Source organism: Pseudobdellovibrionaceae bacterium, from assembly GCA_019637875.1.
In the GTDB taxonomy this organism is placed as follows: Bacteria; Bdellovibrionota; Bdellovibrionia; order Bdellovibrionales; family Bdellovibrionaceae; genus JAHBUW01.
The window spans coordinates 1-57671 of sequence record JAHBUW010000010.1 but is presented as its reverse complement, the minus strand read 5'-3'; the positions used below and the strand labels follow the sequence as shown (position 1 = coordinate 57671).

Sequence of the window (57671 nt, the reverse complement as noted above, 5' to 3'; positions counted from 1 at the left end):
TTGGCACCGCAAGCATTACCGACGATCCGGCGGGCTAGCTCTCTGTCGACTCGTAAGACAGTGACGGAAAACGTTCCAAATCGAGGCGAATCCACACTGTTTCCACGTGTTGAGTTTAGGTCTCGTTAAAACCGCCGATAAGTACATAAGCATGGTGATTTTCACGAAGTTGGACTGGATTCAGTCCCAACCAAGACTTCTCTCGTGGGCGCAAAGCGCCGGACACGAACTCATTGAGGCGGGAACCGCGATCGCGGATCCGTCTCGGGTCGGCGTCTTGGTGACCCGTGAAGCCGACATGAATAACCTGGGTCTGCTTCGCCACAACCAATCGATCCTCGCCCTCTTGCCGATCCGTGATGAAGAGATCGAAGGCGACATCGAGCGCACCATCAAATATATAGAGAGACTCTCCCCCGAAAAACCCAGCGTGGTCCTCAATAACCACAACGAGGGGTTCGAGCATTTCCAGTTTCAAATCGCGAAGAGCGAGGACCGCTGGAAGCTGATCGAACAATTGGGGGATTACGTGCGGACGAAGCCGGTCTTTGAGACCTTTCCGGATATGGCGAAGACCATCGCCTCGGAACTTCTGACGAACGCTTTCTACAATGCGCCCCAAGATTCGTCCGGACGGGCGATCCAGCCGAATCGCGCCGATCAGGTTGCGTTTACGCCCCCGCGTTTTGTTGATTTCAGCTACGGCGACGATGGAACGCACGTCTGGATCCGTGTCGGCGATCCCTTCGGCACCTTCAGTCGGGATAAACTCCTCGATCATTTGATGGCTTGCGCATCGCGCGACCAGCTCGTTGTGCGCGAAGGCGTCGGCGGAGCGGGGATCGGCCTTTTTATGGTCTTCCGCTGGGCGAGTGAACTGCTTTTCGTTTTCGAGCCCGGCCGCGAGACCTTCGTGATGGTCAAGCTTTTGAAGACGAAGCGCATGCGCACCTTCGATAGCCAGCGCGCGATATTCGAAGTGATCGAGCGTCGTAAAACCGACGCCTGATTTTCTTTGTGCCCCCGCCCGCGCGGGCATAAACTTTCCTCATGAAGCTGAAAACTCCGTTCACCGAGCTGATGCAGATCGATCTTCCCATCATCCAAGCGCCGATGTTCCTGGTGTCCAATGAGGACATGGTCGTCGAGGCCTCCGAAGCCGGCGGCATCGGGACTTTCCCCGCTTTGAACTATCGACCCATCGAGGCCTACGCGGCCGCGTTGAAAAACATCCGCGCGCGCACGCCAAAACCCATCGGCGTGAACATCATCGTGAACCAGTCGAACACGAGGCAAAAAGAAGACCTGAAGGTCGCGCTCGATCACGGCGTGAATCTGTTCATCACCTCGCTCGGCAATCCCAAAAACGTGATCGCCGAGGCTCACAAAAACGGCGCGAAGGTCGTCTGCGACGTCACCAATCTCGAGCACGCGCAGAAGGTGCAGGATCAGGGCGCGGACGGCGTGATCGCCGTCGGCGCGGGGGCGGGCGGCCATGCGGGGCCCATCAGTCCGCTGGTGCTGATCCCATGGCTGAAAGAGAAGCTCACGATCCCGATCATCGCGGCAGGCGGGATTTCGCACGGTTCGCAGATCGCGGCGGCGCTCGCCCTCGGCGCGTCCGCGGTCAGCGTGGGCACACGTTTCATCGCCTGCAAAGAGGCGCAGATCGACCCCGCTTACAAGGACGCCATCGTGAACTCCTCGCCCGAAGATATCGTGATGACGACGCGGGTGTCGGGAACGCCGGCGGCGGTCATCCGCACGCCCTACATCGACAAGATCGGCACCGACTTGCCGCTCGCGCTGAAGATTTTGAAAGAGAACAAACACACCAAAAAGTACATCGTGCCCTTGATCCATCTGGCGGGCTCGAAAGCGCTCGAGGCCGCGGCGACGAAACCCACCTGGAAGACGGTGTGGTCGGCGGGACAGAGCGTGGGCCTGGTGCACGAGATCCTGAGCTGCCGCGAGATCATGGAGAAACTCACCCGCGAGTATCTGGACGCCGCGGGCGGCCTTCCGCGGCTTTAGGACTTCTTCGAGCGGTTTTTCACGGACAGCGTCAGGTGGTACTTCATCACGGGCTCGGTGGAGCCCTCGACGACCGCGTAGCCTTCGAACTTGTGGTGGAATCGCTCAGTTGAGGCCGCGGCCTTTTCGATCAGCTCGCGCACGCCCGCCGCCTCGTCGCAGATGAAGTGCACGTGACCGTCGGCGCGTTTCAAAAACTGCGCGTCGAAATCTTGAAAAATAAAGTCGATCCGCTGCTTCGCGCGTTGGATCTCTTGGATCGCCTTCAGCGCGATGGAAAGTTCCGCGCCCATCGCGAGCGCGCCGAAGTACATGACGTTCAGATGATTGCGCGTGCGCCAGTCGAGACGCACCTTGATTTCGCTGCGCTCGTCGTCGATACGGACCACTTGCGGCGTGCAGAACGCGAGCAGCGGCAGTTTCAGTAGCGAGGCCACGTTCACGTAGGCCGTCATCTTCAGATTCTCGCGGTTGATGTTTTTGAGTCCTTCGAACACGGGCGGCCTCCGGGATAGTCGTGTCTCGGCATGAGACACCCAGATCGATTTTAGGGCGTCTCGGAATGAAAATGCAGCCCCAAATCGGTTTTCGCCCCCGACCTTCGTCCGCTTATGAGAAACTGATCCAGCACGAAACAGTTCAAATGGGGAAGTTATCCGAGGGGGATGATTCCATGGGGAACCTGATTCAATTGGGAACGACCTTTCAAGAGGTCGAACTGAAAAAACGCGCCAAAACCGAAACGGCCAAGGCTCCGCTCACGCAAGACGAGCGCAGCACGCAACGTAAACTTGTGCTGCAGGATCTGCCGGCGCGGGTCTTGGTTGACGGCGATTGGCAAAGCATCGACCTCGTCGACATGAGCGAGAAAGGCTTCTCGTTCGAAGTGGATCGCATCATGGGCGCGCTCTTTCGCCCCGGACTGCGATTGGTTTTCTCTTTACGCATTCCTGAGCTGCGTGAGTTCACGCTCTTTGGCCGCATCCAATGGACGAAAACGAACGAAACCACCCGCCAAAAACGTTGCGGCGTGGAGATCATCGAAGTCCACGGACCCGGAGGCGGCATCAACATCAAGGAGCTCTTGAAACTCCTGCTGGCCACCCAAATCTCGGCGCAAGAATCGCTGCCGACACCCGAAACGAAAACCGCCGCGTAAGGTACCACGTACCGCGTGCGGTACCATGTACCGCACGCGGTACGTGGTACCCTATTTGGCCTTCTGCCACTTTGCCACTTTGGCGGCGACGATCTTGGGGTCGTATTCGAAGGCGCCGGTGACGACTTCGGATTGGGCGGTGCCGTCCATGGAGGTCATCATGACGATGATGCCGCTCGCGCTGAATTGGCCCATCCAGAAAACGTAGTACGAGGATTTGGCGTCGGCGCCCAGCGACAGCTTCCAGACCGTATCTTTGTCGCCGAAGATCTCTTTCACGTCGGGCGGCTCTTCTTCTTTTTCGACGCGCGCGAATTCCTTCAGCGCGACCTGCTGGGCCTTCGCCGGCGGCATGATCGCCGCGCCGAGCGAGATCGGCGTCCGCACGTCGTTTTTCGTGGGCGATTTCGCGCAGGTGACCACGAGACCGTTCACGATGTCCTTCACGCCCGAAGTTTTCGCGCAGAGGTTGCCGTCGGCCACTTCGAAGTCGGTGACGGTGACTTTGCGCCAGGTCGTCAGTTCATTGGCGAGCGGTAAAGCCTTGCCGAAGACCTTGTGGTTCGCGGTCTCAAGCGCCTTGGGTTCGCCAATCAGAACGACGGCGTCCGCGCCCTCGGGCGTCAGTACCGCGATCCGTTTTTTCTGTCCCTTCAGGCCCACTTGAAAAACGGGAGCCGCCGCGCCGTTCACCGAAAGGGGACCGCTCGCTTTGCAGTCGAGTTCGGGTTCGGGATCGGTGTCGGGCTTCGCCGGTTCTTTCCATTTGAAGTGTTTGCCCAGGAACTCGGGCGTTTTCAGCTTTTGGATCGCCTCGTTGCAAGGTTCGGCGTGAACGGAACCGGCGGCGAGAAAAGTCAGCAGGAGCGTGGCACGTTTCAGCATGATTCACCTCGGGAATGGGGCTTTCAGTTCAGCGCAAGTGCGCGGCAGCGGCAACCGAATATCTCGACAACGAACCGGCCCATTGGCTAGGATGACCGCATGAGACTCTTCGCGGTCCTTCTGAGTTGCACGATCTCGCTCACGCTCGCCGGTTGCGGAAGCGTGGGGGCGGGCGGCGCTTCGAAAATGATGAACGCTTTCACGCGCCTCGGTGCACCGCTCACGATCGACGCTTTGGTTGCCGGCGCGACCACAGCCGCGGGAACTCTGTCGACCCAGCAGACCTACTACGGTCGCGCGTTGGTGAAAAACGGCGCGGATCTTTACGGCATGACGTTTCGGTTCACGCTGAATAAAGAAAGCAATCTGTCGGCCTACTTCTCCAATTTTCAAGTGCTGCGTTTGGTGCTGCTGAACGGATTCATGAACGCGCTCCCGCTGATCTCAAGCCCGACGACCATCAGCGTTCCGTCGGGGCATAATCCGGCGACGAATCATCTGGCGTTGGTGGACGCGGCGGTGCGCACGGCGAAGTTCGATTTGAACTTCGGGGCGAACACCTACCTACGCAATATCGCCAGCGCGGGGATCGTGGTGGCGGACGACTTCCGCACCATCGCGGGCGGCAACAACGGTTCGTTTTTCTTCATCGCGCAGAAGGCGACCTCCATCCCGCGCGCGGCAAGCACCGATCTGGCGCAACCCTTCACCTTGATCGAGTTTGGCGTCAACGCTTCGGGCACGCTCAACTTCCGCGATCTGTGGAGTTTTTCGAGCATCAACGGAGGCGGGGGCACGGGCTACGAGCCCTTCCGCATGACAACGCCCGAAGGCTCGCGCCAAGAGGGTGAATTCCAGCTCGTCGATAGCGAAAGCGGGATTTTCGTTTTGGGTTTCGACGCGACTCCGGGGGACGGAACGCCGACCGCAAGTCACGGGCTTGAGGGCACCTTCCTTTTATCGCCGGATCGACAGTTGATTCTCGCCTACAATCTGACCAACGCCGCCTACTGGGCGGGGAGCCGCTGACCCCCATGATCAAACGCCTGCTCGTCGCCGTGGCTCTCGGATTCGCGATTTACCTCGGATGGAATCTTCGGGCGAACGAGACGCCCGACGGCCGAATCATCCAGCCCGACATGAGCGGCGCCCGCAAACTTTCCGTGCAGGCCATGGCGCCGATCGAAATGGACCTACCGGTCAGCGCGACGACGGGAACCGTCGCGGCCACCGTGAACTGTGAAGAAGAGCGTCGCGTGCTGTTCGCGAACTCCGTCGATCAGCTGGTGGACATGATCGCGCGCCGGGCGCTCACGCTGCGCTCGGAGTGCACGCCGCCGGTGATCGGTCTGGACACCGGCACCTGCGCGAGCTTCGCGGAAAGTCCCGACGACGAAACCCAGCGCCAGGGCTGTCAGAGTTTTCTGATGATGGCGCGCGCCCGCGTGATGGACGCACTCACGGCGGACTGGGATCACTACGACTCGATGGAGATCGGCGTTTTGGTGAACAAGATCGTCGCGCAGCTCACGAAACAAGGCGCGCTGAAACCCGCCGAGGTCGAAGAGTGGCGCAAGATGACCGAGGCGCTGACCCGCCGGCTGCCGAACAATCCGGAAGCCATCAAAGCCCACGTCATGACCTACCTCAACGACGCCGGCGAAGATCCCTTCGGTCCCGAGAGCCCGCTGTGGGATTGGGTCGATCGGGGCTTGGAGCTCGCCCCCACGGAGCCCCAGCTGTTGGAGATGAAGCTCTTCGGCGAGGCCCGGAGTGAGGAGGCGCTCAGTCGCTTGAGCCAATACGCGAAGGCCCACCCCGAGCAGGGGCTTCCGCATTACCATCTGGCGTCCTACCACTGGCGCCAGAAAGACCGGGCGAACACCCTGCGGGAACTCGAACTGGCCCTTCAGCTTGATCCGGAAAACCAGCGATATCAGGAGACTTTTCGTAAAGCCAAGAACCCCCGCACGGGCTTTGACGCCAAGATCTTCGTGGTCACCATCGGCTTCAGCTGGGATCAGTTCTGAGGCGTATTGACACGCCGCACTCTCTCGCCTAAGACGGGGGCATGCCGACTCTCCCTCCAGGGCCGTCCTTCCGGGCGCTCGTCCTCATTCCGCTGATCGCGCTTTGGAGCCTGGGGCTTCTCGTCACCTTAAATCTCGATGTTCACGAACGCCGCACGCGGCTGCTTTCGGAAAACCACGTGCTTGAAACGGTGAGCTTTTTCGTGCGTGAACGTCAGGCACTTCCTCTGAAAACGGCGCTCGAAAGCCTGCGTTCCGAGTCCGGTTATACGCGGCTCAGCCTGTGTCACCGGGGCCAACTCGTGCTCGCGGCGGGCGAACCCGGCGGTGCCTGCCAGGTCCGCGACTCGATCCTCACGCAAACTTGGCAAATGGCGGTGCCGGCGGCGCATGGTTACCAGTTGCTCGGTGAAACCCGGGTCGTGACGCTTCTCTCGTCGCTTTGTTTTCTGCTGCTCGCGCTGTCGCTCGGCGGTGGAATTTTTTACGCCGTGAGGCTGTGGAGATTGTCCTCTCCCGCGCGCGATTCGCGCTCGGAAATGAGAGTGAAAATCAACAGTTGAGTTCGCTTGAATCGACACTCCGCGCTCCCGCAAAATGACCGCGGGATTGACCCTTTTCAGACACGGAGAACATCATGAAATTCAAGCTGCCGGAACTTCCTTATCCGCAAAATGGCCTGGCCCCTTTCCTGTCGGCCGAGACGCTGGAATTCCATTACGGAAAACACCACAAAACCTACATCGACAAAATGAACGACGCGCTTCCGGGCAGCGAGTTCGAGAACCTCACTCTCGAAGAGCTCGTCAAAAAGACCTCGGGTCCGCTCTTCAACAACGCCGCTCAGTCGTGGAACCACACGTTCTACTGGTACGGCCTGGCTCCGCAATCCACCGAGCCCACTTCGGGTCCCTTGTTCGACGCGATCAAGCGCGACTTCGGTTCCATGGAGGAGTTCAAAAAGAAGTTCACCGATAAGACCGTCGCGGTCTTCGGTTCGGGTTGGGGCTGGCTCGTGCAAAAAGCGGACGGCAAACTCGACATCGTCGGGACTTCCAACGCCGAGAACCCCATGACCAAGGGGGATAAGCCGCTTCTGACCTCGGACGTTTGGGAGCACGCCTACTACATCGACTACCGGAACCTCCGTCCCAAATACATGGAGACCTTCTGGAAGCACGTGAACTGGAAGTTCGTGGAGCAGAATCTGACCAACAAAGAGATGCCGAACATGACGGCATTGATGAAAGCCTAACTTCTCAGGAGCCCGATGATCGCTTTCGCCCCTTCCGAACGATTCACCTTAGGTGTTGAGCTTGAGCTGCAAATCGTGGATCCGGACACTTGCGATCTGACCGGGAAGTCCCCCGAGATTTTGTCGCGCTGGCGGGGCGACCCCCAGCGCGTCAGCCCTGAAATTTTTCAGAGCATGATCGAGGTGAATACCAAACCTTGCCGCACGGTTCACGAAGTCCGTGCCGATCTGCTCGAGTCCCTGAACGAGCTCGCCCGCATCGGCGACGAGCTCGGCGTGAACTTCGCGATGAACGGGACCCATCCCTTCGCGCATTACACCGAGCGCACGCTCTACCCCTCGGAACGTTACCAAGCTCTGATCGATCGCAACCAGATCATCTCGCGCCGTCTCGTCATCTTCGGCGTGCATGTGCATGTCGGCATGACCAGCGGCGATCACTGCTTCCGCATGAACAACCAGCTCCTGAAATACTTGCCGCATCTTTTGTGTCTGTCGGCGAGTTCGCCGTATTGGGAGGGACTCGACTCGGGACTCGCGTCGAGCCGCGTGACGATCTTCGAGAGCATTCCCACGGGCGGGCATCCGTGCCTGGTCCGTGACTGGCGGGAGTTCGAGGAGCTGGTCGCGACCCTCACGCAGGCGAAGGCGATCACCTCGGTGAAGGACATCTGGTGGGACGTCCGCCCGAGCCCCGGCTTCGGGACGCTCGAAATCCGCATCCTGGACGGGATGGCGACGCTGGGGGAAGTCCTCGCGTTGACCGCGCTGATCCAGGTTCTTTGCCACGCGATCGAACGGGGAGTCCTTCCGGCGGAGGCCGAGCTTCCGCCCGACTGGCTCGTGCGTGAAAACAAATGGCGCGCGGCCCGCTACGGCGTGCATGCGGAGCTGATCCAGAATCCGACCGGCGTTTCGCGCCCCTTTCGCGAAGAGATGAACGAGCTGCTGGCGCTCCTGGACCCGCTCTTCACGGAGTTCGGTTACGGTCGTGAGCGCGAATCCCTCGCCCTTCTCCTGAACGGCGAGTCCGGAGCCGAACGTCAACGCCGTCAATTCGAGCGCAGCTTCGATGAGCCTGGACGATTCAAAGAGTTGGTGCGTTTTTTAACGCGCGAGTTCCGGTCGAGTCTGGTTCGGGAAGCGCCCGGCGTCTGAATTCACTCGCGTTGCGCGCGATCCCTATGCCACAATTGACGTATGGAAAAGACGACGACCCAGATGCTGATCCGGATCCTCGCGCTGTTGGTCCTGCCGCTGCCGCTGTGGGCGAAGAAGGTCTGCCTCCACGAAGTCCAAGTGAATGGCGCCGCGTACTCGGGCTTCGGCTCACCCCGTTTGCCGTATGTGGAGCGCGCCGCCTGGTACATGAAAAATGAAAAGGCGGGGGCGGGCTGCGTGGGGATTCGTGAAGCCGAAGGCGGCGAATGGACCCAGAACGAAGCGACCGTGAACGTGAAGCAGATCAAGCTGAACGTGCTGATGAACGGCGCGCCCATGGATTCCGCCGCGATCGCGAAGCTCACGAAGATCATGTGCGTTGGCGGCGGCGACAAATGCAAGGCCAAGGTGAGCTACACCTGCCACTCCCTGGGCGAGCTGTCCCTCCGTTCCCGCGCGCAGGCCGGGGCGAAGAAGGGGAAGATCGGCGCGGACAAGTTGGGCTCCATGGATAAACTTCCACGTTTCGATGAGACCTGCACCGATCCGGACGTCGGCGCGAACCCGATGAAGATGAACGCGGACACGCGGGCCTTCTTCGAGAACCTGGGGCTTGACCCGAAAACGACCGAGCCTTTTGATCTGGCGCTGGGCTCGAAGAGCGTCCTGAAGCTGGGTTTCATCGACCCCTCGTCCGTGGGAAGCTCCACGTCCGCGCCGGCGTCGGCCGCTCCGGAGGCGGACTCGGGCACGCGCTAGAAATTCTACTTTCACCTCGCTTGCATCTGCCGCAAAAATTGACAGGTCCGGCCTCCGGGAGCAAACCCATGCCGTGACGCCCCAAGAACTGATTTCTCAGCTGACGAGCTCGCCGACCTTGCGCGAGTGGGTGGACCGCTTCTGGGTCCCCGTCGACGACCCCGGGTCGCGTCTGTTTCACATGAACATTCTGGCTTCGATCGCGTTGATCGCCGCCTTCGCCTTTTACGATCGTCGCGACATCGCCGCCTTTCTGAAGAAAGCCCTTTTCCGCAAACGCTACTGGTGGAACGCTTCGACCCGCATCGACTATCAGGTCTACGCGCTGAACTCGGTTTTGAAGGTTCTGCTGTTCATCCCATTCCTGGATCTAAGTTTCTGGTTCTCGCGTTGGACGGTGAAGGGGCTTTTGTACGTGAACGGCGATTTCGGCGGGGTGCCGTCGGGTACGCTGTACCTTGCGGGCTTCACGGTGCTGGCGTTTTTGTGGGACGACTTCCTGCGCTTCTTCCACCACTTCCTGATGCACAAGATCCCGTGGATGTGGGAGCTGCACAAGACCCATCACTCGGCGCGCGTCCTGACTCCCATCACGCTCTACCGCACGCATCCGCTGGAGAGCGCGATCGCCACGCTCCGCAACTCGCTCAGCTTGGGCGTGGCCGCGGGAGCCTTCATCTTTTTCTTCGAGGCCGAGATGTCGCTGATGACCCTGTTCGGGGTGAACGTGTTCGGCTTCGTGTTCAACTTCCTGGGCTCGAATTTGCGGCATAGCCACATCCCGCTCGCCTTCGGCCCCTTGGAGCACATTTTCATCAGCCCGAAAATGCATCAGATCCACCACTCGCGGAAGCCCGAGCACTGGGACCATAATTACGGCGTCTCGCTGTCGATCTGGGATCGGCTTGTGGGCGCACGGATGCTCTCGAAAGAGACGGGCGACGTCCGTAGCGTGGGCTTGGATGAGGTCCATCACCGCGCGCTCTGGCGGCATCTGGCGGCGCCGTTTCTCAAGTTGTTTTCATCTTCAAGTCTTTCTCAGTTGAAACCGTCATCGAGAATGATTTTGCCTCTCGATATCAGCACCACTAAACCGGCCGTTGTTTCAACAACCGATCTAACTCCGGAAACCCGGAAGGAAGCCTGACCCATGATGAAGATCAGCGTTCTGATGGCCGCACTGTTTGTCTCTGCAAACGCGATGGCCGATGTTGTTTTGTACACGGACCGTCCCACTTCGCGCATCCAACCCGCCGCGAATGAATTCGAAGCCCGCACGGGTCAAAAAGTGCAAATCGTCGAAATGCCCTACGGCAAGCTGCTGGAGCGTCTGAAAGCCGAAGGCGAAAGCTCGCCCGTCGATTTGATCTTCGTGAAAGACATGGTTTATTTGGCGGAACTCTCCAAGGGTGGATTCTTCCAGCCGATGGTGACTCCGGCCGTGACCGGCCTGGTCGACGCGCAAATGCAAGACCCGGGTAAACTGTGGAACGCCGTCACTTACCGTGTTCGCACCCTGGTTTACGATCCCGCGCAAGTGAATCCCGACGAGATCAACACTTACGAAGACCTCGCGGACGCGAAATGGGCGGGCCGTCTTTGCCTGCGCACTTCGAACGGTGGCTACAACGAAGCGCTCGTTTCGAACCTGATCCACAATCTGGGTTACGATGCGGCGAAAACAGTTGTTGATGGTTGGGTTCAGAACCTGGCGATCGATCCCACTCGGAACGACAACGCGGTCATCGAAGCCATCGCTCTCGGTCAGTGCGCGGTCGGTCTCGTGAACTCGTACTACCTGGCGGGATACTACGCGACCAACGCGAACTTCCCCGTGAAGATCAAGTGGTTGAACCAAAACACCACCGGCGCGCACGCGAACGGTTCGGGGATCGGTATCGCCGCGACTTCGAAGCAAGCGAAACTGGCCGAGCAGTTCATCGGTCTGATGCTCGAAGAGAAGTTCCAACTGCAAATGTCTTCGGAGCACCTTGATTTCCCGGCTTTGAAAGGCCTGTTGCCCAACACTTTCATCAAAGACTGGGGCACGCCGAAACTCGACATGGGGAACTGGACCGTCGTCGGCGATCGCGCACCGGAAGCTCGCAAGCTCTTCCAAGAGGTCAGCTATAAATAAGCCTCTTTGGGGTGGAATTGCCCTCTCTCTGACAATGCATGTGGCCGGTTACTTATGGATCGGCCACGCTTCCACGACTCCGAATGAAGTCGTCGAGGTCGTGTTGTTTGAAGTGAAAGGCAATTCCGACCAAGTCTCTGTCCAACGGGCGGAGATTCCGCGGGTAATGAAGCCCGCGGTTCCGAAAGCGAAGCCGGTCGTCTCGGATGAGACGGCCCCGGCTTTGCCGAAGGAAGACCGAGCGATCGACACGGTTGCGCAAACGTCGGAAGAATCCGGTCCTTCGGGGTCGGCGGGGGCTTCCGAGGTTTACGGCACCGCAAATGGCATCGAAGTTTCGGCGCAAGAACGTTACCGCATCGAACTTCAGGCCATGCTCGAGAAAAAGAAGCAGTATCCCTTGCTCGCGAAACGTCTTCGCCAGCAGGGGAAAGTGCTGGTGAAATTCACCTTGCGTCGGGACGGTAGCGTCGCCGCCGCCGAGTTGGTTTCGACCAGTGAATTTGAAACTTTGAATAAAGCCGCGCGGGAGTTGATCTCTCAGATCAGTGGACTCAAGCCCTTCCCCGATGAGGTGAAGAAGCAGCAATGGGTCTTCGTGCTCCCCGTCGAATACCGAATGTGAGGTTCCCATGAAAATGCCCCAACTCGTGCGCGGAGTCGCTTCTCTGACCGCACTTATTTTTGTCGTCGTGAGCTGCTCGGACTTCGGCAATACGCCGCGCCGCCAAGGGGACAGTGGTCCCGCGCCCCAAGGACCCGTCGGTAAAAATCCGTTCCCTCCCGGTTTTGAAAAGCCCAACGAAGGTGAGTTCACCGACGCGAAAATGCTCGTGAATCTGGGCACCAATCTGGTCGTCAAGGACGTCCGCAACTTCCGTCTGAAGGCGGAGGTTCTGCGCGCGACACTTCAGGCTTCGTGCGAATCGAAGATGACGCCCTCGGCGCAAACTTCGGCGAAGAACGCCTTCCGCGACGCGATGCTGGCCTTTCACGGTCTGGCCGTGGTGACCTTCGGTCCGCTGGCGGAAGACAAAGGCGCGTTGCAGTCGCGCATTTACGCTTGGCCCTTCATCAATACCTGCGGCATCGACCAAGAGGTCGAGGCCTTGACCCGTGAGGCGGCGAAACCCGTTTCTGCCTTGGGCGTGAATCTGCGTGGCCTGGGTGCCATCGAGTATCTGCTTTTCGAACCGAATCTGAAATCGGCTTGTAATGCGCGGGCCTTCCCGCTGGTCAAGGCGTGGACCGAAAAGCCCGCCGTTGAAAAGACCGTCGACCGCTGCGCTTTGGCGGAACGCCTTTCGCAAGACGTGATGGATGCGGCCGTGTACTTGGAAAAGCGTTGGGACGTCGAAGAGGGGAACTACTCCAAATCGATGATCGACGGCAGCGTCTATCCCGACATGAAGGAAGCGGTCACCGCGGTCGTGCACGGCATGTTCGCTTTCGAAAAACTGAAAGACGAACGCCTGGGACGCCCCTTGGGTTTGCATAAGCTTTGCACGAGCGACTCTTGGAAATGCCCCGAAAACGCCGAGCACCCCTACAGCGGTTTGGCGTTCGAAGGCATCCGCATGCAGTTCGACAACTTCAAAGAGATATTCTGGGGCTCGCGCAATCCCGCCGAAAAAGCATTCGGTATCGACGATCTGTTGATCAGCCGCGGTTATCCGGGTGCGGTCGACGAGCTGCGCGTGGCGATGGAACGTTTGGACGTTTCGCTCGCGGCGGTGGAGGCCGAAGGCACGACCCTGCAAGAGCAGATCGACAATATGCTGGCGGAAGACTGCCGCGCGACGACCGTCACCGATCGCCGTGTTCCCGTCTGCGCGATGTTTCAAGACCTGCGCGTGATCACGACTTTGTTTAAGACCGATGTCCTGACGATGTTGTCGCTGCGCGCGCCTCCCGGATACCAAGGCGACAATGACTAAATCGCTCTTTCTGAGCCTGTGGGTGGCGCTGGCCGCCCCCTTGGCCGCGCCTTTGATGGCGCTGGCGCAGGACGTGGCCCCCGAACTTTCCGCGACTCCGACTCCCAACCCGACGCCCGTTGAAGAGGCCAGCGCGGAAACGCAGCTGTCGACGATCCGGGTGACCGGCATGCAGGCCGAAGAGCTTTCGCAGCCCGCGGCGCCCAAACGCATTTCCAAAGAGACTCTGGAAGAAGCGCGTTTGACCGACGTGGGACGGGCCCTGCGCCAAGCACCGGGCGTTTACGTCCGCGATGAGGAAGGCCAGGGGCTTCGCCCCAATATCGGCCTGCGCGGGACGAATCCCGACCGTTCGAAAAAAATCGTCATCATGCAGGACGAGATCCTGATCGGTCCCGCGCCGTACTCGGCACCGGCCGCTTACTACACGCCGTCTTTGAACCTGGCCGAAGAGCTGCAGATCTTCAAAGGCTACTCGGCGATGCTGTACGGACCGAACTCCATCGGCGGCGCGATCAATTACAATACGCGTGCGATTCCGGTGACGCCGAAGTCGAGCATCGATTTCGGTTACGGCTCGTTCGGCACCAGCAATACGAAGCTCTATACCGGCGGCGGCACCTCGTGGGGCGGCTACCTGGTCGAGGCCTCGCATATGGGCTCGAATGGCTTCAAAGAGATCGACGGCGGTGGACCCACGGGCTTTCAGCGCGGCGACGTGCAAGGGAAGTTCCGTTTCGATCTGCCGACGGTGGACGACCGCGTGCAGTTCGTGGAACTGCGTTTGGGTTACGGCTACGAGCGTTCGCACGAAACCTACCTCGGCTTGACCGATGACGACTTCGACGCGAGCCCTTACCGGCGCTACGCTTCGTCCGCGCTGGACGAAATGAATTGGAATCACTACCTCGTCCAGCTCGAATACAACCGGCAGATCGGCGAGGCGGGGCTTTTGAAAGTCGCGGCCTATCGTCACGATTACGCCCGCGATTGGTACCGCATTGATCGCTTCGGTGATGCCACGAAAAATTTGAAATCGGTTCTGCAAAACCCGACGGGCGCCGATGCTTTGTTCGCGGGGATTCTGCGCGGAACGGAAGACTCAAGCTCCGTCGGCGGCACGCAAGGCCAAGTGATTTACGCGAACAACGATCGTAAATTCGTCAGCCAGGGCGTGCAGGCGATCTGGACCGGGGATCTCGTCGGTTACGGGCCGAACCACTCGTTCAAAACCATCGCGCGCGTGCACCAGGATCAGATCGATCGCAATCACACCTACGATACGTTCGATATGGTTGGCGGGCGTTTGAATCGCGTGACCGCAGGGAACATCGACAAGCTTAATCAAGATTGGGCGCTCGCGTCTTCGTTGGGTTTCCAAGACGACATCAGCTGGGACGACTGGGTCTTCTCGGTGATGGGGCGTTACGAGTCGATCATCTTCAATGCGCGCGACAAAGTCGCGGGTACGGATCGTCGTCGCGGGGATTCGTACTTCGTGCCGGGCGTGGGTCTTCTGCGTAAGATCGGGCCGACGTTGTCGTTGAAGGCCTCTTTGAATTCGGCGGTGACGGCATCGGGGCTGGATCCGAACGGCGCGGAAGCGCGCGAAGAGAGCGTGAACCTCGAAGCGGGCGTGAAGTACCTCTCCGAGTCGCGCACGACCGAGGCGGATCTTGTTTACTTCCAGAACAACTACTCGAACATCACCGGCACCTGTACCGCTTCCACCGGCTGCGCGGCGGGGCAACTCGATACGCAGTTCAATGGTGGGGCCGCGATCATTCGTGGGATCGAGGCCCGCGTGGGTCACAATCTGCGCGCGTGGGGCGCTTGGTTCCCGGTGCAGTTGAACGTCACCTACATCCAAGGTCGTTTCGCAAACGAATTCACTTCGGCGAACGCCGAGTGGGGCGTGGGGACCGTGCGTTCGGGCGATCCGCTCCCGTACGTGCCCGAGATGCAGTACACCTTCATCGTCGGTCACGAGCAGGGACGCTTCAAACAAGCGCTCAACTTCACCTACCAGGGCGAGATGTTCGATCAAAGCGTCGAGGCCGGTCGGCAGTCCATTCCGTCTTACGGGATCGTCGACTGGAACGGGCTTTATACTTGGTCCGAAAGCTTTCAGGTGTTCGCCAAAGCGGATAACGTTTTGGGGCGGAAGTATCTCGTCGCCGAGAGGCCCTTTGGGGCGCGGCCCGGGAAGCCCCAGTCCTTCATGGCTGGGTTGAAATATTCTTTTTAGCTTTGTGAGTGGTGGTCCCGTTGGTTTGCGTGGCCGGCTTTCGCCGGACTGGCGCGGCGGCGGGATTTGGCGGAGGGCTTCGTTGCTTCGGGGCCCGCCTCCCTCCGACGTGCACGTAGCACGCCTCCGGTCGGGGACCCCTTCGCGCCTCGCCCTCCACCAAATCCCGCGCGCCGCTCGCTTCCGTTGGGCCTTGAGGTGGCGCTTTGCTGACCTTTAGATTTCGCTGGGGTTGATGATGTGGACGTCGTGGTCGACGTTGGCGAAGGCGTTGGCTTTGAGGCAGGTGACGAGCTCCGGGACGGGGGTCGCGAAGGCTTTGAGTCGGGAGGAGCCGACGACGCCGGTCAGCCAGTTGGTGACGCGGATGAAGAGTTTCTCCATGGGGCGGTTTTCTGTGCGTTCGCCCATCAGGAGGCCCGGGCGCACGATCGTCAGTGCCGGGAAGTCGAGTGCCGCCACCGCGTCTTCGAGTTCGCCCTTCACTTTGTTGTAGAAGATCCGTGAGTCCGCCGAGACGCCCGCCGCACTCAGCAGGATGTAGTGTTTCACGCCCGACGCGCGCGCGAGCTTCGCGAAGGCGAGGTTGTAGTCGAAGTCGATGCGGCGGAAATTTTCGCGCGAGCCGGCTTGTTTCAACGTTGAGCCTAAACAGCTGATCGCGAAATCGAGATCCGGCGGAAGCTTCAGCGACGAAATCTGGCCGAAGTCTTCGATCATCATCTGCGTCCACGCGGGATGCTCTTGATTTTCGATGGGTCGGCGCGCGATCGTCGCGAGTTCACCCAGTCGCGGGTCTGCGAGCAGGGCCTGGAGCAGTTGGCGGCCGACGAGGCCCGTCGCGCCGATCAGGGCGCCGCGGGGGCCGTTACGAGTTTCGGGATGGGGGCCGGGGCTGGGTTCCATTGTCATCCCCGCAGTCTGTCACGGACGCGCGGGGATGGCTAGATTCTATTGATGAGTCGCGGGGGCGCCTTGAATGCGGGCATCGGGCAGGGCCGAACGAATCAGCGCTTCGGGCAGTGCGGAGTTTCGCTCGCGAATCAGGAGCGCGCCCTGGCGGGTGGCCTCTTCGATATATGCGCGCATGTCCGCGATCGATTCGCGACGCAGATCCGGTAGCGATCGGCTGTGCGCCTGCCAGTCGATTTTGGGACTAGTGGCGACGACGGGGGCGGCCGCGCGCATCCCGCTGGGAAGGGCCGAGGTCGGTGTGCCCGCGGTGTTTTCTTGCGCGAGGTTCGCGTCGACCAGACCTTCATTGGGCCAAGGTAAAACGGGGAAGGCGCGTTTCATGCGCACAAGATCGGCCACCTGGCCGACCACGCGGTGAAAGGGCAGTCCCGTGCCCTTCGCGTTGAAGCGCAGCTTCACGAAGGGGTTTTTCTTGTCCTTCCAGCCCATCCCGCCGGTGAAAAAGTCGAAGCGACCCGAGCCTTTCACGCCGCGCCCTTGATCGCGCACGATCACGTAGCCGTCATGTAGTTCACCGTTCGGCAAAAGCACGTCACGCAAGGCGGGGATATAAAGGACGTCGCCCGGAGCATAAAGTGAAAGGTCCGCCGCCACCGAATAAAATGGATCCAAACAGATCGAGCGCACGCCGAAGCCGAAACGGCAGGCGCCGCGCACGTCTTGAAACCGGTCGACGCCTTGAACACGGCGGATGACGTTATAGGTGCGCCATTCACCGTCTGCCTTCAAGATGCAGGTCCCTTGCTCCGAACAAAACGACAGGCTGCGCGCGCAAAGGTTCGCGGCCACGGCGCCCGAGGTCAGTAGCAAGTCCAACTTCGGTTCGTCACACTGTTCGGTTTCGGTATTGATGATGGGCAGGAAGTAGATCGTGGGCACGGTCATCCCGCCGCCGATGATTTCGTTGAAATCGGGATTGGGGACGGGAGTGCGGAAGTCGACGCCGCCTTGATATTCCGGACGGTCGCTGGGCGTGAAGTCGATGGTTTCAGGAAAGGCGGGCAGATTCGCGAGGGCCGGGGCCGCCGCGAAAAGGATCGCCAAGACTGCGCTTTGGTACGTCATCGGTTCCTCCAAGGAGAGCTAAATCCATCAGCTATTTGGAAGTTCAAAGAGGTCGGACGGGATGCGTACGTTGTTGAGGCCGAATCTTAGTCGATCTCTGCGCACGTCGCCCGTTCAGGTTTTCCGTAGAGAAGAAGGGGCAATGAGCGGCGACCAAAATCGTCACCGCTTTCGCAGGCCGGGGGCGATTTCTTTGGCCTTTTTCGTAAGGGCACCTCAAGATAGGGTTCAGGAGGCCGTCGGTGAGATGGGTTGCGAAAATTCCTTGGAGCGAACTGGATTTCAGCGTGGCCCGCAGTCGGGGACCCGGGGGCCAGAACGTGAACCGCACGAATTCCGCGGTGCAGTTGCGCTTCAATGTGCCGAACTCGCAGGCCTTCACCGAGCAAGAGCGCGCCCGCATCCTCGAAAAGATCGGGAATAAGCTGACGACCGAAGGGGATCTGCTGATCCGCTCCGAAGAGTCCCGCGATCAAGAGATGAACCGCAAGAACTGCATCGCGAAACTCGATGCCCATCTGGAGCGCGCGTACCACCGCGATCCACCCCGTCGAAAAACGAAGCCGACCAAATCCTCGCAGCGTAAACGGGTCGAGGGGAAGAAACTCAAGTCCGACATCAAAAAGAACCGCGCGAAAGTGCGCTACTGACCCGCGTCCGTAAACAGCCATCGCCGAAACGAAAAAAGGCTCCCGTCGGGGAGCCTTTTGCGTTCATCTAACAAATGAACCGAGGACTTACTTCGTTTGCAGCTTCTCGGCGCAGACGCCCTGGGCGTTCATCTTACAGCGAACCTCGGAGTTGAGGTCGTTGTCGGTCGTCGTCAGGCGCTCGGCCAGCGGGTAGTTGCTGGTCTTCTCGCCGTTGTCGACGATCGTGTAGAGCCCCGGATAGGTCGGGAGCATCTTCCGGTAGGTGTTCTCCATGTGCGCGAGCGGCCAAGCGATACGACGTTTTTCGGGGGTGAAGATCCCCTTCGTGAAGTTCGCGAGGTTCAGCACTTCCTGAGAGTTCGTGTAGTTCACGAACGTCGAGAACTCACGCACGCCACGCAGGCCCAGCAACCAGGGGTGGTTGTACAGGTCGGCTTGGTCGAGCATGTCACCCTCGGTAAAGTGCTGCGTGAAGTAGAAGTAAGACTCTTCCACATTCCGCGGCGCTTGGTTCTGACGACCCGAGCAGATGAAGACCCCGCGCGCGACGAGTTCCGCCAAACGCGAGTTCAGTCCCAAGTTATCGGTCGTGATCTTCAAAGCCCATTCGGGATCGAAGCGCGCGACACGGCACTGTTCGTAGTTCGTGAGCTCCAGCGAGAAGCGCGCGATCTGGGCGACCAGATAGGTCGATTGACTGACCGAGGTTCCGTCCGAGCTCGACATCCCGCCGCCGTAGCTGATCGAGATGGGCTTCAGGATATCCGATACTTTCGAGCCGACAAATCCCACGCCCGCGCCGACGACCGCGCCCGCGGGGCCGCCGATCATCGCGCCGATCGCGGCGCCGCCGACGATCATCGGACCGTCCAAGACGTCCGTGGGTTTAAAGCTGTAACCCCATGAATTCGAACGACCCAACGAGAAGCTTTCGCCCACGTTCAGGTTGATCTGCAAACCACCCAAGAAGGTGTACTTGCCGGTCTCGTTCACGCGCAGCTTGTCTTCGACAACGAGGTTGCCGTAGCCCGCGTTGTTGTCGAGCATGCAGTGACGGAAGACGATCGCCGCGAGCTCGGATTCCGAGTGCCAGAGCGTGCCCCAGACCGAGTTGAACCAGCTCGAGTACTTCTCGTCGTCCTTCACCGAGTTCAAACGCTCGGCGACGCGGCCCGAGAGCAGCGCGCAGGTCGCCACATTGGATGTGGTCGAGCCGATTTTCGAGAACAAGAGCGGCTCCAGATCGTTCATGGTGAACGATTTGGGAAGTTTCGCGATCTGATCGTTCGCATTGCGGGAGTGCGCGCGCTGACGGGCGGCGAACTCTTGGTTCACGTACTTCAGTGCGTTCGCGGGTTGCAGGATCCGCTCTTGCGTCGTGCGCATGCAGGACTCCACGGAACCTTGGCACGATTCGTCCAGCTTCTTGGGTTGTTCCAGGCCGAAGCTCAGGAACTCCAAGTTATAAAGGCTGACGTAGTTATAGATCGACGAGAGCACGGGCATGTTCTCGTGATAGAAGGCCTCCATCTGCTTTTCGCGCGCGATGAGGTCATCGACTTGCTTGTAGCAAAGGTGCTTCAGTGATCCATAATATTTGGAGAAGCGGTACGCGTTGTTCTGACGCGAGCTCGCGATGTCCTTCTCTTTCGAGGTGAACAGCGCCATCTCTTCCCACTTGTAGGCTTCCTTCGCGATCGCCGCGTTGGACGCGAGGCCTTTCTGCGCGAGGTCTTCCGAGTAGGGCTCTTGGCAACGGGCCTCATCCAAGTTGTCGGTGGCGCGGACCGAGTCGGAGTAGCCGTTCGACAGATAGATGACGGGACCCACGAACGTCCGACGTTCCAGGCCCGAGTCCTTTTCGATGAAGTTGTTCACGTCGAAGTCTTCGTTCGACGGCAGCTTCACGTCGGTGAAATCGTTCGTGTCCAGCGCGGCCTTCAGCGGCGCCATCACGCTCTCTTCCAAAGCCAGATTCATATTGTCGAGCGAGGGCGCTTCGCTGGCCAGACGCTCTTTCAAAAGGAAGAACGCCGATTCCAGTTTCGCTTTACGATCTTCCGCCTCTTTACGGAGTTCCGCTTCGCGCTGATCGACGGGCAGGTCTTTCATGGCGCCGCGACGCTCGGCCAAGATCGCGAGATCTTTTTTGTACTGCTCGCGCAGGACCTGGTGACCTTGCAGCAAACGCTCGTCGACCGTTTCGAGCTGGATCAGGAAGTTCGAACGCACGCGCATCAAACGCAGATCGCGCATGGTCAGCTCGACGGGATGGATGATCCGACCGTCGACGACGCGGACCAGGTGCGTCTGCGACGTGATGTACTCTTTGCGGGCGACTTCGCCGCCCAGCTCTTCGATGACCGCCGACGGGATGTTCTCCCGTTTGTTTTTGATATGACGGCCTTTGTCCGCGGGATCGAGGTAGTTCTTCTCGATCGCGACCTTCATCAAATAAATACCGTCACGCAGATCCTCGATCTGACGACGGGCGTTGACGATCCCCGAGTAACGAAGGACGCGGGGATTCAGCTCCATCAGGACCGTCTTCTTCACTTCCAGTTCCATGAACCGGTCGATGTTATAAAGGAAACGGATCGCGTGGTAACCGAAGTCAGCTAAGAAGAAACGCGAAGGGATCTTCTTACGGGTTTGCAGCTTTTGCGTGAAGTCTTTCGAGAACTCGCGCTCATCCCAACCGAAGGTGAACTTGTCATCCCAAGGGTTCAGGGCGAAACGCAGCGACTTCTGGTAGCCACCGGGACGGGTGATCCGCAGGTCATGCCAGATCAAACGTTCGGGTTGGTAGTATTTGTGGAAGATGGTCGATTCCCAGCTCAGGCAACCCTCTTCGTTGGTCATGCGCGTTTGCGTTTTTGCCGCGATGGGCGCGCCTTTTTCGTCCAGATATTCGATCTGGAAGGGCTGATCGGCCATGTCCTGACCGGTCCAACGATCCTTAATACAGGTCGATGCGGCGTAGGCGACGTCACGTTGGGTCGCGGTCTCTCCGGGCTCAACGCTGACGAAACGGAGCTTCAAGTTCGAGAAGATATAGGGCTCGTTCTTCAGCCCGTAACCTTGCGCGCGCAGTTTGTCGAAGTTCGACGTCGCCTCCAGAGTCTGCGACATACGGCAGGTGATCTCGCCTTTGCGGCAAGCTTGAGTGAGCATCCCTTTGGGGCTGCGGCTCAGCTCATGGGCGGCGCCCAGTTCGTAAACGCCTTCGAACGCATTCAAAGAACGCAGCGAACCGATGGATTTCGGAATCAGTTTCAGCGCGAGCTCCAGGTTCCCCGAAGACACGCGACGCTCCAGCGACGTGCGGGTCTGCACGACGAGCGAGCCGTCGATCAGCTTCGCCGAGCCTTGCAGCTCTTGGGGCGTGAGCAGGACTCGCTCGTTCTGATTCGCGCCGGTGTCGGTCGCGATCAAGTGCGCGACGATGTCGAATTCGCCGGCCTTGAGGTCGAAGTAGTCGATCTCGCCGTTCATGTTCTGCACGCGCACGCGCGGCTTCACTTCGAAGCTCAGGTCGATGGCTTGGCCGTCGGCGAAGTCCTTGCGGCGTAAAGAGTTGATCGACACTTCCGGGATCCAAAGATCCGCGTTACCGTGCGATTCGCCCGAAAGCGTCGCGCGCATTTGGCCCATGGGCGCCATTTGGTTTTTGGGCAGGATCTGATCACGCAAGAAAACGACCGAGTCGCCCTTGTCGCGCGCACCCGAGCCCAGGGCCCAGGGATTGATCGCGAGCTTCACTTCGGCGCGGCCCGCGTGGATGCCTTGGCCCAAAACATAGCGCGTGATCGGCAGACGGGCCGAACGCTTCGCGAAGTAATTGAAGGGGATTTCCTCGACCCATTTGATACAGCCGTTCACGTCCGAGGCTTCCTCGACGGGAAGTTGGGTGCCGTCCTCTTGCTTTTCAATTCCGAAACGCTGGCCGCGCAGGGTTTCGCCGTTCGCGCGGTCCTTCAGACACGCCATGAACGAAAACGAAGCCGAAATCGGCGTCTGCCAGACGTCTTTGGTGTCGGGATTGATCAGCTCGGCTTCGCCCGAGGCCTTGTCGACCAGGAACGTGGCTTGCGATTCGCCGCCCGGAACGAGGTTCGCCTTTTCGTCGGCCTTATCACAGGCCGCGAGGAAAAGGAGGGACCCCAGGAGCAAAGCTGCGTTCTTATTGAATCCAAGGACCATGGGTCTCGACTCCTAAGTAAAGGCTGTTGAAATCGCTTTGGTACGGGGTCGGCGCCAAAGTGCGCGCCTGCACGAACTGAGTCATGACGGTCATTTCCATCGAGGGGATTTCGAACTCCAGGCGCAAACGGTTGCCCGCGCGGTTCGTATTTCCCATCGACGAAGGAGTATAAGCCGCGGGCGAAACGTCGCTCTCGGCAAAGAAGCTGTCGATCGCGATCGAGGTGATCAGCGAGCGCGTGCGGTAGTGACCCGCGATGCCGATCATCTGGCTGTCCGCCGAATCGTCGGGGGCCGACGAGTTGCGGGCGCGGCGACCTTGCAGGGTTCCGCCGATCTTGCAGTCCAGACAGTAATCCAGCTGCGCGCCGACGAAGCCCGTGTTGAAGCCCGTGCGGAAACGACTGGTGGGCGCGAGCTCACCCTGGGGCGTGTTCCCCAACTTTTGCGAGTTGAAGGCCACGCGCGCGGGCAGGTTGCGCCAGCTCATTTGCCCGACGGCGAGGGACAGCTTCATGTTGCCCAGAAGCTCCGCGCTCAACGAGGCGCGTGTCGCGCGCAAACCCGGAAGGGGCTCTTTATCTTCGCGAAGGGCGTTGTATGTATAGGAGGTCGGGACCGCCTCTTCGGCTTCGAGGCCCACGGTCACGGGACCGCCGGTGTAGCTCGTGACAAGGGCCACTGCCGGAAAGCTGCGGCTCGAGCTTAAAAGCTGGGGCTGATCGACGAGTTTTTGCGAGATCGAGCCCGCGCGCAGTCCGAGCTTGAAATGCTCGCCGTCGAGCGGCTGCAGATTCATGTAGCCTTCGCGCAGATAAATACGATCTTCAAAGCTATCCGAGTCGAAGCGCTGCTGGCTGCGGGCCGAATAAAAACGCGCGGTGGGCGCCAGGATCAGCGACAGGCTTTTCGAGAACTGAAAGTTCATGTCGAGGCCCAGACCGGTCACGACCGCCAGGGATTCGTCGCGGCCTTGGCCTTCGAATTCACCGGCGAATTCCAGATTCCAGTCGAGCTTGCGGCGAACCGTGGACTCTTCTTGTTTTTCGAGTTGAGTGAGGGATTCGACAACGGGTGTGCTGTCGGGCTGCGCGGACGCAGTCAAAGAACTGATCGTAATAGACGTCAGCAGAAGCATAACCGCAGACGTCTGAGCTCGTTTCACACGCATCGACCCGCACCTCGATCTTTTTTAGAGGCCGGAAATTACCTCAACTCGGTGCGAAATTCGAGCAATCGTGAAGGCAGAGTAAAGACTCGGAGGTTTTTACAGGAGCAGTGGTTCCATTCGACAACCAAGATCCGACCGCGCGGACCTTCATGGCATTTTCTACTGTCTAAAGAAGTTACGAAATTTGCGGTTCCGGGCGTCTCAAGTTGGGATTTTCCCTCTGAAAATGAGGGGTTTGGGAGTTATCCTGTAAGCCTACCGGGGGGTAGAAAGGCAGTTCCTATGCGGAATCAAATCCGTGGATCCCTTCTGCTCCTTGCGCTCTTGAGCCCGGTGTTTGCCGGTGCGCAAGCCCAGTACACCTTGGGCGCTTACTGCCGAATGCTCGAACAGATGCAAACCCGCTACTCGGGAAACGCCACCGCACGCGAGTCGCTGGCGGCCGATCATACGCGCTACTGTGCGGATCTGGACTGGAACTCGAACGCCGACACCCACTTCAGCGGAACCGTGAATCCCTACCTTTCGAACAATCCCGACAATGTCGCCGGTGCGGGCGAGATCCGCGCTTTCGTTGAGCGCTCCGAAACGGCGTCGTCCATCATCGAAAAGTACCGCGCGGCCCGTGAGAGCGCGACCCAGCTGATGACCGAGTGCCACGCGCGTTCGGCACGTTCGTTCGAAGCACCGCGCGCCGAGGCGGCGGACGTCATGGCTCTTTTGACCGGCGAGGCGAATGCGACCCGCGTGAATTCGGGCTGCGGCCGCATCGGTGGTTTTGAATCGGGCGCCGAGATGGCGCAGTCGAACGCGCGTCGGCAGTGCGAGGACTTGCAGGCGCAGTGTCGCTCGATGGTGAATGCGGTGGATGAGTCCTTCCGCGAATTGCGTGGGACCGGAACCACCACGCCCGAGATGAACGTCGCCCGCTCGGTGGCGTACAATGCGTGTAACGTGATGGTCGATTCGGCTTTGAACCAAGGACTGAATATCTCGCGCACCCGCGCGGATCTGGATCGCGCTTGCAACGACGCCCGTCGCCGCTTGGCCGAGGCGCCCGCAACCCCCACCCCCGAAGCGCCGAAGACGGCGGAAAAACCCGCGACGACGGGACAAGGCGGTGACTTCTGGTCGACGGCCGCGCAGATGCTGCCCCAAGCGCTGTCGATTTTGAACGCGGCCAATGAGCCCGCGACAGATCTCGCCACGGGGGAAACTCTGCCGACGACCGTGGCGCAACAGCCGGCACTTTATTCTTCCGATCCGGGCTCGCTTTCCCCCGGTGCGGTGAAAGGCGATGGGCTCGACAACGGCTCGCTGAGCCGTTCCGCGACCGATCCGATCATGATGGGTGAAGAAGAGCCGCTCACGGCACCCGGTCGTCGTTCGGTGTCGGGCTCGATGCCGCAGCAGGCTTCGGGCGTGACCGGAACTCCGTCGGCCAGCGGGCTGGCGAATGCCGCAGGGGCGGACGCCCGCCGCCGCGCCGGAAACGCGCGGGGCTCACGTTTTGATACGGACGTTTACGCCGGCGCCCTGGCCGGAGCGGGTCCCTCACGCACGGGTTTCGCGGCGGGTGGGTATCCCGAGGCGGGGAAACTTCGCGGTCGTGCTCGGCCCGCGGCGGCTCGGGGCATGAGCGTGGCCGAGGTGAATGCACGATTCCAAGAGGGCTTGCGCAAATTCCTGCCGACGGCGGCGGGACGTCGTCCGACCGCACTGACGCCCACCGGTCCCGACGGGATCACCGGTCCCCACTCCAATTTGTTCTGGAAGGTGTCCAAACGCTATCAGGTGATTCCTTTCCCGCTCGCGGTCCCGGCTCCGTCGAAATAAGATGGGGGCTGTCCAGGATCTTGACGATCGCGGCGTCTCAGACCGGGACGCCGCTCGAAAAAGCCCGGTCACTTCAAGGCTCTCTGGTATCCTCAAGGTATGGGGTACAAATCCGTTCTTTCGTTGATGGCTTGGACAATCAGTGCGCTGTTCGCGGCTCCGTTCGCGATCGCGGCCGAGATGACCTTGAACCGCTATTGTCCGATTCTCGAGCGGACGATGAAAAACTACGACGAGGACTCCGAGGCGTTTCAAGAGTTGCAACGCGACGTGAACGCCCACTGTAAACGCGCCGACGGTGACGTCGGTTACAGCAAAACCTTGGCCGAGCTGGGGATCTCGCAGAATCGCTGGATCGATCGCACCCGCCAAGTGCAAACGACCGGGGAGGCTGCTGAAAGCGCCGAGGATGCGATTCGTGATGCGGGGACGGACCGCAATGATTTGTATCACCAATGCAAGATGGTCTGCGCCCAATCCGAATCGAACTGCCGAGGGGCGCTTGCGAACGCGCGCGACCAGGCCGATCAGGATTATCGCCGGATCAACGGATTGACGGGCGGGAACGAGGCCTCGGTGAATCAGGCGTGCAACTCGATTCCCTCTTTCCAGTCGTCGTCGAATGAACTTGCGAACAGAGCCGACCAAGCCTGCCAGGAGTACCTGAGACCGTGCCGCGACGTTTGCGCGCGCGCGGACGCGGCGGCGCCGGTGGCGGGTCGTAGCGACAACTGGGTGCAGATCAATCGCCAAGCCGGAGAGGCCTCGGCGTCTTCGATCCCGGGGCACGTCAGAAGCGCTCGCGATCTTTTCACGAGCAACGTGCAGGCGCTGCAGAATTCTTGTAACAACGCACGGGCCGCGCTTCAGCAAAAAGCCGCGGACAACAAACAGGCCAAAGAGGATCAGAAGAAGCAAGACAGCACCAATCAGGCCTTGGGCAATGCCCTGCAGAGTTTGGGCTCGGCGCTGGGAAGTCAGACTCCGCCGCCGGCGATTCCGCCCATAGGCATGGACCTGAACCAGGGTAGCTATCAGATGCCGGAAACTTACGGATCGCCGAGCGCCAGCAGCATGGGAAGCGCGGTCAAAAATACGGACGGATTCAACTCGAAGGTCAACACATCCGGCGACCCGCTCATGCTGGGGGATACGCCGGCGGATATGAGTAACTATCAGCGCTCGAAGCTGGGTCGCATGGCCCAGCAGGCGGGCGGTGGTGGGGCCGGTCTTGGCGGCGGGGGCGGCGGCGGTGGCGCGGGCAAACAAAACGCGCGTCGTGGTGGCGGACGTTCGCGGTTCGATCCCGACGTCTTGAAGGGCGCCCAGGGCGGGAACGGCTCGGCCGGGACGCGCGGTGGGAACGGTTATCCTGACGAGATGAATGGCGGCACCGGTGCGGGTCGAGGTCGCGGCGGACCCGGCGGTCTGGCTGCGGGCGCGAACCCCAATATGGTTTCGCTCCAAAAGTTTTTGCCGGGTCGCATGCAGATCCGTCGTGATGTCGCCAACACCGTGGGGCCTGACGGCATTACGGGACCGCATACGGACCTCTTCAAGAAGGTTCGCACACGTTACAACGACGTGATCTTAGACAACGGGTTCTAAGCGCTTCTAGAAATTCTGAATCCAAGTCAGGTTGAAGCGAATCAGCTGCGGGCGTACGCGATCGGTATCGCGTAGGAAAATCCGCTGCATCGAAAACTCAAGCCAGGTGATCGGGTTCGTTTTGAGGTTGGCGAAAAGTCCCGCCTCGAAACCGCCGTCCAGCGCGAGCTTCGAAGCGTCAAGGACGTCGCTGTCGCGCGAGAGCGGCAGAAAACCCGTAAACGCCGTCGAGACCCCCGTATTCCACGAGTGGCCTTCGGGCATCAGCTGAAAATTGAAACCTAAGCTCGCGGTCGCGTAGTGGGTCCACAGTGTGCACTCGCGGTCGCCGCCGCAGTCGGTGAGGTTGTTGATGTCCGAACGCGCGCGCACGAGATCGAAACCCGCGCGCAGGCGCAGCGTCTGGTGGGCGGTCAGGACCTGATCGGCACCGGCCTGCACGCCCCATTGACCGCCGACGAGATCGGTTTCGGTATCGGTGCCGAGCGTGCGGACCTTCACCTGCGCCGAGAGCGACGACAGACCGATGAACCATTTGCGGGTGCGGTACTTTTCGTCCTCGGAGAGCGTTTTCAGATCAGTCTTCAGGCGCAAGTTCGCGCCTTTCACGGCGACGCCTTCGATGACCGCGCCGATGGCTTTTTCATCGCGTAAGTTTTTGATCTCGATGGTACCCACGATATCGCCGCTCCCGTCGATGGCTTCCCACTTCTGGCCGGGGGCGAATTTCAGCTGGTCGGTTTGAATGAGGACGCGGTCCCCGCGCACCTGCTCCACGCGCTGGGCGTGCGCGGTGTTCGCGGCCAAACTCAGAAGACCGCTGAGGACAAGGGCTGTCACCGTCGCTCGGCCGCGTGCGCGAACGGCAGGGGGTGGGATGTGGTTCCGCATCCCCTGATTTCAAGGGAAACGGAGGCCTTTATCAACCTCTCCTGGACGACTTTTGCCTAACTTCTTAGCTACTTAACGCAGGCGGGGGTATTTTTGGGCTTGATGGGTCGAGGGACTTGATCTAAGTCCTGTAGTGCCTCTCGAGTCAGTGGCGGCCGTAGCTCAGTTGGTAGAGCATCGGATTGTGATTCCGAGTGTCGCGGGTTCAAGCCCCGTCGGTCGCCCCATTTAACTCGCTCCCGAAAAACCAAAACAAGCGCAAGACCCCGAAAACAGGAACCAAGAGGTTTCAAGGGTTTGTGACGTTTCCGAGGCATCATCCGTCACGGAAAATCACGACTCGTCACCTGGTTTGGCTATCTGAGGCTATCACTTGGCTATCAGAGAATTCCTGAGGTCCAAAGCCGTTCATCCCTCGAACCATCTCTCGTTCGCGATGCTTTCGTCACAGGAGCCGCCCTCCAAGTCGTCGAAGATTCGCGGACTTATCAGTCCGTTCCCGGCCTCTGCGGTCGCTGACCACCCCCTCTCCACGATGTTCCCGAGGAGGTGGTCAGCGACACGGCCGGGAGGGATCTGAGGTGCATTTCAAAAAGGACATGGAGGGCGGCAAAACAATGAAAGGAAGTGGGTATGGTTTACCGTGGGACCGGGGGCATGGAACAGAATCTAGGGGCAATGGCGACGTTTGGAGAGGCTGTTCAGCAGTCATTCCCGATCGAGAAAGAGAGTGCGGTTCGTAGGGTCGAGTTAACGGAGAGGGATCTTGCGGTTCTCGAGTTCATCCTGGAAATGAAATTCGCGAGGGTGCGGGATGTCTTCCAGAAATTCTTCAAGACAACCCTCAGTGCCGAGGAAGCGAAGTCCGAGGCCTGGGCCAAGAAACGCCTGCACCAACTGGTGCAGGCTCGATTTCTGCGCGTCACGTATTCCCATCTGGATTCGGAGAGGTACTTCACCACTACCCTGAAGGCGTTCAACGCGCTTGCGACGATGAGCCCCATGAGGAGTTTGGCGAAGCCAGTACGTGGTTTCGACCATCGCACTTTGCTGCATGATCGAGTTGTTATCGAGTTCCGACTGAATATCGAGCGTCAGTTCGGCGAGGTTCATTGGATCTCGGATCGTCGGTTGAAATCCGAAGCGGCCGCCGACTACGGTTTGAACTCGGCGAATGTCCCCGACGGCATCTATACGTTGCCCGGCGGTGAGGTCGTGGCTTTTGAACTCGAGATCGCCCAGAAAGCGCGGCGCCGGTACCGCGACAAGATAGAAAACTATGTCGAGTTGATTCGCGAACGCCGAGGGCAGCCCGGAATGTTTCGGCGTGTTTACTTTCTCTGCCTCAAGGAGACCGTTGAAAAAGCGCTTCGTGAGGAGTCGCGGATGTACGGCGATCTGATCCAGATTGAAAGACGGTCTTTTACTTCACGGTTCGGAGGTGTGCTGTGAGTCTGGCGAAAGAAATCGTCGGTGCGGCCAAAGACTTCCGCCGGCCTCCGAATTCAGTTTTACTTGGAAAGGTAAAAGGCAGCCTGTGGCGGCAAGAATGGCTGACGGAGGGGCAGCTCAATCACCACGTCCATATCGTCGGAGCTTCCGGTTTTGGGAAGACGGTACTCATCTCCCACATCATCCGACAGCGAATCGAGCAAGGCCGCGGGGTTCTCTTCATAGATCTGAAGTCGGACATGAACACGATCCTGAAGTTTTCGCAGTTCGCGGCGGAAGCGAACCGTCTTGAGGATCTGCGGGTCTTTTCTTTGACCGACTTGAAGATGTCCCATCGCTACAATTTGCTGGGTAACGGGACGGCGAACCAGCTGCGGGATCGGATCATGATGGCGCTCAACTGGTCCGAAGAGTTCTACAAGAACCAGGCGGCGAGTTTTCTTTTGAAGTTGTTGATCGGTTTGTGCTGGCTTCGGGATCACGGTGGTTATTCGCTGAATCTTGGTGTTGTTCTGCGTGCGGCCAGTGAACCGCGGTTTCTTGAGGATTTGGCTTGTCGCCTGCCCGAGACTGCCGCCCGAGAGAAGCGGATATTCGAGGATTGCGTCCGATTTGCCAAGAGTTCCGACCAGTGGGGTTCGCTGCAAGGCCTTCGAACGCAACTTGAGAGCATCTGCTTGTCGGACTTCGGAGAGCTGATCGTTGACGATGGACCTGGGATCGATCTTTTCGAATCCGTACGGAAGGGTCATATCAACTATGTGTTCCTGGATTCCCGCCGGTACGGCGAAACCGCCAAAGCGATCGGTCGATTTATCCTTCAGGATCTGAAGGCCGTTTCCGCCCGGATCGACGCCGAGGTGCCCGAGGCGGAAAGGATTCCGTTTACAGTCATCATCGACGAGTTCGCTGATATGGCGTCGGAGGATTTCATCGCCTTTTTGGATCGGGCTCGCAGTTCGAAAATGAGCATTGTCGTCGCCCACCAGGAGATTTGCGACTTGGAGCGGATCAGTCGTGAGTTCGCGGGACGTCTCATGGGCAATATGTCCACGCTGTACGCGTTTCTTCAGAAGCGACCCGAGAGTGCGGAGATCATCGCGGGCATGGCTGGCACCCGGACGGTTCGGGAGTCCACGGAGCAGTACGAACGACGCCTCATGGTCGATTGGCCGACGGGTATGAAGTCCGTGAAGACTGTCGAGGGCTTCGTCATACATCCGAATTTGGTTAAGAAACTGAGAGTTGGTACCTGTGTTTGCGTGAAGAAGTATCCGGAGGCGCGGGGGTATTTGGTGGATGTTGCGCCGACTGCACCCCAATCGTAATCCTGATTTGCACCGCGTTCGACTGCCTTGCGGCAAATCTACAAGCGAGCGTTTTCTGTTCGTTTGCAAGGCTGCCGAGAATATATTGAGACATGCATCCCAAGAAAAAAGAGAAATACATTTCCCGCCTCATCGAGATCGTCGATGGGGCAACCTCAACCCTAAATGCCAAAGTCAAAATACCGCGGCCGCGGACTGACGGCTCATCAGGGTTCGCATTAGATGATGGTCTGTGTGAAAAGCGGTCGGCTATCATTTCCGACTTATTGAAGAAGGACGGATGGATAAGGAAGTATTCCCAAGAATACTTAGAGAAGCAAGTTGATCATATCGTATCGAAGAATGTCGGCACCCCTGATAATTCAGGCATTGCGACAATGTTTTCTGACCTTTGTGACAAGTACAGTCAGTTTGCCTCAGAGACCACAGTCCTTATCCCTCTTGACGGCATAGCGCTAAAAACGCCTGAATTGAAGCTCGGGAAAATTCGACTTTTTACTGTGACAGATGAATACCTCTCAAAAATGCGTGCCGACGCTGCTGCCATCTCAGAAATGGCAGACGCAGACATGGACACCGTATCCAAAAAAGAGAGCCTCGATCGCACAAATGAAATGATCAACCAGTTCAGCAATACTGTTTGCGCCGAACGCACTGTGGTTGCTGAAAGTACCCGGGCTCAGGAAATTGCGCGTGAAGAACTACGCCTAACCGTTGCGATCCTAAATTTTCTGGCTGACGCTTTGACACCGAGATTTTTTGAGACTCGTGTTGGGATAAAAGGTGAATTCTTCAGGGGTCTCCAGCTAGAGCTCACACGAGCGAATGATTCTATTCGATGGGCTCAAACCGTGGTGGGGCCGAAGGCTCCTCTGGTGATCGACGAGAAGGCACTGAAACTTATAGACGATCTAAAAATTTCGACACTTGCGGATTTGGCGACAGAAGCAAAATTTGACGCGACAAAGACATTTGAGGGAACAATCTTAACGGCACTTCACTTTCACTCTCATGCACGAGAATTACCTGATCCTGCTGACAAATTGCTGAGTCTAATAACCGCTATCGAGGCCTTCTTTGAGACTTCTCAGAAATCTATCGCCGCGACTATCGCGAGTGGATGCGCTCTTGTGTTGTGCAACAAAATTGATGACAGAATAAAAATGAAGACTCTTGTTAAGAAGCTTTATGGTCTCCGAAGCTCAATTTCTCATCACGGGGAGAGGACCGTTCTTAAGCAGGAGATAAATGAGCTATCAGTGATAAGCTGGCAGCTTATTTGTTTCGCCATTCAAGACAAAGCACGTTTCAAAGATAAAAAAGAATTTAACTTGTGGGTTGAAAAGCTTGAATTAGGCCTACGGAATGAACTTAGTCTTCTGGAATTTAGAAAATAGGCTTTTACGTTTCTGTAGTGATCTTGGCTATCCTGCTCTTTTCATTCGGAGCGACTGTAGCCATTCAGTTGGGTGTGGATTGGGAGGCATAATGGCTTTTTCATCCCATCCCAACACGATGAGGTCCTCTTTCCTCCGCGATCTAGAAAGTGCGACGTAGGCTTGTCCAGGCTCCCAAAAACCTCTTAGGTCCACGGCAACTCGGTCGAGGGTCTGACCTTGCGCCTTATGCACTGTCGTTGCCCACGCCAGAGTCAGAGGCAAGTTATGCTCCCATCCGATGAGCGAGTAGTCGGGGTCAAGAATTTCGCGCTCGCTGGGATAGATGTTGACCACTTCTCCCGTGTGGTCGAACTGGATCGAGACGTGATCTGCAGCAATTTGCACAATGAAACCAGTGTGACCATTGTTATACCGATTACTGTCCGAGTCATTTTCGAGAATCATGACTCTGGCGCCTACTTTGAGGGAAATTTCAGGCTGGAAGCTCGCATTCTTGCGCAACTCTGCCAAAACTGCCGAGGAGAAGTTTTTGATTCGGATAGGATCTGCCTGCTCAGGCGAATAGAGTGCAGCAACATAGTTTGACGTAAATGAAACGGCGATACCTGGCAGCCGGTCAAGCTGTTTGGAGTTCCATTCATTCACCTGCTCATTTTTTCCATAGATTCTCATGGTGTCAGTGTCTGGAGTTTGAACGCGTTCTGCTAAAAAATGACGAACTAGATCGCTATTGTTCCCACGACGAATCTGCTCGAGGAATTCAAGGTACTCTTCATCTGAGGATCTATGGACTTGAGTCAGTTCAAGGAGTCTGCATTTGGCATCCGAAAATCTGTTTGAGTCAAAAAACCAGACATCTTTGTATCCGCGACGATCAACCGGCGAAAGCTGGTGAAGGTCTCCAACCAGGATGATCTTGATGTGACCGAATGTGCTTTTTATTGATTCTGCAATTCGATCGGATTTTTTGTGGTATGGAATCGCCCCCCAGTTTGCGCCTTTGACTTGTTCGCCACTTACAAGAGCTGCAATCGTTGCGATAGCTGTGTAAACGTCTCGGTGGACCATTGAAACTTCGTCGATGATGAGGATTCTTGTTTTTTTGATTCTCTCTTTGACGGTGTGATTTCCGAGTGCTCTGCCGACGGTCTTGTAGGTTCCTTCCTTAAAATTGGTAAGGCCGAAAAAACGATGAATTGTCGCCCCATTGACAATCGAGGCAGCAAGCCCTGTCGGAGAAACAACTTTGATTCGATCTTTGCTATAGGTCTTTCCTAGTTCTTCTACAAGCTGTCGAATCAAGTACGACTTTCCTGTTCCGGCTTTTCCGTGAATCATGAAGATGTTGTCTCGGCCCAAGCCTTCGAGAATGGCGCTGATAGCTTGCGACTGAGTGGTGCTCATTTGAACCTACTTGTTGAAAGTGGTCACCTCTGTCCAGCATGCGAATGCTGGCCCAGGTTCCGATACTTTATCGGTTAGCGCTAAGGCCTAATTGAGTTAAAGTCTCGCCCGGCGATTCATTCTGAGACGTAGGGTTTTGTAGCTCCGTAGATGGGCCAATGGCTCAACACGCATTGAATTCTCTATACGAATCCACAGTTTATTAGGCCGGGAATTGTGATATTGTCCTCACCGACAGGAGGGAATGTGATCGAGGAGAAGCCCAAGATAGGCAAAAGGAATGCAGGGCGCAGGATCGCTCGCAATCTGGCAGTTCTTCGCCGGAAACCGCCATCTGAAAAAATTCTGGAAATCGTTGCTGAAATATCCCAACGTAGTTGCACGAAGTGAATAGTAAGCTACTTCAGACGCGCAGCTTTTTGGCGAAGTCTGATAGGATTTTTAGCGCCTCAGCGAGATCTGTGGAGATTCCACACTCGTCTGCTAGCTTCGGATAAATTTTCGCCCAGTGATCTGGCGGTGCTTGTATGAAAAGGTCGAGCGCGTGTGTCGCTCGTCGCTTGTAAGTATCCACTAAAAACGAAGCTGTCCGTTCGGGCTCTAAGCCCTCCTGAATTAGGAGAACCATATCAACTAGGTCTTTGACTCGAGAATTTGGCTTATCTGGCGGCCTCGGAAGTGAATATGCGTGGAGTTTTTCCGCGAACTGCTGCTCCTTGGGAATTGCCGGGAAGTCTCGAGGTGCGAAGCCTGCAAATTCCAGCAAGTCATTCGACTTCAGCAGGTCAAGAGGCTCAGTCCAAACGTCTCCTGCTGCAATATCGAGGAGAAATCTCTCGAACGTTCGATCCGCAAGTCGCGCTTCAATGTTAAAGCGGATGCCTCCCTCAGGAGCATTCGCAAGCTCCTGCGTGGGCTCTGAGATGCGAAATTCGAAGTAGTCTTGATGATCCGTGGACGCATACTTGAGTAGCAAATCACGTATGGCTAGATGCTTGGAATCCTCATCGCCAAAAAGAAATTTTGCGTCTTTCAGAGCGAGGTCGATATCTTTCGTCGTCCTCGCGCTATCCGTGCGAAGTTGCATGGCGTAGCCACCCTTGAGAACCCACGGAGGAGTCGGCATCGAAAATAGCCTGACTAGCAGACGATCAAAGGCGACATCCCGGCGGAGGCGCTGGATGTCTATTCCAGCTTCTTTTGATTTGAGAGCAATTCTATCCTCAAGGGCACGGCGAAAAGAGACTGCCGTTTTGTATGGATTCACTTGCGAATCTCCTTGAGCAGCGTTTGTAGCTGCACCCGCATTTCAGATGGGGCAATGACGTGGTCGACAATGCTTTCAATTTCCCACTTCTGCAGAAGTCCCAGTTTAAGCGCCTCAATGGATGCCTGGCGAACAATTTCGAATGGCACCCAACCGCATGTCATGATGTCACTGATTGTACGGTTAGGCTTAGTAACCAGGAATCCTCGGCTCTCCAGAATCATATCTTTGGTCAGATCGGCGTGATGTAGTCGTATGACTTTAGGAATTTTAGCAGTCCGTCGAAATGACTTTGGAACAGTCATGTCGAGCTTTGAAGGGTTGGCATCCGATATTCCATAGTGAGCTAGGGCTGTCTCGTGAGAATAGACTCCCTGCACTTGCCCTTGGCGATTTTGGCTCCAGAGGGCGTAGAGGATCTTTTGCTGATCAGGCGTTGTGGGAAATTGAGCGAGACGATAAATGCCTCTCGCTTCGCGAAGCCAATTTCCTGACTTTACGTGATAAGAGTGATTCGTTTTAATGTAGCCAACGCTTTCAGCCTGCTTTGCTGTGAAGAAGCCCTGTTGAGACTCTGCGAGCTCAAATAGTTCCTTGCTACGTTCAGCGGGTTGCCGCATAAGCTCCTTCATATTATACTTATAAATTAAGTATAATATGATTGTCGGCAGAATACACAAATTACTTAATTTTTAAGATATTTGCGATATATAGCATCTATAATATTGTAAGTATTGGTTTATTTCCAAACTGGTCCAGTCATCAATTGGCATGGTAACGAGGATTCAATGAAGATTGGCGAAGTAAATTGGTACCGCTCCTTCCTGGATGAACTACTTGAAGAGTCACGTTTTGAGGGACTCAAGAAAGTCCTGGAGCCTTTGGGGCAAGCAATTGAGGCTTCCGACAGGCGCTGCCGAGAAATTGAAATTTGCTACACCGACGATAATGACGAAGTTAGCGACCAAGCCGACGATCTCTTTTTCGAAGAAGATTGCCTGGTAGAAGATCTACTTGGGGCCGCTTTGGTCGTTTCCCAGTGCCAGATTGAGCTTGTAGTCACCAATCTAAAAAAACTTGATTCTTATATTCGAAGGAACAATCAACCTTTTAGGTTTTCATTCTCACTAGATCGAGGGGATCTGGTGAGAATGTCGCCTCCAGAAAGCGCCCAGATGCAACCGACCCCGGTCGAAGTCATCGAATCCGCTGGAAACCTCTTCAAGCATGGGAGCCAGTGGCAGGGAAAGTGGAAGTCTCAGACTAATAACCGGAACATACTGGCGCTCTCCAGCTTAGGCTGCGTTAACAGCGGAGTCGTCTACAAAAACTTCCAGCGCATAACGAAATACCTGGGTTTTAAAGAAAAACATGATGTACGCCTGTTGGAATCGATCATCTGGGAGTGGGTTCTTCACATCCACGACCTAGCCTATAAGGATATGAAAAACTCCGGCCTAATCTAAGGCTTTGGTGCTTGCTATGTCGTTCGCTTGACTGTGCATTCGATGGGGTGAAGATCCTTCATGGAATGTCTAATACTGTTGCACAGTGTTTAACGGCATTCTAGGACATCAGCATCCTTAAAAATGCTGGGACCCAATGAGCAAAGTCAGAGGAATTCGATTTAACGCCAAAGAAGATGCGCTGGTTGAGGAGTTCTTAGCCTCTAACCCGCTCATCGACTTTACGACTCTCGCGAAAATTTCGATCCTCGAATTTATCAAAAAGCCGCAAATCAATCTTCACGCGGTTGGCAAGCAGACCAAGAAAGCAGGGCGAAATGTCAGACCAGTTGGTTGATCAAACAGACCAAGCTGCACGGATCCTTCAGTTTCCGGTTGGCCCCATGGCGCCGTCACTCGCTATTGAAGAGGACATGTCGCTTCTCACTCCGACATTCAACAAGCTTATCAAGGATGCTCAGCGGCTCGACAAGCTTTCGAAATACCCGTCGACCTTCGACTATTCAATCTATCGAGACCTTGAGCTGAGATATAAAGACCGACCGATTCGCGGTGGGATTACAAAAAGCAATCCATTTAAGCTAGTCAACTCTCATTCGACTTGCCAGCAATGCCTCTATGCATTCGAAGTCGATACCTATGGGCGTGGGTGCTCTCACAATTGTACCTACTGCTATGCGAAGGCTGAGCTCACTGTGCATGGGTATTGGAACAATCCAATCCCAGTTCCAATCGACATTAACGAAGTGAGGAAGATCTTCTACACGGTATTTGAGACAGACAAAAAGTCAAAGTGGCGTAACGTGATGGAAAGCAAGATTCCACTTCGAGTCGGTTGCATGAGCGATTCGTTCATGTGGATGGATGCTAAATACAAAGTCACCCAGGAATTTCTGAAAATATTGAATCACTATGAGTACCCATATACGATTATCACGCGCTCTGATCTTGTCGCCCATGACGACTATATAAAGCTTTTGCGAAAAGATCTGTGTTCAGTTCAATTCAGCATCGCGTCTACAAATGATGAATTGAATAGAAAGATCGAGCCGGGTGCGCCCTCTGCAAAACGCCGCCTCAAGGCTTTAGAAAAATTGAATCAAGCGGGTCTTTGGACTGCTGTCCGAATCAATCCTATGTTCCCAATTCATCCCGACGGATATTTTACAGATCCGTCATTTGCTTGGGATGGACCAGTGCCCAGACTGGAATACAGTTCGTTCGAAATGGTCGATGAGATCGCGGATGCAGGTGTCCCAGCCATTATCTGCGGCTTCGGACGATTCAGCTCCTTCTCAATGAATAATATTGAGCGAGCGACTGGAATAAACTTTCGCCAATTCTTCAATCGCGGACAAGTGAACAAGTCTTCTCGCGATTGGCACTATAGCGACAAAGAAATCCGCTATTACTACGAAGAAGTAAAAAAGCGCACTATTAAGAGAGCGATGGAGTTCACGGTTTGTTACATCGGGAACGGTGAGAACCAGTTTTGGAACACGCAAGATTTATGGTCGAATAAAAAAGATTGCTGCAATATCAAAGATCGCGTCCAGGCCTTCAAAACAGATTCGCGCCAAGTCCCTTTCAATGAACGGGTTAAGGTCGGAGGAAAAGACTGCTATAAGCCGATCAATGCTGACCTTCTTCACGTTCCACTTGGAATCCCAAGAGAGTTGGCGAAGCCTAAGCGAACCGCTGACAAGGAATTGAATCTGTGAAATCATCGAAGCGGAGGCTTCCTGGAATCAATATTCAGTATCCGATCTCGCGTCTGATTCTCGATGGCAGCAAGACCATTGAAACACGGACCTATCCTATTCCGGCGGAATATATAGGCCAAGAGATGGCGATCATTGAGACGCCGGGTAAAGAAGGTAGTTTTAAGTCTCGTGTTGTCGGTACTGTCATATTCGGTGAAAGCTTTCCCTACGACAGTGAGAAGGATTTTTACAAGGATTCTTTGCGTCATCGGGTAACTAAGGAATCCCCTTGGAGATGGGAAGCACAGAAGCCCAAGTGGGGGTGGCCGATCCTCGCTGTTGTCCGATTTGAGTCTGAAATTACGCCGCCGCCGCGACGAGGTATTAAATTTACGAGATCGGTCTCGGTCCCGACGACGCCTTCTACTTGACGATCTTTATGTATTTCATACCGCGCTGAATACACCAGTCTTCTGCGGCTTTTCTCTTCATCTCAACATTTGGATCATTGTTTAGGTGAGCCCCTTTAATCTCAACAAGCTCGAGTTCATTTTGATTTTTACGGCGAACTAAGAAATCTGGATAGTAACGGCCAATCGTTCCTTTCTTATTTCGATATCGAATTACTATCTTGTGAGATTTGGTCCATGCCAGAACGTTGTCATCCGCATCTAGCGCCTCTGCATATCGTTTTTCATCATTCGAGTCGCAAACTTCAAAGTTATAAGGACTCTTCTTGCCCTCGATATAGATTTTTTCAGCCATTATAGAGGAGCTCCTCCGCATAAATACGTTGATTCAGCTCATACGCCACGGACTCTTTAATTTGCGGGATACTCAAAGAAATAGCGTACAAAATATGAGAGTCCATATCTGGGAGCGTCGTCTTGCCACCAAGGATATCTTCAATTTTTTCGAGAATGATCGCATACAGATAATTTGTCTTGGTTGCGAACGGGTCATATCGTTGGGAAAGATCTCGTGCCCACTCCAAAATCATTCCTTTTGTTTGCTCGAAAAGCTCCCGCGATTCAGCATGAGTCGGGATCGCCGTCAGCTTGAGTCCGCGAGTGGATGACTCCTCAGGGCGTTGTGGGCGGAATCGCTTTATTCCTTCGATTTCAACTTCGACAAAGATGAGATTCTCCGGTCGGTAGTCAGCGATGCAATCAAGGGCTTGATCCAGAAGCTCAAGGGAGCGTTCAAAGGAGAGCATCTCTATTGGCTGTGGCTCAGGCACCTCTAAAAGTTTGAGCAGATCTTCTCTTGTAACCGTTTGCTCCCTATAGACTTTCTCTTGGCTGTCGCCCGCTTTTGCATCCTCGTCTCGCTCAATTTCTCGTTCGCGAATGACTGTATCGCCTTCTAAGACAAGTGCATCGATTTCGGCCCAAAGGTAATCTAGGCCGAGCGCCTCATGATCAATGATTGTGAGTTCTTGAACGTTCCGGTCTCCTTCGCACCCATTACGACGAATAAGCCGAAGTCCACGACCAAGCACTTGGTGGGCAAAGAGTGGTGAGCCGAATCCTCTCAATAAACATATTACGGAAACTTCAGGAACATCCCAGCCTTCACGGAGCATATAGACCGATACGACGCTATCATATGGGGATTCCACGCTTCCCAATTTGGCGGCAGCCTCCCGCAATTCAGATTTTTCATACTCAGTCTCATCGTCGACCACAAGAAGTGGGTTCAGCTTGAACTCCTTCTTCATCATATCGACAGCTTGCTTGGCTCCGGCTATGCTAGGTGTAATCACGAAGAGGAGAGGCTTATAACGATCGGTTGCTACTTCAATTTTTCGCTTCCACGCTTCGACCGCTAGATGAAGTTGCATTTTCATGCAACCCGGATCCATCACAAGTTGGAGATTTTTCTTTCTTGGAAGATCATCCCAGTCAATTTCTCGAACCCGAAGAATCTGACCTGAAGACTGATCTTTGAAGGTCACATCGCCGAGGCTAATCGCACCATACCGTTTTATGGAGGGTCGCTGAACAACAACGTCTTTAATGAGGCGAGGATAACGGCTGTATCTTCGATCAATATGGGAGTTGTTTTTATAGCTGCCTGTTATTGCCTCGACTACGGATAGAGAATAGATCTCATGGGATTCTGGCCGAAGATTGTCGGCTCGATCCGGTGTCGCGGTGACATCAAACCTAAATGCTGATCTTGATTTAAGGATATCCAAGGTTCGCTTGTATTCCGGGCCTCGGGTATTGTGAGCTTCGTCGTTAAAAATCGCGATAGAGCCACCATTGTCGAGTAAGAACTTGAGGTGGTCTTGACCTCCAGAGTACCCTTGCTGGAACTGGTGTCGATTCGCAACAATCAAATTGAAGCCACGCAAGTTGGCAAGGTTCTGAAAACCGTCAATGATCGAAGGACGAATCGATTTTCGAATTGCAGCGTACTCGGGCGGAATTAGGTTAAACTCGTCGAATACTGAACCCGTTTCGAAATCACGCTTCAGGCGATCACGCACGATCGTATTTGGGCAAAAAACTAGAAATGTGTCCGACTTCTTTGTGCAGAGAAGCCAAGCCATAACTGATGCCATAACCAGGGTCTTACCGGTACCTGTCGCGAGTGTCGCAAGTACGGGATTAACTTTCAGAATTTCGTGACTGTATATAACCCGCTGCAGAGTCTCTGCTTGATGGGGCAGAAGGCGCTTCTCGCCCTCAACTATGCCTAGTGGCAAAAGATGGTTCAAGAAGACTTGAGTCTCCTTGCTAGACTCAATCCATCTCCCTGAGCGCCACCTTTCGTACTTCTCGCCGTGAATAGCCTCCCATTTTCTGAAGGTGAGAAAGTCAGCCATAGGTTAGGATGCTCTCTTCGATTTCTGACTAACAGAAATGGCCACATACTGGGTGGCCTCCGCACCAGATTTATCGAATACTCGAAGAGCTACTTTGTAATCACCCTCAGCCGGGAAAGTGTACTCGATACGCTTGTGATCGTTTAGTGGATTACCGTCTCCATCTTGATCGGACTTGAAATTTGGTTTTGTCGATGGAGCAAACCTGTTCTTATAATTGAAGTCCCATTGGTAGTAGTGGATGTCGGCACCATTCGTTCCGCACGACGCAGTTGCATCAAATGTCCACGTGAGACCTGACTTTTGATTCATCTTGATGATTGCGGCAGGCTTGTTAAGGAAGCGAATGTTGTCCCCTTTGAATTCGTTGCTGTCAATGTCGACAAGTCGAACTTGAACGAGTTGAATATCGGGACCATTAGACCCTTTTCGAAGGTCGTCGACATACTTTTCGACGTCCTTTGAGATATTCCAGGAGAGAATGACGCCGTTTTGAATTTTGAAATGAGCGAGTTCCGAGTGGAATTCTTCTATGTGGTCTTTTCGCAAGTTTTTATTGGATGGCGCGACAAAGACTGCTCGTTCTTCTCGGAAGCCGTGAATTAGGTCGCCTTTGGATTTAGGAATAGCCTGATAGCATTTCAGAATAAACGTGCGATACTCTACTTCGTCCATATCCCTGACCAAGTCTCGTTCATATACACCGTGGTATTGAACTTCAAAACCAACTGATGGGCCCGGCCTCAATGGAGTAATACCCGATGGCTTCGAATATGCCGTTTGCAGGCGATCTCTAGCTACCGATACAGCTATTCTTGAGATATCGCAGCCTATCCATTTCCTACCTAACTTTTCGGCGACCGCCAGAGTTGTCCCGCCCCCGGAAAAGAAGTCAGCGACGACATCGCCGGAGTTTGAAGCCATTTTTATGATCCGCTCGATTAGTTCCTCGGGTTTTTGAGTTGGATACCCAATTCGCTCGTTTGATATGTGATGTAGGCGCTGGATATCTACCCAGTAGTCTTCAGGAATCTTCCCATCATTTTTGCAGTAATATATTTTCCCATCTTTTTTTGTATATTTACGGCCATTCTCATCGACATAGTAACGGGCCGTCGAGCGAGGCTCGACCAGAATTTCTTTGTAGTTGAATTTGTAGTTCGACGACTTCGCATAATGGAGAATTGTGTCGTGTTTCTTAGGGAGAGTCTTTTTGGTGTTGTTGCTCCCGGAGTAGCACCATGCAATGTCGTCGACTAGATTGTCGTACCCAAAAATCTTGTCCAGCTCAACTTTAACGTAATGGCAGGCGTGCCAGTCTAGATGAACAAAAATGGAGCCGTCTGACTTAAGAAGCCTCTTCATTTCCCACAAACGAGCGTTCAGCCACGCAAGATAGGTGGGGAGGCCGCCATCCCAAATATCTTTAAAGGATCTCACCTCATCATCGTCACCAAAAATACAGTTGTAGTTACGACCAGAAAAAAATGGAGGATCAATATATATCAAGTCCAGACATTCGTCTGGCAAGGACCTCATGACGGCTAAATTATCACCCCAAACAATCCGGTTTGTTGTGCCTTTCGTAGTGCCATCCCAGTCAATCGTCTCAGTCGTAAGAAAAGGAAGCTCTTTGGTTTTAAACGTTTCTTGGAAGTTCTTGCCGTCATATCCGATTGGGGTTTCGAAGCTAGGCATGTGACCGAAGCGTTTAACATACTGCAGCTCAGGTGACGACTCCTTAGGATGAGTGTGCTCGACGACTTCCTTCCTCCTAGACTTCTTCTTTTCTTCAGCTCGTCCCGGCCCAAAGTCATTGAGAAGCGACTGCCACTTTCTCAAGGAACCATCTTCATCAGTTCCATTTAGGGCGTCGTACAGGCCAGCGAACGTTGTTTCGTACTTGTCAAGATGGTGATTCAGATCGAAAACCAAAACTTTTTTGAAATTCGTGACGACGGCGAAATCCTTTTTCCCGGCATCCGCAGACAGAAGATAGTTTCGACCATGCTGATCAAAGAATTCGCCGAGATCATTAATTTTGCTTGGGACAGCAAAGAACGCCCAAGGATAATAGTTCTCGCTCACGGGAACGTAGCATGCAAATTCTTTGAATTTCAAATTTGGAATGAAGTCGTTGTCATCACACCCCATGCCGTGGGTGAGAAAGTATTTTCCGCATTCAAACAGGTCATTCTCATCAATTTGGCCATTCCGGAGATATTGGTCTATGTTACTGCTCTTCGCTCTACGAGAAATGAAATTCAGAAAATCGAGAATATCATCACTCTTTCGAGAGTCGATTTTCTGAACTTTCTTTTTTGAACGTGACAAGTGACCTCCGATCACAACCCGAGATGTAAATGTGGGGTGAGGTCTCGTCGGTCATTCAATAATGATTACAGAGGCTTGCCGGGCCATAATCGGACCTTGGCCCAAACCAGAACTGAGTTAAGATCTATTTAGCTTGTGAAGTATTCCGGGGATCGTCTCAAAAATTTCTTCTGCGCCAATCCTGCACTTGGCAAGGAATGGACCTTTATCCGGCCACGGGACCTACGATGGCTCGAATCCGACTTTCTAGACGCTCTCTAAGTCGAGTCGATGAGTCCCACTCTAGATAGTTGATTTGTCTAACATCAAAATGCAGGTGTTTGTTGTCGTCCTTGGGGTCCTCGGTGTCGCCATACATTACCGTGTGAATCACGGGAATTCCGAGGGCTCGGGCATAACCAGCTTCAAAATAGACGCCGCGGTTATTGTACGTAAAGTCGGCTATCACAAATCTTGCTTCTTTGATGCTGGCAATAATCTTATCTAAAATTGGGCCCTCATGATCTTCCGTCACAATATCAGCTTGATAGCCACAATTTCGACATGCGGATTTTACTGTTTCAAGAAACTTGATCTGGATTTCTCTCTCAGTATCTGTCCAGTTAAACTTCATTGCTACAAAGACCTTTCGGGAGTCCGTAGCTTTAACGCCACTAAGGTGCGCCCATCCTCTTGGGGTAAGCTTTGCGCGCGCTTCAATGCTGGTTTGAGGCATTTCTGTGTTATAGATAACCTCATGCGCTTCTGGCTGGGTATAAGTCAGGAGCCCATCAAATGCCATTTGTGAAAGCCATGAGTATAACTCAGAAGAATGAAGAATTCTGAGCCTGAATAAATCAATGGTGTAGAGCTCTACGTCGTCAAAGGGGTTGCTGTTCTCTCGTGCTTTAAGTGCGATTAGGCGTAAGATTCCGAGGAGCTTCTCTGCGTGGTTAATGGGCTTCGATTGAATATCCCTAATTGATTTTATGATGAGTCCTTTGTGCGCAAAATTAGGCTTGGGGTCGCCATCCATCAGCCAAGCGCAGCGGATGTCTTCATACTCAATGTTCGATTCAATATTTTCGGCGATGCAATTCGCTAAATTGATTTTATCCGCGTTGTCTTGCAGATAGAGATATGAGGCATATGATAAAACGTACGTACCACAAGCTGAACAGGTATATTCATAGACCTGTCGTCGCGAATCATTTTTGAACTTAGACTCAAGTTTGCAAAATGGGCAGGCGCCTGTGCCGTCAAAGATCGCGCTATTCATCTCTATAGAGCGGAACCCATTGTCCGATTTCGCGGGACTTTTCAATTGCTTCTGATGCCTCAGGATCGAACTGCTGCAGCGACTTGGGTAGTTCGACTTTCTGAACTTGCCATTCTCCATCTACGAGCTGTGCGTGAGCAATGCTCGTAAATTCTTTTTCTTCCTTAATGTGGAAGATCATCTCACTAGAAAAGCTCTGCGCATTGACAAAATTGAGCAGAACTCCGCCACCGCCGCCGCCGCCGGCTTTTGCGAACGATGAAACGAAAAGTACGAGAGCAAAAACGTTCAAGCTCTTCATTTTACACCCTTTCCGTTCCCAGCTTCGGGTCGTTGGGTTTGCAAGACATCGACTGCGGTGAAAGTGACTTTGAAGATCGCATCGTTGCTGGCCTTCTGTTGCTGTGATTTCTCGAATGCCTTATCAAAGGCGGCCTGGATGTCTTTGTAAAGCTCGATGATGAGTTCCTTGTTGCCCGCCAGAAAGCGATGAAGGGAGAGCCGTTTGTTTGTATTCAGTTCGATCGCGCCGCTCGAACTTGCGGTGGCGAGCCGAGCGGGATATATCGAAAGACACGCCCGCATTTATAAGTTCATGATTTGGTTGAACGTCTCTACCAACTCCCACCAAGAGTTGACTATCTGTTGGCCGCATTTGTTTAACTCTCGTTCTTGGTGGTTTTGATATGCAAACGACTTCATCCGCAGCGGCGCGGACCTCTTCGGGCCGTCTTTTCTCGGGAATCATTTTCGTGTTTTTAGGCTCGGCGAGCTACGGGATGTTGTCCACGTTCGTGAAGATGGCCTACGCGGAGGGGTTCACCACGGGCGAAGTGACCGCCGCGCAAAGTGGAATCGGGGCCTTAGTGCTCACGATCATGGCGGTCCTCGTCGCCCGTCATGGGGCCGCGCCCACCTCGAAGGACAAACTGAAACTCATGCTCGTCGGAATGCCGATGGGGCTGACGAGCGTCGTTTATTACGTCGCGGTTCAGTCCATCGACGCGTCGATCGCGGTCGTCCTTTTGATGCAAGCGATTTGGATGGGCGTCGTCTTCGAAAGCGTGGCCCAAAGGACATGGCCCTCGGCCGAAAAGATCGTTGCCGTCATTTTGATTTTGATCGGGACCTTGATGGCCGTGGATGCGCTCAGCGCGACAACGGCGAAGCTTGATCCCGAAGGCGTCTTCTTCGGGATCCTGGCGGCCGTGAGCTACACCTGCATGCTGGCCGCCGTCGGCAATGTCTGCGTGGATCTGCATCCGGTGAAACGCAGTCAGTATATGTTGTACGGAAGTTTGATCGTGGCCCTCAGCTTCGCGTTTCTGACCCAACTTGCGCCCCACTACATGGATGTGCATTGGGTCAGCGAGGGCTTCGTTCGCGACCGTGAATTCCGTCCCGAGATTTTCTACGGTTACGGGATGCTACTCGCCGCCTTCGGCACGGTCTTGCCGCCGATCCTTCTGAACAAAGGTTTTCCCATCACGGGGGTGGGCCTAGGCAGCATCATCTCATCCATCGAGCTGCCTTTCGCGGCGCTGATCGCGTTCGCGCTTCTCGGAGAGAGTTTGAACGGACTGCAGCTGGCAGGCATCGCGCTGATTCTGGGCTCGGTGGTTTTGCTGAACTACCGGATGCTCAAGCGTTAACCGCGGCGCTAGCTAAGCGCCGCCGCGTGGTGATCGATGTGCGAATCGATGAACGTCGAGATGAAGTAATACGAATGGTCGTAGCCGTCGCGGTAGTTCACGCGAACCGCTTGGTCCTTCGCGCGTGCCGCCGCCTCGAAGTTTTCGGGAAGGAGTTGCTTCTTCTCGTAGAACTCATCCTTCGTTCCCTGGTCGATCAAAATCGTACCCGGGAAACGCGCGCCGAACTTCACAAGCTCCGTCGCATCGTACTTCGCTTGCGCCGCCGTATCCCCACCGAGATAGCCGGGCAGGGCCTTCTGTCCCCACGGACACTGGGTCGGATTTACGATGGGTGAGAACGCCGAAACCGATTTGAAGACCGTGGGATTGCGGAGCGCGAGGACCAAAGCGCCGTGACCGCCCATGGAGTGACCCATGATCGACAATTTGGAAACGCCGAATTGGGAGTTCACGAGCGTCGGAAGCTCCTGCGCGATGTAGGTGAACATCCGGTAGTGATCGCGATAGCCTTCGGTCGTCGCGTCGACGTAGAAGCTCGCGCCCGAACCGAAATCGTACGAGTCATGCTCGCCCGGCAGATTCAAACCGCGCGGGGAGGTGTCGGGGCAAATGACCATGAGGCCTTTTTCTTCGAGACGCTTCTGCGCGCCGGCCTTCGTGATGAAGTTTTCGTCCGTGCAGGTGAGTCCCGACAGCCAAAGGATCGCGCCCTTCACCGGCCCCGAGGGCGTGAAGGTCGAGAATTTCATTTTCGTTTTCGTCGACGACGACTCGTGCTCCCAGAACTGGGTCGTGCCGCCGAAGCTTTTGTGCGTTTTCAAACAAGTGGCCGACATGACGTTCCCCTTACATTTTGATGACAGAGCGAATGGATTTACCCTCGTGCATCAGATCGAAAGCGCGGTTGATCTCGCCCAAAGGCATCTCGAAGGTCACCATGTCGTCGATGTTGATCGCACCCGACATATACTGCTCGACGTAGCCCGGGAGTTCGGTGCGACCTTTGACGCCGCCGAAAGCCGATCCTTTCCAAACGCGTCCGGTGACGAGCTGGAACGGACGGGTCGAGATTTCTTGCCCCGCACCCGCGACGCCGATCACGATCGATTGACCCCAGCCGCGGTGGGCGCACTCGAGCGCCGCGCGCATCAGCTGCACGGAACCCACGCACTCGAACGAGTAATCGACGCCCCACTCGGTCATCTCGACGATGACCTGCTGGATGGGCTTGTCGAAGTTTTTCGGATTCACGAAATCCGTCGCGCCGAACTTTTCGGCGATCTCGCGTTTGCCGTCGTTGATGTCGATGGCGATGATACGCGAAGCGCCCGCCATCTTCGCGCCCTGGATGACCGACAAACCGATGCCGCCCAAACCGAAGACCGCAACCGTCGCGCCTTTTTCGACTTTCGCGGTGTTCAGCACCGCGCCGATGCCGGTGGTGACGCCGCAGCCGAGCAGGCAGACTTTCTCGAGCGGCGCTTCGGGATTCACCTTCGCGAGGGCGATTTCGGGAACGACCGTGTACTCCGCGAAAGTCGAGCAACCCATGTAGTGGTGGATCATCTTGCCGTCTTTGGAGAAGCGCGAAGTGCCGTCGGGCATCAAACCTTTCCCTTGGGTCGCGCGGATGCGGACGCAGAGGTTCGTTTTGCCGGACAGACAGAATTTGCACTCGCGGCACTCGGGTGTGTAGAGCGGAATGACGTGATCGCCTTTTTTGAGCGTGGTCACGCCTTCGCCGACCTCCTCGACGATGCCGCCGCCCTCATGGCCGAGGATGACCGGGAAAAGACCTTCCGGGTCCGCGCCCGAAAGGGTGAAAGCGTCCGTGTGGCAGACTCCGGTCGCGATCATCTTGATCAGGACTTCGCCTTTCTTGGGCCCTTCGAGGTCGACCTCTTCGATCGAGAGGGGGGCTCCGGCTTTCCACGCGACCGCGGCTTTCACTTTCATGGGACGACTCCTTTTTGCAGAGGTTGAAGGCCCCAACACTAACGAAAAGCGCGGCGCTTGACTAGGCGTGCGCGGGAACAATACTGTTTCCATATGGAAACAGTAAAAGAGCTGCAGGGAATCATTGCCTTCGTGCGTACCGCCGAAACGGGGAGTTTTTCGAACGCCGCGCAGGAGCTCGGCGTGTCGAAGTCCCATATCAGTAAATCCATCGCGCGCCTGGAGGACACTTTGGGCGTGTCGCTGCTTTTGCGCAGCACCCGGCGTATTCAGCTGACGGCCTGGGGCGAAAAGTATCTGGAAACCTGCAAACAAGCGATCGCGAACCTGGATTCCGCGAAGCGCGAGATCCGCGATTCGTCCGAAACCCCCGGGGGAAGCTTGCGCATCACCCTGGCGGGAGTCTTCGGCGAAGAGTACGTCGCGCCCGTCGTGATCGAAATGGCCAAGAAGTACCCGAATCTGAAAGTCGAGATGGACTTCAGCACGCGGGTCGTGGACCTCATCGCCGAAAAATTCGACGTGGCGATCCGGATCGGTGAACTCAAAGACTCGTCGCTCGTGGCGCAGAAGATCGGACCGCGCTTCGAATATGTCGTCGCCAGCAAGGCTTACCTAGCAGGCGCGGCGGCGCTCGATGTCCCCGAAGATCTCGCGCATCATAATTGTTTAGGCGAGCGATTGACCTGGGGGTTTCGTCGCGGGGGCCGAGCGCTGCAGGTCTCCGTGGGCGGGAACTTCAAAAGCAATAATCCGCGCGTGATCCAGAAGGCGGCGCTCAGTGGGCTAGGCGTCGCGCGGCTCCCGGCCTCCTACGTGAACGAAGACCTGAAGCGGGGGCGCCTGGTCTCGCTGCTTGAAAACTTCAGCGAGGGGCGTAAAGACATTTGGGTCGTCACGCCCGCGCGCCGCGCGCCGAACATCAACGTGAAGATTTTCGTGAAAGAGATGAAGCGGTTTCTTAGCGAAGAACATGCGGAACTCTACTTCTGAGACGTCTCGGGACGGGACGCTTTCACGCGAACCCTCATTTTGCGTGAAGTTCGTGTCGCCCATTGAGAATCGCGCTGTCAAAGAGGCGTCCGCTCGCCAAAATCCTCTACACTAGAGTTCTCGGGGGAATACGATGAGCCTTAATCGTTACGGGCGTCATGTCGTCTTTTTCGGTTTCGCGGTGATGACCGCGTTGTCCTTCCAAAACTGCGCGCCCGGATCCAGCGTCAAGATCCAAGATCTTGAGATCATCCAGTCGAGCCTTTCGCAAGCGTCCTCGGGCGAACTTTCCGATAAACTCCGCATTGAGATCGAACGCATCAATAGCGGCGAAATCCGCAATCCCGCCGAAGCCGGTTTTCAGTGTCTGACACAAAGAAACGGGGACACCGAGTATTACCGCTGCCTGCGCACCGACGGCATCCCCATGAACTTGGGTGAGCAGTTCGATCTGCCGCGCGTGTTGAAGTATGCGGGACAAGATCTGCGCTTCAAATTCTTGTCTTACGGAACCATGAACGGTGATCAGCAGTCTTTCGCCGATCCCCAGTGTTCGCAACCCCTTGACGAAGCTTTGGGTTCGAACGTTTACGTGACGGCGCTGCCCATCACGGTTCCGCGCTGTAAGAGCGACACCAGACAATGTGTGGACTCGCTGGAATGCCAAGTGGTCAAAGGGACCAACTCGGAATACTACGTTCGTAACTTGCACTTAGGTTGGACGACTTCGATTCTGATGTACGACTTGGTCGTCGTCCTTGCGGAAGCCACGCCGACGCCGAAACCGAATCCCACACCCACTCCGCCGCCGGTGCCGACACCGACGCCGGATGCGCCGAGCAACCCGGCTCCCACACCGACACCCACGCCGGATAATGTGCAGCCGACCCCGACGCCCACACCGCGTCCGACGGCGACGCCGACTCCCACACCGACCCCGCGTCCGAACCCGACGCCGACCCCGACGCCCGTGCCGACCCCCACACCGACAGCTCCCGTGGGCTATACGTGTACGACCTCGGGCACCTACATGAGCTGTCGCCGCACGCTTTCGAAGGTGCCGGGGACGAGCTATTCGACGCCCGCGACGATCAGCTACGGAAACGTGACGTTGAAAGTCCGGCATATTTATTTCGGAACGTCGAATGGTGACCAACAGGCCTACGCCGACGCTGCCTGCGCGCAACCGGTGAACTACCCGATGGGCTCGGGTGTTTATCCTACGGCGCTTTCGGGGACCGTTCCGAGCTGTAAAACGGGCACGGGCCAGTGCGTGACGTCGACGGCGTGTCAGAAGTTAAGTGGCGTCTTCAATAATGGCGCCGCTTACGTGAAGAACCACGCGACGGGTTGGACCTCGGCCGAAGTGCTTTACGACAACACCGGCCAATAAAAAGACCGGCGCGCGCGAGGCCGCCGGTCCCACAAGTCTTTTGACCGCGCTTTAGTTGCGGGAGTTGTTCGAGCAGCGGAACGCCACTTTGCACATACTGGTGTCTTTGGTGCGGACGAAGACCGGGTCTTTGTCCTGGCCGTACGAGCACGACTTGTCGCCGTAGATCGGAACGACGTCGCCGCTACCGGTCTGCGTATAGATCCGTCCGTGACGATCGTAATGGGCTTGCGCTTCGGCGCAGCTCATATTGTTCGAGATCGCCGCCGCATTCGCGGAAACCGTCAGGGCCATGATGCCGATCACTGTTAGAAATTTCACTTGGACCTCCTTTGTCGGTGAAAGTGAACGCGAGTTTTCACCCATCGCGCCCACTTGTCGACGGAAAGTGCCATCAAGATTTCTAAATCAACGGAAGCGTTAACGAAATCGCCGCGATGCAAGTCCTTCCGCGCCCGCGGCGTGGGTTTCTAACGCTTTTCGAAATGCAGATGCGGACCGGTACTGCGACCCGTGCTGCCTACGCGACCAATAACGGTGCCCTGGCCAACCGATTGGCCCTTGCGAACAAGTGTTTTTGAGAGGTGAGCGTAACGTGTGACGACGCCACCGGCGTGGCGAAGTTGGACGAGGATGCCGTATCCGCCCGACCAACCGGACTTCGTCACCGTTCCCGCCGCCGCCGCTTTGACCGGCGTTCCTTTCGGCGCGGCAATATCGGTTCCTGAGTGATATTTCATACGTTTCAGGATCGGGTGTCGGCGCATTCCTTGTTTTGAAGTGATACGTCCTTTCACGGGTTGAATGAAAAAGGATCCTGAATTTGCAATTTGCGTCTCTTCGATCGTTTCGATCTCCGCGAGTTCTTTAGCCGGAACCCAGCCTGAAAGCTGACCGTTGATCAGAATTCGCAGAACGTCATTCCCTTCCTCGTCTTGGCCCGACTCCATCACTTCGATGGATGCTCCTTCGGGAATCGTGAGGCTTAGCGGTTCTTCAAGAACGGGAATCGGCTCAAACATCATCACGTCCATGCGCGGATCGGTGAGTCCGTACGATGTGACGGACTCTTCTTTGATCGTGTAGAAGACTCCCGTGTCTTGTGCCCACGAGAAGCTATTTAACAAAATACTCATTACGACGAAAATGGCATATTGTTTCATATTTCTTTCCTTAGAAAAGTTCTGATTCAAGACGTTGAATCAGATTGTTGTTTTCGGGATTTGCGGGGCCAAGTTCGGGCGCTTTGCGCTCCAACTCTTCCAGCGTATAGCCGGTGAAGATATTGGTGTCCCGACTCATCTGGTTGCGCAGAGTCTGTTGGGCGCGATACCAGCGCATTTTTCGTGCGTCTTTGATATCCGGGCAACTTGCCAGTTCTTTGTTTGAGGTCGCACCCCAACGGAGTTCCACGCAGTGGTAAGGACTGAATGACATTTGCGGCATCCGCGCGAGCAGGCTCTCTAAAGTCAATTTGACGGGCGCACCCGCCGTATTGCGGTAAGTGATCGTGCAGGAACGCAATTGCTCCGTCGCGGCCTTGACGATATCGCCACGTAGGTTATTGCCCGAGTAGACGTATTCGGGGTCGCGGCGGTCGATCAAGCCTTTCAAATCCTTCGCGTAGTTCAAGGCCAAATTCACCGAGTTCCGGCGGCGGACGTCGCCACCCGGCGTGGAATAAAGATCCCAATCGCCATCCCCGCCGTAGATCGTGTTGGGGAGTTTTTCGACGTGCGGTTTCGCCGCGACGCCTTTGATCGTTCCGTCCTGAACGAGGCTCACGCGTGATCCGAAGTCGTCACAGATGGCCTTCATGCGAATTTTGAATTCCGCGATGACGTCGATTTTGTATTTCCCTTGGAACATTCGGCGGCGGAGAAACTCCTGGAATGAGTTCGTGACTTTTCCGTCGGGCAGAATATAGGCCGATCGTCCGTCGGGCGTTTGGGTGTTGCCGAACATCTCCACGGAGTAGTCGCGGATCTCTTCATTTTTCAGAAGTCGCGCCGTGCCGCCGACGTAGCCGCCGAGACGGGAGTCGTAGTAGGCACCCTCCACCACGACGGGGCGGAAGTTTTGGAACCATCCGCCGTGTTCGATCTTAGAGCGCTTGTAGAAATCGATGGAATAGGGACGACGGGGGGAAATCGATTTGCGGTCGATGAGCGCGTCGAAGACCATGACCTGTCCGTCGGCCGTGACGTCATAGACGATGCCGACGTGGCCCGACGGATCGTAGACCGTCGTCCCCGGTCGGATCGCGCCTTTGCGGACTGCGGGCGTGTACATGTCGCCGTGATTCGTGCGGGGATCTACACGCAAAGTCGCCGTGTGAACCGAGTTTTGAATGGTCGAATGGGTCGCAAAGAAGTTGCTGAAGCCGTTCTCCATATTTGGCAGCAAGGTACGACGACCGGGGCGATTGCCGTTCCAAGAGTAGCGCACGTCCGATTGGGCCGTCGCCGTGCCGTCGGCGATGGACTGTTTTTGTTCGGCGTTAAGACCTAAAGCGACCATACCCGAAGAGAAGACAAACGGCAGCCCGTTCTTCCATGCATAGTAAGAGCGCAAGAAGTAAGGCCAATCGGCGCAGTCCGACCAGAACTTATAAAGCTCTTGCGGGGGATCGCTGTCACGGAAAGGGTTGGCAGGACTCCGCATGCAAGTGTCGACCGTCCGGCAGCCCGAGCGACCGATCGCGGTCACAAATCTGGAAAAGCCGATCTCGTCGTCGGCCGACCATTCAAGTTTGGTGAGTCGCCAGGTCCCATAGTTCGCGACTCGGGCGGCTTCACTTGACTCCGACACTTGCTGACGGGGACGAGGGGTTACGCGTTCAACGGGACGCGACTGAGTTTCCGTGCGTCTTGGACGGAAGAGGTCAAAAAGAGTTTGCGCTTCGGCGGAGCTCGCGGCGCAAAGGGAACTTGCAAGCAGCATTGCGAACACCTTGACGAACATTTGAGGTCGCGGATCAGTTTTCATCTTGGAATCCCTTTCGTTGTCGATCATTTGTGCGAAAAGACGTTCTTGGGCTCGATGAAAGGCCCGTGATCGCTCTTGCTCGCATCGTTTTCGATGTCGAAAGGGAGATGTTCAAGACTTAGGCCAAGCTGTGGAAAAGACTGAGGAAAGTGTTCCATTTTTCTTTGGAACATGCGCGGATCTGAAAAGCGCGTAGAAAAGAGGCGGCTTCTAGTTGTTAAATTTCGGACGAAAGCTGTGAGAGGACCTCGGTGAGGTCGCGCTCACAGTGAAAGCCCGGCAGGCTCGCGTTCAGCTTCATCTGGAGGAGCGTCGCGGAGGCTCTTTCGCGCACGACGGAATAGTTCTGCTGGCCGAAACTCGCTGAATAGCTTTTCATCTCGACGGAATAAGGGCGCAGTCGACCCTCCAATTCGATGCCGACGCTGAATCGTTCGCGATCTTTTTCGGTCAGCGCGCAGATCTCGCGTGTGGCTTGTCGGCGCTCGCCACGATTGATCCGCGCGATCGACCATGTCGTTGAGCGGTGACCGTTGCGGGAAATTCCGAGGCGTAAAGGCTGGGGCCCTAGATTGCGGTAGTTGCGGAGTTCCGTCCAAGGAAGCTCCAGTGTCGGCATAAAAGAATGCCTCATCAGTCGCGGTCCCTGGTCGACGATTTGCGGGTGAAAAAGCAGTCCCGTGAGTTCCCGTGCTTTCAGATTCGATTGCGCCCAGGAGCCGTCGTCGCGGGGGTGCGGAGACAACAGGGCTTCGATCAGTTCATGGAACACGAGTGCGATGCGGTTTTCGTCGGTCATCCGATTCCAGCTGTCTCGGTGGATACGAATGATTGTTCCCAATCGAATGGCGAGTTGACGGACTTCGGCTCCTTCGACGGCGTCGATGAGGCCCTCCTCGTGTTCGACGATGGCGAGGGGAGTGTCGATGAAGAGCCAAGTATAGGACTCCGCGACGGAGGACAACGTATCGCCGAAGCCAGGAAGCGCCCGGTTGAGCTCGGTCAGCTTGATCGCCATGGTTAAACGTTCGCGATCGGTTTGCAACATGGGCCAGTCGTAGCGCAGAAACCGATTGTCCACTTCGCCTGGAGGAATTTTCGAAAGATGAAGGCCGGATTCGAATAGGTCGCGGACGAAAATGTCGCCCGTCGCCGGGAAGTAGTAGCCGTCACCGCCGTTGCCCACGCCATGTCCGCGAGGAGCGCTCCAAGCAATGCCGAGCGCCGCAACGAAAGCCATCAGGAGCGAGGTCATGCGGGATCCTTGGTTTTCAGGACGGGAAAGAGTTGTATGGACATGCGGTAGACCTGATCTTTGTCGGGGCTCGCCATGATTTGGGAGACCCGGTCCAAGCAGCGGCGAATTTCTTTTTTCGCGCGCGCCAGTTGCCGGGAGCTTCCTGAAAAGGTCAGTGCGGTAAAGTCTCGCTCGAGAGTCGGGACTTCCTCCAAGGCCTGCGCGGAAAGTGAGAGCCCATCACGGTGGGCGGCCTGGATCACGAGGGAAGGGATGTCGTCGGTGGTGAAGTAACTCAGTCCCGTGGGAGAGAGCGTGCCATCCGCATCACGTAGAAGTAGGTTCTGCGAGGTCATCTTTTCGACGGAATCTTGAACCGTAGACTCGGACAGATTCAGGGCGCGCGCAATGGCCGGAATTGAGGTTTCGAAGTCATTCAGCTCGAGCACTGAAAGGATGGCGAAGTGGTGCCATTCCTTAATCATAGAGAAGTTTTCGTCGGAAATGGTGTGTCGATCTGCGCGCGTGAGAAGCGCGAGCAGATTCTTTTCGTTGTCGTCGAGGTGAAGTTTGGCCGCGATTTCCATCGCTTTTTTATCCGAGAAGCGTCGACGTCCGGCGAGGAATTCGGAGTAGGCTCCAGGACTGAGGCCTAAACTTCGCGCGTGTGTGCGGAGAGAATAGGCGGGGTCTTCTCCCTTTAGCATCGCGAATTTTCGTTTTATCCGCGCGCGCAGGAAATCATTGATCATGCTCTGATTCTGAAGGCCGAGGGAAACCAGTCAAGAACTAAGGCATGTTCCAAAAGATATTGGAATGGGTGCTCTCGTTCCATGGCAAAATGGAATGCTTCTTCCCTACAAAAGAGAATGAAAGCTTTTTCTGGATCGCGTCATTATCTTTCAACGCTTCGAGTTGTACGTTACGGCAGGCGCATTGATTTCAATCTTAAACTGCGAGGTTCAAGTGCGGTCTTTTCTCATGTCCTTGTCGGGATTCTTGATTTCACTCTCGGTCAGCGCCCAGCCCGCTCTGACCACAATCGAACAATACAACGAACAGCTTCCGTATTGGGGCGTCAGTTGGAGCCCGGGCGCGAACGCGCAAAATGGATATTATCCCAGCTTCTATACCGGCTTCGCCATGCGCAGCCAGTCGCCCGAGAAAATCCACGTCCGCACCAGCCGTGGAAACCAAACGCGGATTTCCGTCATCCTGGATGAGGCGACGATTCGGGACTACCTTTTTGATCTGGTCGCCCGTGAAAAATTCTATCGGCAGGCAACGAGCGGGGGGCCCTTTATGATCGCGCCCAATTCGGCCAAGCTGCTGCCGCAACTCGAATATTTCAGTCAGATCCTGCGTTCGCCGGACTACGGGATCGTCGACTTTGTGGCGAACGCGGAGAAGTTTTCGCCCGAGCAGATTTACGCGAAAAGTTTGGATGTCCTGTCGAGATTGAATCCGGGGCGTGTCTTTCATTTGCAAATCGATTTACGCGCGGAATTCAAACGCTGGCAGTCCGAAGTCATCGCGGCTTCGGGTGGACAGGCCGCAACCATCTTACGTGACCCGAAGGCGACGATTCTCGCGATCAACGGACTCGTTTTCGGTCGTGTCAATATGACCGAAAAACCGACGTCGGAAATCATGGAGGCGCTCGCTCGCGCGCTGACCCTCGCCATCGAGTCGACGGACGAAGCGGCCGCTCGCGCGGCCCACGTCGAGGCCTTCCGTCAGGCCACGGGTTCGAAATACAACCTGCGGGTGCTGCGAAACGGGGCTTGGGCGTCGGCGATTGATTGTGCGGCGGTGGGGGATTGCGTTCTTCGTTATCCCGAGTTCACGGCGATCTACCCGACCGGTTCGGCGATGTCGAAAACAAGTGACGAGTTTGGCAACCGAATCAACGCCTTCTCGACACCCGGACTGTGGCAGTTCTTGGCGCGGGCTGGAAAACACGAGGTCGACAATATCCGCAATGAACCCTTTTACGGTTTCGCTCCGAAGATGGACTATGAGGCCATCGGCAACGGTTTCCACAATCCCGCCGTGCGCTTCTGGGGGCCCCCGAAATCCTTGAAAAGCGCTCTCGGGATTCCGGACGCTCATAACACGCTTTGGGCCGTCAAACGTGGCGGTGTCTCACGCGGATGCTTGCGTTTTCCGTTGGGCCACCTTTGGGAGTTCCGTCAAATTTTCCCCGTGGAAAATTCTAAAATGAGTCAGGTGATGTTCTTTGGAAATCGTTCTCAAGATTTTGACGTATACGACGTGGACGGCGACGGGCGCCCCGAAGTGATGGGTGTGCAGTACATGATTTCGTACGGGCTTCAAGGCGCGAGCGGACTCGCGACCCGGGAGGGCAAAGGTATGGAGATCAACGAAGGCAAAAAGCTGGAGTTCTACCAGGACCTCTACGGTTCCCGTGGAGTTTTCAGTTTCGACGGTGGTGACCGTTATCTGTTCGAGAATCCGACGGTTTCGATGCCGTCATATCTCGACTTGCGGAAGCAGAACGTTGCGGTCCGCCAACGTATGGTCGGTCAATATCCTTTGTACGAGCAGCACTACGAGCGGGAGAAAGTTCAGTTCTACGCGCTTTCGGGATCGATGACCCCGGCGAACAAATTGCTGGTGCGTTTGATGGGCCGGGTCCGTGGTTGCGCCCCGAACGCGAATCCCGTGGATTGCGGAAAGAGCGCCTTCGAACAAGAGGCGCGAGGTCTGGTTCGTTAGTTCATGCAGTCAAGGACGACCTGGTCGTCGAACGAGCTGAAGCGGGGGTTGTCATCAGACAACCTCTGCAGGCGCGACATGTCTTTCTCTTCGTAGAACTCGATGGCCCAAAGTAGGCGGGCACGGGCCTCGGGGGCCTCGATCTCTTTCATCGCGAATTCGTGATGGGTGCGACCGATACAACGGCAAACCTTTTCGTAGTTCGGGATCTTTTTGTTTCCGCTTTCGACCGAGGTGATGCAGGCGCGCGTGATGGGA

General features: G+C 55.9%; 52 protein-coding genes, 1 tRNA gene and 1 riboswitch. Of the genes, 29 read left to right on the top strand and 24 right to left on the bottom strand.

The features are described 5' to 3' along the window. Nucleotides 1-106: 106 nt before the first annotated feature. Nucleotides 107-1009 carry a hypothetical protein gene (locus KF767_13025; protein MBX3018807.1) on the top strand — a complete coding sequence of 301 codons (903 nt, stop codon included), beginning with the start codon at nucleotides 107-109 and terminating at the stop codon, nucleotides 1007-1009. Between the two features lie 41 nt (nucleotides 1010-1050). Then, nucleotides 1051-2034, top strand: a complete 984-nt coding sequence (locus KF767_13020; protein MBX3018806.1) for a nitronate monooxygenase — start codon at nucleotides 1051-1053, stop codon at nucleotides 2032-2034. Here the strand turns inward: KF767_13020 and KF767_13015 are convergent. Continuing rightward, nucleotides 2031-2510 (bottom strand): DUF4442 domain-containing protein, encoded by a 480-nt coding sequence (locus KF767_13015; protein MBX3018805.1) that lies wholly within the window; start codon nucleotides 2508-2510, stop codon nucleotides 2031-2033. The genes KF767_13020 and KF767_13015 overlap by 4 nt on opposite strands. A 197-nt stretch (nucleotides 2511-2707) precedes the next feature. Here KF767_13015 and KF767_13010 point away from each other — a divergent pair, with 197 nt between their 5' ends. Beyond that, entirely contained in the window at nucleotides 2708-3193 is a 486-nt protein-coding gene (locus KF767_13010; GenBank protein MBX3018804.1) for a PilZ domain-containing protein, read from the top strand. A 51-nt stretch (nucleotides 3194-3244) separates the two neighbouring features. Here the strand turns inward: KF767_13010 and KF767_13005 are convergent, their stop codons facing one another. Then, entirely contained in the window at nucleotides 3245-4078 is an 834-nt protein-coding gene (locus tag KF767_13005; protein ID MBX3018803.1) for a hypothetical protein, read from the bottom strand. 99 nt (nucleotides 4079-4177) lie between these two features. Between KF767_13005 and KF767_13000 the strand changes: the two genes are divergently transcribed. The 11 genes from KF767_13000 (at nucleotide 4178) to KF767_12950 (ending at nucleotide 15605) form a co-directional block, all read left to right on the top strand. After that, nucleotides 4178-5107 (top strand): hypothetical protein, encoded by a 930-nt coding sequence (locus tag KF767_13000; GenBank protein MBX3018802.1) that lies wholly within the window; start codon nucleotides 4178-4180, stop codon nucleotides 5105-5107. A 5-nt stretch (nucleotides 5108-5112) separates the two neighbouring features. After that, on the top strand, nucleotides 5113-6108 hold the full coding sequence (locus tag KF767_12995; GenBank protein ID MBX3018801.1) for a hypothetical protein: 996 nt from the start codon (nucleotides 5113-5115) through the stop codon (nucleotides 6106-6108). A gap of 41 nt (nucleotides 6109-6149) precedes the next feature. Further along, on the top strand, nucleotides 6150-6671 hold the full coding sequence (locus KF767_12990; protein ID MBX3018800.1) for a hypothetical protein: 522 nt from the start codon (nucleotides 6150-6152) through the stop codon (nucleotides 6669-6671). Nucleotides 6672-6745: 74 nt separating this feature from the next. Further along, a complete protein-coding gene (locus KF767_12985) occupies nucleotides 6746-7363 on the top strand; it encodes a superoxide dismutase (GenBank protein MBX3018799.1) in 618 nt (205 codons plus the stop codon). A 15-nt stretch (nucleotides 7364-7378) separates the two neighbouring features. Beyond that, nucleotides 7379-8521, top strand: a complete 1143-nt coding sequence (locus tag KF767_12980) for a YbdK family carboxylate-amine ligase (protein ID MBX3018798.1) — start codon at nucleotides 7379-7381, stop codon at nucleotides 8519-8521. A gap of 42 nt (nucleotides 8522-8563) precedes the next feature. Then, nucleotides 8564-9283: a hypothetical protein gene (locus KF767_12975; GenBank protein MBX3018797.1), complete on the top strand. Its 720-nt coding sequence runs from the start codon at nucleotides 8564-8566 to the stop codon at nucleotides 9281-9283. A gap of 73 nt (nucleotides 9284-9356) precedes the next feature. After that, complete coding sequence (locus tag KF767_12970; protein ID MBX3018796.1) at nucleotides 9357-10430, top strand: sterol desaturase family protein; 1074 nt, start codon at nucleotides 9357-9359, stop codon at nucleotides 10428-10430. A 3-nt stretch (nucleotides 10431-10433) separates the two neighbouring features. Further along, nucleotides 10434-11420: an extracellular solute-binding protein gene (locus tag KF767_12965; protein ID MBX3018795.1), complete on the top strand. Its 987-nt coding sequence runs from the start codon at nucleotides 10434-10436 to the stop codon at nucleotides 11418-11420. A gap of 166 nt (nucleotides 11421-11586) precedes the next feature. After that, nucleotides 11587-12045: an energy transducer TonB gene (locus tag KF767_12960; protein ID MBX3018794.1), complete on the top strand. Its 459-nt coding sequence runs from the start codon at nucleotides 11587-11589 to the stop codon at nucleotides 12043-12045. A 7-nt stretch (nucleotides 12046-12052) separates the two neighbouring features. After that, complete coding sequence (locus KF767_12955; protein MBX3018793.1) at nucleotides 12053-13357, top strand: imelysin family protein; 1305 nt, start codon at nucleotides 12053-12055, stop codon at nucleotides 13355-13357. Beyond that, a complete protein-coding gene (locus tag KF767_12950; GenBank protein ID MBX3018792.1) occupies nucleotides 13350-15605 on the top strand; it encodes a TonB-dependent receptor in 2256 nt (751 codons plus the stop codon). The genes KF767_12955 and KF767_12950 overlap by 8 nt, the downstream gene beginning before the upstream one ends. A gap of 216 nt (nucleotides 15606-15821) precedes the next feature. Here the strand turns inward: KF767_12950 and KF767_12945 are convergent, their stop codons facing one another. Both KF767_12945 and KF767_12940 read right to left on the bottom strand, forming a co-directional pair. After that, a complete protein-coding gene (locus tag KF767_12945) occupies nucleotides 15822-16511 on the bottom strand; it encodes an NAD(P)H-binding protein (GenBank protein MBX3018791.1) in 690 nt (229 codons plus the stop codon). 45 nt (nucleotides 16512-16556) lie between these two features. Beyond that, a complete protein-coding gene (locus KF767_12940; protein ID MBX3018790.1) occupies nucleotides 16557-17645 on the bottom strand; it encodes a hypothetical protein in 1089 nt (362 codons plus the stop codon). A 242-nt stretch (nucleotides 17646-17887) separates the two neighbouring features. On the opposite strand from KF767_12940, the gene arfB reads away from it, so the two are divergent. Continuing rightward, nucleotides 17888-18295 carry an aminoacyl-tRNA hydrolase gene (gene arfB, locus KF767_12935; GenBank protein ID MBX3018789.1) on the top strand — a complete coding sequence of 136 codons (408 nt, stop codon included), beginning with the start codon at nucleotides 17888-17890 and terminating at the stop codon, nucleotides 18293-18295. An 87-nt stretch (nucleotides 18296-18382) separates the two neighbouring features. Here arfB and KF767_12930 read toward each other — a convergent pair whose 3' ends face one another. After that, complete coding sequence (locus tag KF767_12930) at nucleotides 18383-22501, bottom strand: hypothetical protein (protein ID MBX3018788.1); 4119 nt, start codon at nucleotides 22499-22501, stop codon at nucleotides 18383-18385. Next, nucleotides 22482-23606 (bottom strand): hypothetical protein, encoded by a 1125-nt coding sequence (locus tag KF767_12925; protein ID MBX3018787.1) that lies wholly within the window; start codon nucleotides 23604-23606, stop codon nucleotides 22482-22484. The genes KF767_12930 and KF767_12925 overlap by 20 nt, the downstream gene beginning before the upstream one ends. Before the next feature lie 348 nt (nucleotides 23607-23954). Here KF767_12925 and KF767_12920 point away from each other — a divergent pair, with 348 nt between their 5' ends. Both KF767_12920 and KF767_12915 read left to right on the top strand, forming a co-directional pair. After that, a complete protein-coding gene (locus KF767_12920) occupies nucleotides 23955-25508 on the top strand; it encodes a hypothetical protein (GenBank protein ID MBX3018786.1) in 1554 nt (517 codons plus the stop codon). Between the two features lie 99 nt (nucleotides 25509-25607). Further along, the gene (locus KF767_12915; protein MBX3018785.1) at nucleotides 25608-27116 is read left to right on the top strand and encodes a hypothetical protein; all 1509 of its coding nucleotides are present in this window, start codon (nucleotides 25608-25610) and stop codon (nucleotides 27114-27116) included. Between the two features lie 6 nt (nucleotides 27117-27122). On the opposite strand, the gene KF767_12910 is transcribed toward KF767_12915, so the two are convergent. Beyond that, nucleotides 27123-27956, bottom strand: coding sequence for a hypothetical protein (locus tag KF767_12910; protein ID MBX3018784.1), 834 nt, complete (start codon nucleotides 27954-27956; stop codon nucleotides 27123-27125). A 202-nt stretch (nucleotides 27957-28158) separates the two neighbouring features. Between KF767_12910 and KF767_12905 the strand changes: the two genes are divergently transcribed. The 4 genes from KF767_12905 (at nucleotide 28159) to KF767_12890 (ending at nucleotide 32184) form a co-directional block, all read left to right on the top strand. Further along, nucleotides 28159-28234, top strand: a tRNA-His gene (locus KF767_12905). 430 nt (nucleotides 28235-28664) lie between these two features. Further along, complete coding sequence (locus KF767_12900) at nucleotides 28665-29459, top strand: hypothetical protein (protein ID MBX3018783.1); 795 nt, start codon at nucleotides 28665-28667, stop codon at nucleotides 29457-29459. Beyond that, nucleotides 29456-30787: a DUF853 family protein gene (locus KF767_12895; protein ID MBX3018782.1), complete on the top strand. Its 1332-nt coding sequence runs from the start codon at nucleotides 29456-29458 to the stop codon at nucleotides 30785-30787. Before KF767_12900 ends, KF767_12895 begins: the two co-directional genes overlap by 4 nt. Nucleotides 30788-30879: 92 nt before the next feature. After that, entirely contained in the window at nucleotides 30880-32184 is a 1305-nt protein-coding gene (locus tag KF767_12890; protein ID MBX3018781.1) for a hypothetical protein, read from the top strand. Nucleotides 32185-32211: 27 nt separating this feature from the next. Here KF767_12890 and KF767_12885 read toward each other — a convergent pair whose 3' ends face one another. The 3 genes from KF767_12885 to KF767_12875 all read right to left on the bottom strand — a co-directional run bounded on the left by KF767_12885 (nucleotide 32212) and on the right by KF767_12875 (nucleotide 35490). Next, complete coding sequence (locus KF767_12885; protein MBX3018780.1) at nucleotides 32212-33591, bottom strand: AAA family ATPase; 1380 nt, start codon at nucleotides 33589-33591, stop codon at nucleotides 32212-32214. Nucleotides 33592-33994: 403 nt separating this feature from the next. After that, on the bottom strand, nucleotides 33995-34858 hold the full coding sequence (locus tag KF767_12880; protein MBX3018779.1) for a nucleotidyl transferase AbiEii/AbiGii toxin family protein: 864 nt from the start codon (nucleotides 34856-34858) through the stop codon (nucleotides 33995-33997). Then, entirely contained in the window at nucleotides 34855-35490 is a 636-nt protein-coding gene (locus KF767_12875; protein MBX3018778.1) for a hypothetical protein, read from the bottom strand. The genes KF767_12880 and KF767_12875 overlap by 4 nt, the downstream gene beginning before the upstream one ends. A 156-nt stretch (nucleotides 35491-35646) precedes the next feature. Between KF767_12875 and KF767_12870 the strand changes: the two genes are divergently transcribed. From KF767_12870 to KF767_12855, 4 genes are all read left to right on the top strand, one after another. Next, nucleotides 35647-36324 carry a hypothetical protein gene (locus KF767_12870; GenBank protein ID MBX3018777.1) on the top strand — a complete coding sequence of 226 codons (678 nt, stop codon included), beginning with the start codon at nucleotides 35647-35649 and terminating at the stop codon, nucleotides 36322-36324. 136 nt (nucleotides 36325-36460) lie between these two features. Next, on the top strand, nucleotides 36461-36661 hold the full coding sequence (locus tag KF767_12865; GenBank protein ID MBX3018776.1) for a hypothetical protein: 201 nt from the start codon (nucleotides 36461-36463) through the stop codon (nucleotides 36659-36661). Further along, on the top strand, nucleotides 36642-38045 hold the full coding sequence (locus KF767_12860; GenBank protein ID MBX3018775.1) for a radical SAM protein: 1404 nt from the start codon (nucleotides 36642-36644) through the stop codon (nucleotides 38043-38045). The genes KF767_12865 and KF767_12860 overlap by 20 nt, the downstream gene beginning before the upstream one ends. Then, a complete protein-coding gene (locus KF767_12855) occupies nucleotides 38042-38458 on the top strand; it encodes a hypothetical protein (GenBank protein ID MBX3018774.1) in 417 nt (138 codons plus the stop codon). Before KF767_12860 ends, KF767_12855 begins: the two co-directional genes overlap by 4 nt. On the opposite strand, the gene KF767_12850 is transcribed toward KF767_12855, so the two are convergent. From KF767_12850 to KF767_12825, 6 genes are all read right to left on the bottom strand, one after another. Then, nucleotides 38451-38792 carry a TnsA endonuclease N-terminal domain-containing protein gene (locus tag KF767_12850; protein ID MBX3018773.1) on the bottom strand — a complete coding sequence of 114 codons (342 nt, stop codon included), beginning with the start codon at nucleotides 38790-38792 and terminating at the stop codon, nucleotides 38451-38453. The two genes, KF767_12855 and KF767_12850, sit on opposite strands and share 8 nt — an antisense overlap. Further along, nucleotides 38785-40860, bottom strand: a complete 2076-nt coding sequence (locus tag KF767_12845; GenBank protein ID MBX3018772.1) for a DEAD/DEAH box helicase family protein — start codon at nucleotides 40858-40860, stop codon at nucleotides 38785-38787. Before KF767_12845 ends, KF767_12850 begins: the two co-directional genes overlap by 8 nt. 3 nt (nucleotides 40861-40863) lie before the next feature. After that, nucleotides 40864-43194: a hypothetical protein gene (locus tag KF767_12840; GenBank protein MBX3018771.1), complete on the bottom strand. Its 2331-nt coding sequence runs from the start codon at nucleotides 43192-43194 to the stop codon at nucleotides 40864-40866. A 205-nt stretch (nucleotides 43195-43399) separates the two neighbouring features. After that, the gene (locus KF767_12835; GenBank protein MBX3018770.1) at nucleotides 43400-44452 is read right to left on the bottom strand and encodes a hypothetical protein; all 1053 of its coding nucleotides are present in this window, start codon (nucleotides 44450-44452) and stop codon (nucleotides 43400-43402) included. Beyond that, on the bottom strand, nucleotides 44445-44753 hold the full coding sequence (locus KF767_12830; GenBank protein ID MBX3018769.1) for a hypothetical protein: 309 nt from the start codon (nucleotides 44751-44753) through the stop codon (nucleotides 44445-44447). The genes KF767_12835 and KF767_12830 overlap by 8 nt, the downstream gene beginning before the upstream one ends. Beyond that, nucleotides 44750-45037: a hypothetical protein gene (locus KF767_12825; protein ID MBX3018768.1), complete on the bottom strand. Its 288-nt coding sequence runs from the start codon at nucleotides 45035-45037 to the stop codon at nucleotides 44750-44752. The genes KF767_12830 and KF767_12825 overlap by 4 nt, the downstream gene beginning before the upstream one ends. Next, nucleotides 45016-45113, top strand: a riboswitch (purine riboswitch). It overlaps the preceding gene by 22 nt. Before the next feature lie 25 nt (nucleotides 45114-45138). Here KF767_12825 and KF767_12820 point away from each other — a divergent pair. Next, nucleotides 45139-46104 carry an EamA family transporter gene (locus KF767_12820; GenBank protein MBX3018767.1) on the top strand — a complete coding sequence of 322 codons (966 nt, stop codon included), beginning with the start codon at nucleotides 45139-45141 and terminating at the stop codon, nucleotides 46102-46104. Between the two features lie 8 nt (nucleotides 46105-46112). On the opposite strand, the gene fghA is transcribed toward KF767_12820, so the two are convergent. Then, nucleotides 46113-46943: an S-formylglutathione hydrolase gene (gene fghA / locus KF767_12815; GenBank protein MBX3018766.1), complete on the bottom strand. Its 831-nt coding sequence runs from the start codon at nucleotides 46941-46943 to the stop codon at nucleotides 46113-46115. 10 nt (nucleotides 46944-46953) lie between these two features. After that, nucleotides 46954-48063 (bottom strand): S-(hydroxymethyl)glutathione dehydrogenase/class III alcohol dehydrogenase, encoded by a 1110-nt coding sequence (locus tag KF767_12810; protein MBX3018765.1) that lies wholly within the window; start codon nucleotides 48061-48063, stop codon nucleotides 46954-46956. Between the two features lie 93 nt (nucleotides 48064-48156). On the opposite strand from KF767_12810, the gene KF767_12805 reads away from it, so the two are divergent. Continuing rightward, nucleotides 48157-49056 (top strand): LysR family transcriptional regulator, encoded by a 900-nt coding sequence (locus tag KF767_12805; GenBank protein MBX3018764.1) that lies wholly within the window; start codon nucleotides 48157-48159, stop codon nucleotides 49054-49056. A gap of 133 nt (nucleotides 49057-49189) precedes the next feature. Next, the gene (locus tag KF767_12800) at nucleotides 49190-50449 is read left to right on the top strand and encodes a hypothetical protein (GenBank protein ID MBX3018763.1); all 1260 of its coding nucleotides are present in this window, start codon (nucleotides 49190-49192) and stop codon (nucleotides 50447-50449) included. Between the two features lie 51 nt (nucleotides 50450-50500). Here KF767_12800 and KF767_12795 read toward each other — a convergent pair whose 3' ends face one another. The 5 genes from KF767_12795 to KF767_12775 all read right to left on the bottom strand — a co-directional run bounded on the left by KF767_12795 (nucleotide 50501) and on the right by KF767_12775 (nucleotide 55261). After that, on the bottom strand, nucleotides 50501-50770 hold the full coding sequence (locus KF767_12795) for a hypothetical protein (GenBank protein ID MBX3018762.1): 270 nt from the start codon (nucleotides 50768-50770) through the stop codon (nucleotides 50501-50503). 149 nt (nucleotides 50771-50919) lie between these two features. Then, nucleotides 50920-51585 (bottom strand): M23 family metallopeptidase, encoded by a 666-nt coding sequence (locus KF767_12790; protein MBX3018761.1) that lies wholly within the window; start codon nucleotides 51583-51585, stop codon nucleotides 50920-50922. Nucleotides 51586-51622: 37 nt separating this feature from the next. Then, the gene (locus tag KF767_12785; protein ID MBX3018760.1) at nucleotides 51623-53260 is read right to left on the bottom strand and encodes a hypothetical protein; all 1638 of its coding nucleotides are present in this window, start codon (nucleotides 53258-53260) and stop codon (nucleotides 51623-51625) included. A gap of 394 nt (nucleotides 53261-53654) precedes the next feature. Next, nucleotides 53655-54692 carry a hypothetical protein gene (locus KF767_12780; protein MBX3018759.1) on the bottom strand — a complete coding sequence of 346 codons (1038 nt, stop codon included), beginning with the start codon at nucleotides 54690-54692 and terminating at the stop codon, nucleotides 53655-53657. Continuing rightward, on the bottom strand, nucleotides 54689-55261 hold the full coding sequence (locus KF767_12775; protein MBX3018758.1) for a DUF4423 domain-containing protein: 573 nt from the start codon (nucleotides 55259-55261) through the stop codon (nucleotides 54689-54691). Before KF767_12775 ends, KF767_12780 begins: the two co-directional genes overlap by 4 nt. A 379-nt stretch (nucleotides 55262-55640) precedes the next feature. On the opposite strand from KF767_12775, the gene KF767_12770 reads away from it, so the two are divergent. Continuing rightward, a complete protein-coding gene (locus tag KF767_12770; GenBank protein MBX3018757.1) occupies nucleotides 55641-57413 on the top strand; it encodes a hypothetical protein in 1773 nt (590 codons plus the stop codon). Here KF767_12770 and KF767_12765 read toward each other — a convergent pair. Next, nucleotides 57410-57671: hypothetical protein (locus KF767_12765; protein ID MBX3018756.1), on the bottom strand; the 262-nt coding region annotated here is incomplete at its 5' end. The genes KF767_12770 and KF767_12765 overlap by 4 nt on opposite strands.

Excerpts from the sequence above, each read along its gene's own strand:
- KF767_12820 (MBX3018767.1), top strand. The coding sequence starts at position 45,139 with ATGCAAACGACTTCATCCGCAGCGGCGCGGACCTCTTCGGGCCGTCTT.
- KF767_12800 (MBX3018763.1), top strand. The coding sequence starts at position 49,190 with ATGAGCCTTAATCGTTACGGGCGTCATGTCGTCTTTTTCGGTTTCGCG.
- KF767_12975 (MBX3018797.1), top strand. The coding sequence starts at position 8,564 with ATGGAAAAGACGACGACCCAGATGCTGATCCGGATCCTCGCGCTGTTG.
- KF767_13020 (MBX3018806.1), top strand. The coding sequence starts at position 1,051 with ATGAAGCTGAAAACTCCGTTCACCGAGCTGATGCAGATCGATCTTCCC.
- KF767_13000 (MBX3018802.1), top strand. The coding sequence starts at position 4,178 with ATGAGACTCTTCGCGGTCCTTCTGAGTTGCACGATCTCGCTCACGCTC.
- KF767_12985 (MBX3018799.1), top strand. The coding sequence starts at position 6,746 with ATGAAATTCAAGCTGCCGGAACTTCCTTATCCGCAAAATGGCCTGGCC.
- KF767_12945 (MBX3018791.1), bottom strand. The coding sequence starts at position 16,511 with ATGGAACCCAGCCCCGGCCCCCATCCCGAAACTCGTAACGGCCCCCGC.
- KF767_12850 (MBX3018773.1), bottom strand. The coding sequence starts at position 38,792 with ATGGCTGAAAAAATCTATATCGAGGGCAAGAAGAGTCCTTATAACTTT.
- KF767_12940 (MBX3018790.1), bottom strand. The coding sequence starts at position 17,645 with ATGACGTACCAAAGCGCAGTCTTGGCGATCCTTTTCGCGGCGGCCCCG.
- KF767_12875 (MBX3018778.1), bottom strand. The coding sequence starts at position 35,490 with ATGAAGGAGCTTATGCGGCAACCCGCTGAACGTAGCAAGGAACTATTT.
- KF767_12780 (MBX3018759.1), bottom strand. The coding sequence starts at position 54,692 with ATGACCTCGCTCCTGATGGCTTTCGTTGCGGCGCTCGGCATTGCTTGG.
- KF767_12830 (MBX3018769.1), bottom strand. The coding sequence starts at position 44,753 with ATGAAGAGCTTGAACGTTTTTGCTCTCGTACTTTTCGTTTCATCGTTC.
- KF767_12915 (MBX3018785.1), top strand. The coding sequence starts at position 25,608 with ATGGGGTACAAATCCGTTCTTTCGTTGATGGCTTGGACAATCAGTGCG.
- KF767_12990 (MBX3018800.1), top strand. The coding sequence starts at position 6,150 with ATGCCGACTCTCCCTCCAGGGCCGTCCTTCCGGGCGCTCGTCCTCATT.
- KF767_12825 (MBX3018768.1), bottom strand. The coding sequence starts at position 45,037 with ATGCGGGCGTGTCTTTCGATATATCCCGCTCGGCTCGCCACCGCAAGT.
- KF767_12960 (MBX3018794.1), top strand. The coding sequence starts at position 11,587 with ATGAAGCCCGCGGTTCCGAAAGCGAAGCCGGTCGTCTCGGATGAGACG.
- KF767_12980 (MBX3018798.1), top strand. The coding sequence starts at position 7,379 with ATGATCGCTTTCGCCCCTTCCGAACGATTCACCTTAGGTGTTGAGCTT.
- KF767_12885 (MBX3018780.1), bottom strand. The coding sequence starts at position 33,591 with ATGAGCACCACTCAGTCGCAAGCTATCAGCGCCATTCTCGAAGGCTTG.
- KF767_12950 (MBX3018792.1), top strand. The coding sequence starts at position 13,350 with ATGACTAAATCGCTCTTTCTGAGCCTGTGGGTGGCGCTGGCCGCCCCC.
- KF767_12860 (MBX3018775.1), top strand. The coding sequence starts at position 36,642 with ATGTCAGACCAGTTGGTTGATCAAACAGACCAAGCTGCACGGATCCTT.
- KF767_12995 (MBX3018801.1), top strand. The coding sequence starts at position 5,113 with ATGATCAAACGCCTGCTCGTCGCCGTGGCTCTCGGATTCGCGATTTAC.
- KF767_13010 (MBX3018804.1), top strand. The coding sequence starts at position 2,708 with ATGGGGAACCTGATTCAATTGGGAACGACCTTTCAAGAGGTCGAACTG.
- KF767_12890 (MBX3018781.1), top strand. The coding sequence starts at position 30,880 with ATGCATCCCAAGAAAAAAGAGAAATACATTTCCCGCCTCATCGAGATC.
- KF767_12810 (MBX3018765.1), bottom strand. The coding sequence starts at position 48,063 with ATGAAAGTGAAAGCCGCGGTCGCGTGGAAAGCCGGAGCCCCCCTCTCG.
- KF767_12835 (MBX3018770.1), bottom strand. The coding sequence starts at position 44,452 with ATGAATAGCGCGATCTTTGACGGCACAGGCGCCTGCCCATTTTGCAAA.
- KF767_12870 (MBX3018777.1), top strand. The coding sequence starts at position 35,647 with ATGAAGATTGGCGAAGTAAATTGGTACCGCTCCTTCCTGGATGAACTA.
- KF767_12865 (MBX3018776.1), top strand. The coding sequence starts at position 36,461 with ATGAGCAAAGTCAGAGGAATTCGATTTAACGCCAAAGAAGATGCGCTG.
- KF767_12965 (MBX3018795.1), top strand. The coding sequence starts at position 10,434 with ATGATGAAGATCAGCGTTCTGATGGCCGCACTGTTTGTCTCTGCAAAC.
- KF767_12845 (MBX3018772.1), bottom strand. The coding sequence starts at position 40,860 with ATGGCTGACTTTCTCACCTTCAGAAAATGGGAGGCTATTCACGGCGAG.
- KF767_12805 (MBX3018764.1), top strand. The coding sequence starts at position 48,157 with ATGGAAACAGTAAAAGAGCTGCAGGGAATCATTGCCTTCGTGCGTACC.
- KF767_12790 (MBX3018761.1), bottom strand. The coding sequence starts at position 51,585 with ATGAGTATTTTGTTAAATAGCTTCTCGTGGGCACAAGACACGGGAGTC.
- KF767_13005 (MBX3018803.1), bottom strand. The coding sequence starts at position 4,078 with ATGCTGAAACGTGCCACGCTCCTGCTGACTTTTCTCGCCGCCGGTTCC.
- KF767_12930 (MBX3018788.1), bottom strand. The coding sequence starts at position 22,501 with ATGGTCCTTGGATTCAATAAGAACGCAGCTTTGCTCCTGGGGTCCCTC.
- fghA (MBX3018766.1), bottom strand. The coding sequence starts at position 46,943 with ATGTCGGCCACTTGTTTGAAAACGCACAAAAGCTTCGGCGGCACGACC.
- KF767_12900 (MBX3018783.1), top strand. The coding sequence starts at position 28,665 with ATGGAACAGAATCTAGGGGCAATGGCGACGTTTGGAGAGGCTGTTCAG.
- KF767_12775 (MBX3018758.1), bottom strand. The coding sequence starts at position 55,261 with ATGGAAATCGCGGCCAAACTTCACCTCGACGACAACGAAAAGAATCTG.
- KF767_12920 (MBX3018786.1), top strand. The coding sequence starts at position 23,955 with ATGCGGAATCAAATCCGTGGATCCCTTCTGCTCCTTGCGCTCTTGAGC.
- KF767_12955 (MBX3018793.1), top strand. The coding sequence starts at position 12,053 with ATGAAAATGCCCCAACTCGTGCGCGGAGTCGCTTCTCTGACCGCACTT.